The 57671-nt window shown below is 42.3% G+C and carries 57 protein-coding genes (2 of these 57 running past the window's edge); 27 read left to right on the top strand and 30 right to left on the bottom strand.

The window, feature by feature from the left end; genetic code table 11:
* The 10 genes in view from DXX93_RS05380 to DXX93_RS05335 are tightly spaced (at most 24 nt apart) and all read left to right on the top strand, a layout consistent with a single transcriptional unit that may run on beyond the window.
* A protein-coding gene (locus DXX93_RS05380) for a radical SAM protein (RefSeq protein WP_116007179.1) crosses the window boundary here: on the top strand, nucleotides 1-789 show its 3' portion. The gene continues 312 nt to the left of window position 1, outside the view; 789 of the gene's 1101 nt are visible here — the last part of the coding sequence; the start codon falls outside the window, past its left edge; its stop codon occupies nucleotides 787-789.
* Between the two features lie 9 nt (nucleotides 790-798).
* The gene (locus tag DXX93_RS05375) at nucleotides 799-1785 is read left to right on the top strand and encodes an SDR family oxidoreductase (protein ID WP_116007178.1); all 987 of its coding nucleotides are present in this window, start codon (nucleotides 799-801) and stop codon (nucleotides 1783-1785) included.
* Between the two features lie 2 nt (nucleotides 1786-1787).
* On the top strand, nucleotides 1788-2588 hold the full coding sequence (locus DXX93_RS05370; RefSeq protein WP_116007177.1) for a transketolase: 801 nt from the start codon (nucleotides 1788-1790) through the stop codon (nucleotides 2586-2588).
* Nucleotides 2581-3069: a transketolase gene (locus DXX93_RS05365; RefSeq protein ID WP_116009841.1), complete on the top strand. Its 489-nt coding sequence runs from the start codon at nucleotides 2581-2583 to the stop codon at nucleotides 3067-3069. The genes DXX93_RS05370 and DXX93_RS05365 overlap by 8 nt, the downstream gene beginning before the upstream one ends.
* 17 nt (nucleotides 3070-3086) lie before the next feature.
* A complete protein-coding gene (locus tag DXX93_RS05360; protein WP_116007176.1) occupies nucleotides 3087-3689 on the top strand; it encodes a hypothetical protein in 603 nt (200 codons plus the stop codon).
* Nucleotides 3667-4785 (top strand): radical SAM protein, encoded by a 1119-nt coding sequence (locus DXX93_RS05355; RefSeq protein ID WP_116007175.1) that lies wholly within the window; start codon nucleotides 3667-3669, stop codon nucleotides 4783-4785. Before DXX93_RS05360 ends, DXX93_RS05355 begins: the two co-directional genes overlap by 23 nt.
* A gap of 24 nt (nucleotides 4786-4809) precedes the next feature.
* Nucleotides 4810-6252, top strand: coding sequence for a PfkB family carbohydrate kinase (locus DXX93_RS05350; protein WP_116007174.1), 1443 nt, complete (start codon nucleotides 4810-4812; stop codon nucleotides 6250-6252).
* The gene (locus tag DXX93_RS05345; protein WP_116007173.1) at nucleotides 6252-6953 is read left to right on the top strand and encodes a nucleotidyltransferase family protein; all 702 of its coding nucleotides are present in this window, start codon (nucleotides 6252-6254) and stop codon (nucleotides 6951-6953) included. Before DXX93_RS05350 ends, DXX93_RS05345 begins: the two co-directional genes overlap by 1 nt.
* A 13-nt stretch (nucleotides 6954-6966) precedes the next feature.
* Nucleotides 6967-8541 carry a glycosyltransferase family protein gene (locus tag DXX93_RS05340; protein ID WP_116007172.1) on the top strand — a complete coding sequence of 525 codons (1575 nt, stop codon included), beginning with the start codon at nucleotides 6967-6969 and terminating at the stop codon, nucleotides 8539-8541.
* A gap of 17 nt (nucleotides 8542-8558) precedes the next feature.
* Complete coding sequence (locus DXX93_RS05335) at nucleotides 8559-9821, top strand: hypothetical protein (protein ID WP_116007171.1); 1263 nt, start codon at nucleotides 8559-8561, stop codon at nucleotides 9819-9821.
* A gap of 148 nt (nucleotides 9822-9969) precedes the next feature.
* On the opposite strand, the gene DXX93_RS05330 is transcribed toward DXX93_RS05335, so the two are convergent.
* Nucleotides 9970-11154, bottom strand: a complete 1185-nt coding sequence (locus DXX93_RS05330) for a methyltransferase domain-containing protein (RefSeq protein WP_116007170.1) — start codon at nucleotides 11152-11154, stop codon at nucleotides 9970-9972.
* Nucleotides 11155-11754: 600 nt separating this feature from the next.
* Between DXX93_RS05330 and DXX93_RS05325 the strand changes: the two genes are divergently transcribed.
* From DXX93_RS05325 to DXX93_RS05280, 10 genes are all read left to right on the top strand, one after another.
* Complete coding sequence (locus tag DXX93_RS05325) at nucleotides 11755-13026, top strand: motility associated factor glycosyltransferase family protein (protein ID WP_116007169.1); 1272 nt, start codon at nucleotides 11755-11757, stop codon at nucleotides 13024-13026.
* On the top strand, nucleotides 13011-13289 hold the full coding sequence (locus tag DXX93_RS05320) for a hypothetical protein (RefSeq protein WP_116007168.1): 279 nt from the start codon (nucleotides 13011-13013) through the stop codon (nucleotides 13287-13289). The genes DXX93_RS05325 and DXX93_RS05320 overlap by 16 nt, the downstream gene beginning before the upstream one ends.
* 53 nt (nucleotides 13290-13342) lie before the next feature.
* Nucleotides 13343-14257 carry an aldo/keto reductase gene (locus DXX93_RS05315; RefSeq protein ID WP_116007167.1) on the top strand — a complete coding sequence of 305 codons (915 nt, stop codon included), beginning with the start codon at nucleotides 13343-13345 and terminating at the stop codon, nucleotides 14255-14257.
* Nucleotides 14258-15061: a cytidylyltransferase domain-containing protein gene (locus DXX93_RS05310; protein ID WP_116007166.1), complete on the top strand. Its 804-nt coding sequence runs from the start codon at nucleotides 14258-14260 to the stop codon at nucleotides 15059-15061.
* Nucleotides 15062-15086: 25 nt separating this feature from the next.
* Nucleotides 15087-16376, top strand: a complete 1290-nt coding sequence (locus DXX93_RS05305; protein ID WP_116009840.1) for an aminotransferase class III-fold pyridoxal phosphate-dependent enzyme — start codon at nucleotides 15087-15089, stop codon at nucleotides 16374-16376.
* A 9-nt stretch (nucleotides 16377-16385) separates the two neighbouring features.
* Entirely contained in the window at nucleotides 16386-17960 is a 1575-nt protein-coding gene (pseG, locus tag DXX93_RS05300) for a UDP-2,4-diacetamido-2,4,6-trideoxy-beta-L-altropyranose hydrolase (protein WP_116007165.1), read from the top strand.
* Nucleotides 17961-17962: 2 nt separating this feature from the next.
* Entirely contained in the window at nucleotides 17963-19018 is a 1056-nt protein-coding gene (gene pseI, locus DXX93_RS05295) for a pseudaminic acid synthase (RefSeq protein WP_116007164.1), read from the top strand.
* 84 nt (nucleotides 19019-19102) lie between these two features.
* Nucleotides 19103-19822, top strand: a complete 720-nt coding sequence (locus DXX93_RS05290; protein ID WP_116007163.1) for a class I SAM-dependent methyltransferase — start codon at nucleotides 19103-19105, stop codon at nucleotides 19820-19822.
* A gap of 23 nt (nucleotides 19823-19845) precedes the next feature.
* Nucleotides 19846-20577, top strand: a complete 732-nt coding sequence (locus DXX93_RS05285; RefSeq protein WP_116007162.1) for a class I SAM-dependent methyltransferase — start codon at nucleotides 19846-19848, stop codon at nucleotides 20575-20577.
* A gap of 22 nt (nucleotides 20578-20599) precedes the next feature.
* Nucleotides 20600-21622 (top strand): hypothetical protein, encoded by a 1023-nt coding sequence (locus tag DXX93_RS05280; protein WP_116007161.1) that lies wholly within the window; start codon nucleotides 20600-20602, stop codon nucleotides 21620-21622.
* 57 nt (nucleotides 21623-21679) lie between these two features.
* Here DXX93_RS05280 and DXX93_RS05275 read toward each other — a convergent pair whose 3' ends face one another.
* The 20 genes from DXX93_RS05275 to DXX93_RS05180 form a co-directional block, all read right to left on the bottom strand.
* Nucleotides 21680-23671: a motility associated factor glycosyltransferase family protein gene (locus DXX93_RS05275; RefSeq protein ID WP_258872748.1), complete on the bottom strand. Its 1992-nt coding sequence runs from the start codon at nucleotides 23669-23671 to the stop codon at nucleotides 21680-21682.
* A gap of 216 nt (nucleotides 23672-23887) precedes the next feature.
* The gene (locus DXX93_RS05270) at nucleotides 23888-24202 is read right to left on the bottom strand and encodes a hypothetical protein (protein ID WP_116007159.1); all 315 of its coding nucleotides are present in this window, start codon (nucleotides 24200-24202) and stop codon (nucleotides 23888-23890) included.
* Between the two features lies 1 nt (nucleotide 24203).
* Nucleotides 24204-24650 carry a flagellar export chaperone FliS gene (gene fliS, locus DXX93_RS05265; RefSeq protein ID WP_116007158.1) on the bottom strand — a complete coding sequence of 149 codons (447 nt, stop codon included), beginning with the start codon at nucleotides 24648-24650 and terminating at the stop codon, nucleotides 24204-24206.
* 43 nt (nucleotides 24651-24693) lie between these two features.
* Complete coding sequence (gene fliD / locus DXX93_RS05260; RefSeq protein WP_181902148.1) at nucleotides 24694-26016, bottom strand: flagellar filament capping protein FliD; 1323 nt, start codon at nucleotides 26014-26016, stop codon at nucleotides 24694-24696.
* 130 nt (nucleotides 26017-26146) lie between these two features.
* Nucleotides 26147-26614, bottom strand: a complete 468-nt coding sequence (locus DXX93_RS05255; RefSeq protein ID WP_116007156.1) for a flagellar protein FlaG — start codon at nucleotides 26612-26614, stop codon at nucleotides 26147-26149.
* Nucleotides 26615-26698: 84 nt separating this feature from the next.
* Nucleotides 26699-27511: a flagellin N-terminal helical domain-containing protein gene (locus DXX93_RS05250; RefSeq protein WP_116007155.1), complete on the bottom strand. Its 813-nt coding sequence runs from the start codon at nucleotides 27509-27511 to the stop codon at nucleotides 26699-26701.
* Between the two features lie 215 nt (nucleotides 27512-27726).
* Nucleotides 27727-28542, bottom strand: coding sequence for a flagellin N-terminal helical domain-containing protein (locus DXX93_RS05245; RefSeq protein ID WP_116007154.1), 816 nt, complete (start codon nucleotides 28540-28542; stop codon nucleotides 27727-27729).
* A 154-nt stretch (nucleotides 28543-28696) separates the two neighbouring features.
* Complete coding sequence (gene flgL / locus DXX93_RS05240; protein ID WP_116007153.1) at nucleotides 28697-29902, bottom strand: flagellar hook-associated protein FlgL; 1206 nt, start codon at nucleotides 29900-29902, stop codon at nucleotides 28697-28699.
* 17 nt (nucleotides 29903-29919) lie between these two features.
* On the bottom strand, nucleotides 29920-31902 hold the full coding sequence (gene flgK, locus DXX93_RS05235) for a flagellar hook-associated protein FlgK (protein ID WP_116007152.1): 1983 nt from the start codon (nucleotides 31900-31902) through the stop codon (nucleotides 29920-29922).
* Between the two features lie 45 nt (nucleotides 31903-31947).
* Entirely contained in the window at nucleotides 31948-32955 is a 1008-nt protein-coding gene (flgJ, locus tag DXX93_RS05230; protein ID WP_258872592.1) for a flagellar assembly peptidoglycan hydrolase FlgJ, read from the bottom strand.
* A 104-nt stretch (nucleotides 32956-33059) separates the two neighbouring features.
* A complete protein-coding gene (locus DXX93_RS05225) occupies nucleotides 33060-34166 on the bottom strand; it encodes a flagellar basal body P-ring protein FlgI (RefSeq protein ID WP_116007150.1) in 1107 nt (368 codons plus the stop codon).
* A gap of 36 nt (nucleotides 34167-34202) precedes the next feature.
* Nucleotides 34203-34883, bottom strand: coding sequence for a flagellar basal body L-ring protein FlgH (gene flgH / locus DXX93_RS05220; RefSeq protein WP_116007149.1), 681 nt, complete (start codon nucleotides 34881-34883; stop codon nucleotides 34203-34205).
* 30 nt (nucleotides 34884-34913) lie between these two features.
* Nucleotides 34914-35702 (bottom strand): flagellar basal-body rod protein FlgG, encoded by a 789-nt coding sequence (gene flgG, locus DXX93_RS05215; protein ID WP_116007148.1) that lies wholly within the window; start codon nucleotides 35700-35702, stop codon nucleotides 34914-34916.
* Nucleotides 35703-35723: 21 nt separating this feature from the next.
* Entirely contained in the window at nucleotides 35724-36467 is a 744-nt protein-coding gene (gene flgF, locus DXX93_RS05210) for a flagellar basal-body rod protein FlgF (protein ID WP_116007147.1), read from the bottom strand.
* 240 nt (nucleotides 36468-36707) lie between these two features.
* Entirely contained in the window at nucleotides 36708-38057 is a 1350-nt protein-coding gene (gene flgE, locus DXX93_RS05205; RefSeq protein WP_116007146.1) for a flagellar hook protein FlgE, read from the bottom strand.
* A 69-nt stretch (nucleotides 38058-38126) separates the two neighbouring features.
* Nucleotides 38127-38816: a flagellar hook assembly protein FlgD gene (locus DXX93_RS05200; RefSeq protein ID WP_116007145.1), complete on the bottom strand. Its 690-nt coding sequence runs from the start codon at nucleotides 38814-38816 to the stop codon at nucleotides 38127-38129.
* A gap of 34 nt (nucleotides 38817-38850) precedes the next feature.
* Nucleotides 38851-39270, bottom strand: a complete 420-nt coding sequence (flgC, locus tag DXX93_RS05195) for a flagellar basal body rod protein FlgC (RefSeq protein ID WP_116007144.1) — start codon at nucleotides 39268-39270, stop codon at nucleotides 38851-38853.
* 2 nt (nucleotides 39271-39272) lie between these two features.
* Complete coding sequence (flgB, locus tag DXX93_RS05190; protein WP_116007143.1) at nucleotides 39273-39671, bottom strand: flagellar basal body rod protein FlgB; 399 nt, start codon at nucleotides 39669-39671, stop codon at nucleotides 39273-39275.
* Between the two features lie 63 nt (nucleotides 39672-39734).
* Entirely contained in the window at nucleotides 39735-40568 is an 834-nt protein-coding gene (locus DXX93_RS05185; RefSeq protein ID WP_116007142.1) for a CheR family methyltransferase, read from the bottom strand.
* 34 nt (nucleotides 40569-40602) lie between these two features.
* Nucleotides 40603-41532 (bottom strand): chemotaxis protein, encoded by a 930-nt coding sequence (locus DXX93_RS05180; RefSeq protein ID WP_116007141.1) that lies wholly within the window; start codon nucleotides 41530-41532, stop codon nucleotides 40603-40605.
* 178 nt (nucleotides 41533-41710) lie between these two features.
* Here DXX93_RS05180 and flgA point away from each other — a divergent pair, with 178 nt between their 5' ends.
* From flgA to flgN, 3 genes are all read left to right on the top strand, one after another.
* Entirely contained in the window at nucleotides 41711-42403 is a 693-nt protein-coding gene (gene flgA, locus DXX93_RS05175; RefSeq protein WP_116007140.1) for a flagellar basal body P-ring formation chaperone FlgA, read from the top strand.
* A 74-nt stretch (nucleotides 42404-42477) separates the two neighbouring features.
* Complete coding sequence (gene flgM, locus DXX93_RS05170; protein WP_181902147.1) at nucleotides 42478-42795, top strand: flagellar biosynthesis anti-sigma factor FlgM; 318 nt, start codon at nucleotides 42478-42480, stop codon at nucleotides 42793-42795.
* Nucleotides 42796-42804: 9 nt separating this feature from the next.
* Nucleotides 42805-43233 carry a flagellar export chaperone FlgN gene (flgN, locus tag DXX93_RS05165; protein ID WP_116007139.1) on the top strand — a complete coding sequence of 143 codons (429 nt, stop codon included), beginning with the start codon at nucleotides 42805-42807 and terminating at the stop codon, nucleotides 43231-43233.
* A gap of 293 nt (nucleotides 43234-43526) precedes the next feature.
* Here flgN and pssA read toward each other — a convergent pair whose 3' ends face one another.
* Nucleotides 43527-44375: a CDP-diacylglycerol--serine O-phosphatidyltransferase gene (gene pssA, locus DXX93_RS05160; RefSeq protein WP_116007138.1), complete on the bottom strand. Its 849-nt coding sequence runs from the start codon at nucleotides 44373-44375 to the stop codon at nucleotides 43527-43529.
* A 263-nt stretch (nucleotides 44376-44638) separates the two neighbouring features.
* Between pssA and DXX93_RS05155 the strand changes: the two genes are divergently transcribed.
* Nucleotides 44639-45109: a DUF4124 domain-containing protein gene (locus tag DXX93_RS05155; protein ID WP_116007137.1), complete on the top strand. Its 471-nt coding sequence runs from the start codon at nucleotides 44639-44641 to the stop codon at nucleotides 45107-45109.
* 129 nt (nucleotides 45110-45238) lie between these two features.
* Here DXX93_RS05155 and clpB read toward each other — a convergent pair whose 3' ends face one another.
* The 3 genes from clpB to rluD form a co-directional block, all read right to left on the bottom strand.
* Nucleotides 45239-47815, bottom strand: coding sequence for an ATP-dependent chaperone ClpB (gene clpB, locus DXX93_RS05150; protein ID WP_116007136.1), 2577 nt, complete (start codon nucleotides 47813-47815; stop codon nucleotides 45239-45241).
* 168 nt (nucleotides 47816-47983) lie between these two features.
* Complete coding sequence (pgeF, locus tag DXX93_RS05145; RefSeq protein WP_116007135.1) at nucleotides 47984-48832, bottom strand: peptidoglycan editing factor PgeF; 849 nt, start codon at nucleotides 48830-48832, stop codon at nucleotides 47984-47986.
* On the bottom strand, nucleotides 48816-49790 hold the full coding sequence (rluD, locus tag DXX93_RS05140) for a 23S rRNA pseudouridine(1911/1915/1917) synthase RluD (protein WP_116007134.1): 975 nt from the start codon (nucleotides 49788-49790) through the stop codon (nucleotides 48816-48818). Before rluD ends, pgeF begins: the two co-directional genes overlap by 17 nt.
* Nucleotides 49791-49943: 153 nt before the next feature.
* Here rluD and DXX93_RS05135 point away from each other — a divergent pair, with 153 nt between their 5' ends.
* The gene (locus DXX93_RS05135) at nucleotides 49944-50705 is read left to right on the top strand and encodes an outer membrane protein assembly factor BamD (RefSeq protein WP_116007133.1); all 762 of its coding nucleotides are present in this window, start codon (nucleotides 49944-49946) and stop codon (nucleotides 50703-50705) included.
* Between the two features lie 81 nt (nucleotides 50706-50786).
* Here DXX93_RS05135 and glnB read toward each other — a convergent pair whose 3' ends face one another.
* A complete protein-coding gene (gene glnB / locus DXX93_RS05130; RefSeq protein WP_116007132.1) occupies nucleotides 50787-51125 on the bottom strand; it encodes a nitrogen regulatory protein P-II in 339 nt (112 codons plus the stop codon).
* Nucleotides 51126-51319: 194 nt separating this feature from the next.
* On the opposite strand from glnB, the gene nadE reads away from it, so the two are divergent.
* Both nadE and DXX93_RS05120 read left to right on the top strand, forming a co-directional pair.
* Nucleotides 51320-52153: an ammonia-dependent NAD(+) synthetase gene (gene nadE, locus DXX93_RS05125; protein WP_116007131.1), complete on the top strand. Its 834-nt coding sequence runs from the start codon at nucleotides 51320-51322 to the stop codon at nucleotides 52151-52153.
* 422 nt (nucleotides 52154-52575) lie between these two features.
* Nucleotides 52576-53157 carry a GspH/FimT family pseudopilin gene (locus DXX93_RS05120; RefSeq protein ID WP_116007130.1) on the top strand — a complete coding sequence of 194 codons (582 nt, stop codon included), beginning with the start codon at nucleotides 52576-52578 and terminating at the stop codon, nucleotides 53155-53157.
* A gap of 61 nt (nucleotides 53158-53218) precedes the next feature.
* On the opposite strand, the gene DXX93_RS05115 is transcribed toward DXX93_RS05120, so the two are convergent.
* The 4 genes in view from DXX93_RS05115 to DXX93_RS05100 are tightly spaced (at most 15 nt apart) and all read right to left on the bottom strand, a layout consistent with a single transcriptional unit that may run on beyond the window.
* Nucleotides 53219-53572 carry a hypothetical protein gene (locus DXX93_RS05115; protein ID WP_116007129.1) on the bottom strand — a complete coding sequence of 118 codons (354 nt, stop codon included), beginning with the start codon at nucleotides 53570-53572 and terminating at the stop codon, nucleotides 53219-53221.
* A gap of 1 nt (nucleotide 53573) precedes the next feature.
* Nucleotides 53574-53981, bottom strand: a complete 408-nt coding sequence (locus tag DXX93_RS05110) for a type IV pilin protein (RefSeq protein ID WP_116007128.1) — start codon at nucleotides 53979-53981, stop codon at nucleotides 53574-53576.
* Nucleotides 53981-57559, bottom strand: a complete 3579-nt coding sequence (locus DXX93_RS05105) for a pilus assembly protein (protein WP_116007127.1) — start codon at nucleotides 57557-57559, stop codon at nucleotides 53981-53983. Before DXX93_RS05105 ends, DXX93_RS05110 begins: the two co-directional genes overlap by 1 nt.
* Before the next feature lie 15 nt (nucleotides 57560-57574).
* Nucleotides 57575-57671, bottom strand: the 3' end of a protein-coding gene (locus DXX93_RS05100) for a pilus assembly PilX N-terminal domain-containing protein (protein WP_116007126.1). Its footprint extends 377 nt past the window's final position; the window shows 97 of its 474 coding nt (coding positions 378-474); its start codon lies off the right edge, out of view; it ends in the stop codon at nucleotides 57575-57577.

Below are 57671 nucleotides of genomic sequence, written 5' to 3'. Positions count from 1 at the left end.
AAAATCTGCGAACATGCATCAAACGTTGGTATAGATACCGCACTTACCACTAACTTTGTACCACTTAGAAAGCAAAATATTGAAACATTAATGGAACATTGCTCATGGATAAAAGTAAGTTTGAATGCGGGGACTGCTGAAAACTACGCCCAAATACACCAAACAAAAGAGCGTGACTTTGAAACGGTTATCAACAACTTAAAAATAGCCATCCAGCACCGAAATGACAACAACCTCAAATGTACGCTTGGCGCTCAAATGGTATTGCTTCCCGACAACATGAATGATGCCAAAATTTTGGCTCAAACATGCAAAGAGATTGGGCTAGATTATTTAGTGATTAAACCCTACTCCCAGCACCTATCAAGTATTACTCATAAGTACGAGTGTATTGATTACACAAAAATGCTCGACCTGGAAAAAGAACTTACAGCATTTAACACCCGAGATTTTCAGGTTGTTTTTCGCGCGAACACTATGAAAAAACACATAGCCCAAAAGCAACCTTATAAACAATGTAATTCAACACCTTTTTTCTGGGCATACATTGCCACCGACGGCAAAGTATTTGGCTGTAGTGCTTATTTAGGTAATGAAGACTTTTGCTACGGAAATATATATGAGCAGAACTTCGAAGAAATTTGGGAAAGTGAAAAGCGCAAACAATCTTATGAATTTATCAAAGAAAAGCTAGACATCAAAAATTGTCGCGTTAATTGCCGTATGGATGAAGTTAATCGCTATTTAGACCGATTGGCCCACCCACAAGCCCATGATAACTTTATTTAGAGGTATTTAATGAAAGCAGTAGTAACAGGAGGAGCGGGTTTTATTGGCTCACATATGGTCGATTTACTCGTTGCCAATAACTTTGACGTGATAGTAGTTGATAATTTAGTCAATGGCCGGCTCAGTAACTTAGCGCATGTAAAACAAGATATAGAGTTTATTGAAACCGATATTGCCAACCCGAATATAGATTTGGTGCAATTACTAGAAGACGTTGACTATGTTTTTCACTTTGCAGCGCTTGCCGATATCGTTCCTTCGATCCAATCACCAGGCAAATACCATGACGCCAATGTTAATGGCACACTGAATATCCTTGAAGCGAGCAGACACTCAACAGCATTAAAAAAGTTTATCTATGCCGCCTCAAGCTCTTGCTATGGTATTCCTGATGTTTATCCAACCCCCGAAAATACAGCGATAAAGCCTGAATACCCTTACGCATTAACGAAAAATATTGGTGAGCAATACGCTCTGCATTGGGGTCAAGTATATGACTTACCTGTTATCTCTATGCGTTTTTTCAACGTTTATGGTTTAAGGCATAGAACTTCTGGCGCTTATGGCGCAGTTTTTGGTGTATTTTTGGCACAAATACTCAACAACAAGCCACTCACCATTGTTGGTAATGGCGAACAAACACGCGACTTTACTTATGTAACAGACGTGGTTGACGCCTGCTTTACCGCCAGTAAGAGTGAATATCGCAATGAAGTGTTTAATGTTGGTAGCGGCAATACCTACAGTATTAACTATTTAGCTGAGTTGCTTGGTGGTGATAAAACCTATATTCCCCGACGCCCCGGCGAACCAGATTGCACCTTCGCAGATATTACCAAAATAAACACAAAGTTACATTGGTCCCCCAAAGTCAGCATAGAAGAAGGCGTCAAAATTATGCTAGAAAATATCCACTTATGGAGTGATGCTCCAGTCTGGAACGAATCTAGCATAGAGGAAGCCACTAAAGACTGGTTTAAGCATTTGAGTAAATAACAATGTTAAATTCAGAATCTGTTCGTGACAAAACCATTGCTTTTTCCTGCAATACTAAAGCAGGTCATCTCGCACCTGCACTATCAACAGTAGAGCTGTTAACGGTACTTTACCGTGATTATTTAAACTACAACCTAAATGACGCTAAAGACGAAACCAGAGATAGGTTTATTTTGAGCAAAGGTCATGGTGCTTATGCCTATTATATTATTTTAAATGAGCTAGGTTATATCCCTAACTGGGAGCTTGATCATTTCAATACAGAAAAATCAACACTGAAAGGTTGTCTGACCGAAAATTCAGACTACATGATTGAGGCATCAACAGGCTCGCTGGGTCATGGCTTACCGATAGCCGTTGGTATGGCGCTTTCCATGAAGCTGCAAAATAAACCCAACAAAGTCGTGTGTTTAGTGGGTGACGGTGAAATGCAAGAAGGCAGTAACTATGAAGCCCTACTGTTAGCCCATCGCTTTAACTTAGACAACCTCTTGATCATTGTCGATGCCAATGACTTTCAAGCAATGGGAAAAGTAGAAGATGTTACCGTTAGTAATAACAAATTACTGCACATTTTAAATGGCTTTACCGAGCAACCGATCGACGATATTGACGGACATAACGAGGGACAAATAAAACAAGCCTTTGATAAATTTTTTAACCAGAGTCGCGATAATTTTTCCGTGATTTTTGCTCGTACCATCAAAGGCAAAGGTATTGACTTGATAGAAAACTCCGCAAAGCATCATTATCGTTGCCCAACGGAAGATGGCTATGTTTACCAAGGGCGACAAAATGACTGAATTAGTATCAAAAAAAGAGGTAATGAATGCCATTTACCCGTTTTTTGAACAAGATGAAAAAAAGGTGCTTTTAGCTGGCGATATGGGTTTTGCTGTACTCGATGAATTCTTTGATAACCATGCCAATAGAGCATTCAACACAGGTATCAATGAACAAGCTACGCTGAGTATCGCAGCAGGGCTTGCAATGACGGGGATGTCACCGATTGTTTATTCACAGATCCCTTTCATTACAATGAGAGCATTTGAACAATTCCGCTACGACATCAATGAACACAATTTAAATGTGAAAGTTATCGGTGTAGGTGCGGATAATTATTTTTCTCCGCTCGGGCGAAGCCACTGCATGGATGACGATGATATTGCACTTATTTCAATATTAAAGAATGTAAAAATATTCTCGCCAACGCCAAAAACCTTGACACAAGATGTCGCCTCAATGCTCTCACACAGTGGGCCAGTTTATATGCGCTCTCGTTAACCAAAACAAGCTAAAAAATGGAAAATACATACAAAGTCACAGACGGTGATATCTCGTTAACAATACATTTAACGGGGGAACATATTGAGCATGCTTCTGCTAATAAAGAAGATAAATATGTCGATGCCTTCTGCCAAACGATTACAAAAATGAAGGTAGCTGATGCCGCCTACTATGGTGCCAAAATGGTACTTGAAGCAAACACCACCAAAACGCATACACAAAATAAGGGAATTTTGTTTGTCAGCTCAATTCCTTCGCTGGCAACAATGGACACACTCATCAAGGAAGTGTTCAACTTGTCGAAGCAGCCAGATAGCGCTCGCTATACAAGTACAAGCTATCAAGCGTGGGCTAACTTAAATGACTCAGCAAAAGAAAGCGCCATAAAAACAGTATTGGATCGCTTTTTTGATGGCAACACGCTTTACGATTACAAAAAAGTATTTATTAACTGTAAAGGTACTTGTATCAAAGTAGATCTGAGCAGCTTGATGCCAAAAAGCCAATTTCACCATACGTTAATTGAGCTTGAGGCACAGACCCGAGTAAAACTCAACGGCGTTCCCGTTATTTTTGTTCTTGAGGAGATTAAAGATGCCAACACCAAAAGAAAATAAACTGATATTAGACGAAACTAAAATCGCATGGCATCACGACCGAATTTTAGACTGGAAAGAAGGTAAGCAGATCCCACCTATTACTATCGATATGGCGCTGACTCGTGCATGTAATTATGGTTGTCATTTCTGTTATGCCAGACTACAAGAAAATGATCGATTCGATATCACCAAAGAGCATATCGATCATTTTTTAGAAGACTGCAAAGAGCTAGGCGTAAAAGCCATCTCGCTAGTGAGCGATGGCGAAAGTACACTCTCTCCGCACTTTGAACATACTATTATTAAAGGCGCTGAACTCGGTATTTCAATGGCGGTTGCCAGTCATGGTTACAATTTTAAATATGAAATGCTAGAGCGAATTCTGCCACACCTGACTTATCTAAGGTTGAATTTTTCTGCCGGCGAGCCAAAGCGCTACGCTGAAATTATGGGAGTCAAGGAGAAGCATTTTCATCGCGTTGTTCAGAATGTAAAAGACATGGTTGAAATTAAAAAACGCGATAATCTCGACGTAACCATTGGTCTGCAAATGGTATTAATGCCAGAAGATGCCGACCAAGTCGTTCCATTAGCCAAATTAGGCAAAGAAATTCGCCCTGACTATGTTGTTGTTAAGCACACTAGTGACAATGAAGAAGGTCAACTAGGCGTAGACTACTCTAAGTATGCGGAGCTTACTCATATTTTAGAAGAGGCAGAATCATATAGTGATGATACCTATCAAGTATCAGTGAAGTGGTCAAAAATTAACGCGGAAGGTAAACGAAGTTATCAACGTTGTTACGGTGCCCCGTTTCAAATACAAATATCTGGCTCAGGGCTAATTGCCCCCTGCGGTATGTTATTTAACGAGAAATATAAACGATTCCATATTGGTAATATCACCACACAGCGCTTTAAAGACATCGTAAAAAGTGAAAAATACTGGGAAATAATGAGGCACTTAGCGTCAATGAACTTTGATGCCCAAACCATGTGTGGCTCCTTGTGTTTACAGCACAAACCCAACGAGTTTCTCGACAAGGTGGAAAAAGGCATAATCAAACTAGAAAAGCCAACAGGCACACCGCCTCAACACTTGAACTTTATCTAACGCAAAAAGGCACGCTTCAACCAGATGCAAACAGTATTAGTCACAGGCAAATTTGACATTTTGCACCCAGGCCATGTCAGGCTTTTAAAATTTGCCAAAGAATGTGGACAGCGATTAGTTGTTGCAGTGAACAGCGATGAAAGTACTAATAATTGTTGTCAAATCAATGAAAAAGATCGATTAGAGCTAGTTAAATCACTTGAGTCAGTTGACCAAGCCTTTTTAACTTCAAAGCCGGCTTCAGCCATCATTCAAGAGTTACAACCTGAAGTCGTGGTCAAAGGCAAAGAATTTGAATCAGTTGATAACCCCGAAGAATCTGCATTAGCTACCTATGGCGGTAAGCTCATTTTTGGTTCGGGTGAATTTGAACGGGCAACAGAGCTATATTTTTCATCTCGACACCAGATAGGTAGAAGCTTCGACTTTTCCGAAATTAGCCAGTATGCGCAGCGTCATCAAATCGATGAGCACTCAATTTTAAATACCATCGAAAAAATGAAACGGCTTAATGTCGTTGTTATTGGTGAGGTGATTGTTGATGAGTATGTGCAAGGTTCCGCCGTAGGACTATCTCAGGAAGATCCGACCATAGTGATGACACCTACTAGCAAAGATATGTTTCTTGGTGGTGCGGCGATAACCGCTGGCCACATAAAAGCCATCGGAGCAAACACTGTAACCTTACTTTCGGTAACAGGTAATGATGAAAAAGCACAATATGTTAAACAAAACATCGCAAACTATAAGATAGCTCACCATATTTTTTCAGATAACAGCCGCCCTACGCCATTAAAGACTCGTTATCGGGTTGATAAAAAAACGCTGTTAAGAGTCAATCAAGTTCGCCACCACAAGATTTCACAAGAGCTTCAAGAGGCAATAGTTAACCAATTTAACACATTAGCTGAACATACTGACGTTATGGTTTTTTCTGACTTTAACTATGGCGTATTACCACAAACATTGGTTGAGAGACTAATGGAGCTGTGCCGCACACACAGCATTAGAGTTGTTGCCGATAGCCAGACTTCATCGCAGGTTGGCGATATTTCACGCTACAAAAATACCTTATTAGTGACCCCGACAGAGAAAGAAGTTCGGGTCGCGTTAAACAATTCAGACGATGGTTTAGTCATTCTCGCGAAAAAGCTCTGTGATAAATCAACACCTGATAACCTTGTCATCACGCTAGCTGATGAAGGTATATTTATCCATATTCCAGATTATAAAAACGACAACTGGGTTAACGACAGAATCCCTGCAATTAACAAAAATGCCGCCGACCCTGCTGGCGCAGGCGATTGCTTTTTAGCGACCAGTTCGTTGGCAATCGCTGCTGGCGCATCTCCGTGGCAAGCCTTTTACATAGCCAGTATTGCTGCCGCTTGCCAAGTAGACACTCTAGGCAACACGCCACTTGCTAAAAGTAACTTAGTGCAAGCCGTTAAAGAGTCGTTTAGTTAATGAAAGCAATACTGCTGGCCGCAGGTTTAGGCACTCGTTTAAAGCCGTTAACGGATACTATGCCAAAATGTCTAGTGCCGATAAAAGGTAAGCCGTTATTGGCGTATTGGCTAGAAAAACTCGATGCCTTGGGCGTAACTGAGATCTTAATTAATCTTCATTATTTGTCAGAAAAAGTAGCGGCGTTTATCGCTACATCGCCCTATAAAAGCAAAGTAACCTTGATCAAAGAAGATAAATTGCTCGGCACTGCCGGCACCTTAGTCGCTAATAAGGAGTTTTGGCAGAATGAAGAAACCTTAGTCATACACGCCGATAATTTTTGCATGAGTGACTTACAAGCGTTTGTTAAAGACCACCAGAAAAGAATCAACCAAACTGACGCTAGCTTGTTACTTTTTGAAACAGAGCAACCCAGCGCTTGTGGCATAGTAAAATTGAATCAAGACAATGTTATCGTTGAGTTTCACGAAAAAGTGCCCAATCCACCCGGTAAATTAGCCAGTGGGGCACTCTTTATTTTTTCACCGAATGTCTACTCCAAATATTTTCAAAACTTAGACAACTCAGTTTATCGAGAGTTGTCTATCGACATAATTCCCCAAATGGTAGATCACTTAAACGGTTGGCAAAGCGACTTACCTTATCTGGATATAGGGACACCAGAGATGCTTGAAAAAGCGAATAATTTGCCAATTTAGCTTGATACGACACATGAATATTGACCATAACTTAACTGAAGACAGCTTCTTTGAATCGCCTCAAGACGCGCAAAAAGCGGCAAAACAGCAAAGCTTAATCGGGCCATATCAGCACCTGCAAATTTGCTATTATACTGGTAGTAAAATAATTACAGCCGATGAAAACCTTATTCATCTACCCTCTGATTTTGCCGCACACTTACTTGAATTAGGGACTCGCCCGCCAACCAAGATAGTCAAGAAAAATGGCAGTGTTGTACTGCTACCCAAACCATATGTACAAAATCTAAAGCCAAAAACCAGAGCCACTAGTGGCGACATTTGCCAATTTAGTCAGTGCATTATTGATAAACTAAATGAGTATGAGCAGCTTAAAGAAATACATTATCAACAATTGCTCATTAAAGTTCGCAGTAACCCGCTAGATTTTAATGAGAAGTTAAGAATATATATTGGGGCCGATTATGGCGGAAAAGTCGTCCTTAACAACTATCGAATTATCAGAGATGCCGCAAAGGCAATGGGCTATGAGGTACTGTACGACGAAAACTCTGATGTTGAACTAATGGACGATTACCGGCGAGTCAAAACCATCGCCCAGTTTAATCCTCATATTACATTCAACATTAATCGCGTCAGAAACCATTTTCTTAATGAAGCTACGTTTAACGTTATTTGGTTTCAAGATCATACCCTAGTGCTAGTCGATGATTCGAAGATAAGGTTAAGGGAGCGTGACAATGTGTATTACCTTACCCAAGAGATTAACGACTGCCTTATTGCTAAAGGGGTAAAGGCAAACCGACAAGACTTTTTCTTAAACTCAGACGTTTTCAAAGAGCGCTCCGATGTAGCTCGTTCTAACAAGAAAATTGTTTTTGTTGGCAGTTCTTATAAAAGCCGCTTGGAAAAGTATTCGAGAACAAATAACTTAAAAATATTGACCAACGAGCTGCTTGAGCTATTTAAACAAGACTGGAACGTTACAGAATCTAAATTAAATCAGCTGTTATCCTCAATTGAACTTAATGAAGCGGATTTTTTGGCGGTTCCTGATTTTCATGTTAACGAACTACTAGACTATTTCAACCGAGACCTCCTGTTAGAGGAAATCGTTAAGCATATAGACGGATACGAACTCGAAATTTATGGTGATGGCTGGCGCGATAATCAGCTTCTTAGCCCCTACCATAAAGGGAGTGTTAAATACGGTGAAGAGATAAGTAAAAAATATAATGAGGCTCAGTTCTCGCTTGTACCTGCTGGCGGCTATATTCTGCAACTAAGAGTGATCGAAGCCATAAGTAGTGGCTGTATTCCCCTCGCGTTTGATAACCGTTCTTCAGCTAGGATTAAACCGCCTTATTATCAGGAAGCTATTTGTTATTTTAATTCACCAAGACAGCTCAAGCAGCAGCTGAAAAAGACTTGTTATAGCGATAAAGACTTAACAAATATCAAAGCCGATACACATGCTAGCGCCTTCTTAAAAAAAATTGAGCAAAAAATTCGCAGTACCTTGCAGATTTCAAAAGAGAATACCGGACAGAACCAAGCAATGTGTGCAAGGTCAAGGATTAGCAGATAGCTATAGGCAGTAAAAAGATGAATAATATTGAACAGCACATTGCTGAGTATATAGAGAATAAAAAGCCTCCTTATAATTACTTAGCAACATACCGAGAAAATATTGGCGCTTTGCATAGCCCAAAAATCTTAGATATAAATGTTGAACAGGCCCTTTCACAAAAAGTAATCTTTATCTCTGATCGCCCCAATTACCACTTTTTAAGAGTTAGCAAAGCACTCATGGAAAAAGGCAGAGAAACCATCCTTTTGACTCGGTGGGGTGTGCCTGAAGAGCAAAATAGCTTTTTTACTAGCATCATTCTTTACGACAAGTTTGCCGATTTAAAGGCGATTTCACCGGCTCAAAATTGCCAGTTTTTCGTTCAAACCTGGGTTGGCTGGAATTTTCTGCACGCTTATATTAGTAGCCTAACAAAGCAACCTATCTATTGTAATGTCAATGACTTGTCAAACCTTCTGCTTAAAGATATTAAATATTTTGACCTCATCAACCTACCACATTTAGAGGCTAAAGCTGACTTAGCCTTTGAATTAATGATGTTGGAAAATGCCCAACTGGTAACAATGCCTTATACCTCAGAAGCGCTAGAAAAGTTACCTATTAAAAACAATAAGCTTGGCAAGAATATAGTAACGTTTCCAACCTACCCTCTCTCACAATTTTCTTCCAAACAGACACGAAAACTAAGTGAGAAGCCGCGTTTACTTTATACAGCTATGATCCCTTTTGACGACCGCCCAGACATCGTATTTTCTGATGCAAAATTACAAAAGCCAGTAAAAACGATACTAAAGCAAGGCTTGTCATTGACTATCTTCAATAACCCTCAGCACACAAAAGCATTAGACAATAAAATGCTGAAAGAAAAATATCGGTACTTTTATGACTTAATGAATGAGTTTTCAAACTTTACGTTTAAAGATGGCTTTATGCCATGGCACTTAAAAGAACAAGTAGCAAACTTTGATTTTGGCACCGTTTTACATTCTGCTACTGAAGAGTTAGTGATTAACCCAACTCACTATGAAAGGATCTTACCGTCCAAGCTATTTACCTATATAGAAGCAGGTTTGCCCATCATTGTGGTCGATAACTTTAAGTCTGTCAGTCAGCTAGTCATCGAACATAATTTAGGGATAGTTATATCAGAAAATGAGTTACCCCATTTAAATGAAACAATTCGCAAGCGCGCTGATGAATACCCTAAATTTATAGAGAACTTAATTAAGTACAGGGCTAATTTTAATATGAAAGCAATGAGCGAATTATTCGACTAATTAACAGGATAAAAACCAGACCGTTCAATTGCTCAAATAAAAACTAACAACAAGCACCTGAGCAAGTAAAGCTTAGATAATTCAGACCTATTTCCTTGTTGCAAGCACTAGCAACAAGGAAAAGGAAAAATTATCTCAGTTCTCAAGCCTATATAAATGTCAGCTCACTATCGCGAATAAAGCTAAGATACTGTTGACCTCGACCAAACCAAGGCGAGAATTCAGTCAATTCAGTGGCTAATTTCCCTGTCTTTTGCCAAAAGGCTAAGGTTTGGCAAAAGTCCCTGAGTGCCTCAGAAATAGATAAATTATTTTGTTCACTAATTGCTAAAAGTTGTTCAAGCCAAGTTTGCAGATCTTGTATCAAGATATTGAAATCAGTATTTTCACCAATTGCCAAAATAGCTTCTACTAACTTACTTGATAAATCCACGATCTGATCCCCTATTTCAGAGGCCAAAGCAGGCGCGGTTGAGCGGTAATCAATAAAATTGTGAATATTACTGCCAAATAAGTTAATCACCGTTTGGTTAGCAGAAATGTTGTTCCCGTAAATATCTTTGTACCAACGCCAGTCAGTGATAAAGCCAGGGGAAGCATTATAAACATTAAAGTTTTCGTCTAAGGTTTGGACCGCCTGAGCAATTGACAAAGGTTTGCCAACAAAGGGGTGGACGATGTTGTCTAAAATCAAATCTCGAATATTACGAGACATGCCCTTTAAATGGCTTAACTGCTCGGTGAAAAAAGGCGTGAGTGCTTGCAATATATCTTCGATATCAGAGCTGAACATAGATAAGTTTTGCTCTTCCAGAATAATATGTGCGAGTAATCTGTGCAGCATGTCACTCAAAAAGCTAACATGATCTATACAGGTGATCATCATAAAACCACCCGGCTTGACAAAACCAGATAATTTCAGCAAAAACTCGCTTGGGTTGTTTTGAAATGGAATAGTCCCTTCACAGATAACCACATCATATTTTTTATCTGATTGATACTCGTTAAAGTCAGCAGCGATAACTTTATAATTTTCTTGTCCTTTAAAGTAATGCTCTAAGTTTACTTTAGTTTGTTCACAACTCGCTTTATTACCATCAATCAGATCATAAGTTTTCGGCCTAAGTGCATTGGTGTAAACAACATTTTGTCCTGTTCCAGGGCCTACTTCCATGACATCTTTGCCTTCGATTAACGAAGGAACGATACCACATTGGAGGTATAACCCCTGACGTCTTTCAAAGTGCTTTTTTAAATCAGAAATATCTTGGGTAACAGGGGAAATGTTAAATTTCCCATAAAAATCCAAGAATGCTCTCTTATGCGTAGTCATAGTAATACTTAGTTTCGATTTGATTATTCGTGTTGATAAAGCGTTAAGCTTTGATTTAATTGGTGCTTGAAAATGAGCCTCACTAAGGTGGAATGAGCCAATAAAAGTTGCTGCAGTTTCTATGGGTCGTTCAACACGCTACCATCACTGAAAAATATTCAGAGTAATGTGTCAATCTACATTTTTTAAAGCGCAGTTTGTCACCTAATCTGTATCCAACATCGATGACAGGTAATAAGCTGTCACAATGCCCAAATCCCAACGTTAGCTTGTGTTTTTTTCACTTGTCTGACTAGCGCTTAACATGCCTGTATGCACGGTTTTTGGCAAGCTATTTCACGAGGAAACTTATCTTTTGCTTTATCGTGTTTTTTATTTGTCTGAAAAGCAATCAATCAGCGTACAGGTTAGCTTTAGTTGGTCAATCAATCTCTCTAAATAACAAATATTTCGCGACGACCAAAGCGATTAAAGATATTATAAAGGGCATTTTTAACAGAACATTGGCCGATATTGGGGATGTCTGAGCAAGTAAGCTCTGTGACAATATTCAGGCGCAAAATCAAACACCTTGAAGTGTAGTCGGTATACAGGTGATAAATGAGCTTTTTACAAACTAATCTGGACATTGTTAAGGCAAGGTGGCCAAAACTTTATCGTGCCGTAAAAAATGAAAATCTAGCTAAGTTAACCGTAGAGTCAGAGCAAAACACACTCATCATCAATAATATTCAGTTAACTACCAATTATAATCATACCGCAGAAGCCAGACTGCAACTCAGTCGCATTCCCGCCGATGCGAAGCGTGCATTTATATACGGTATTGGCTTAGGTGATACCGCCAGACTGGCCCTACAAAATAAATCTCTGCAGCAGATACACATCGTCATATTGAACATTGGTGTTTTTACCCACGTAATGAATGCACTCGATCATACAGACTGGCTCAAAGCCAAAGAAATAACGCTTTACCACTTCGACGAAATTGACGAGGTATATGCCCCTTTTTGTGCTAACCCCGCGGAACTTACCCTTGCCAGTGATGAATGCGTATTACTTAGAGACCGTATTCAATTGGAACTTAACCATGACTTCATCAACTCAAACCACAACACCGAGAAAGTAACTAAGACTATAGAAACAAATCTGGCACTTATCTCCAAAGACTCCCCCATTAGCGCAATGACGAAGCTAAAAACAGATACGGTTTATATCGCTGCGGCCGGTCCAACACTTGAAGACCACTTAGCTTGGTTATCACAAAACAAGCCTTTTATCATTGCACTTGATGCCAGTGTAAAAACACTACTTGCTCATAATATAACGCCAGATATTGTTATTTCTATTGATGTTATATCAGATAGGTTATTTGATGACTTAACCTATGAAAAATTGTCTACAACTAGCCTTGTGTATTTTCCCAACGTCGCAACAAAAGTTATTGAAAAATGGCGTGGAAAGCGCTTTTTTAGCTACAGTAATACGCCTATGTATCAGGCATATAAAGCGCAAATAGACAGTCCAGCCCTTTATTCTGCTGGCAGTGTTATTCACCCAGCTGTTGATCTTGCTGCTTATTTGGGTGCCAAATCTATTGTTTTACTTGGCGCAGACTTCGCTTTTACCAAAAACAAAAGCCACGCTAACCCTGAAAAATCTGCTCATAGCAAAAACCCCCTTGAATATGCAGTTCAGTTCACCGTTGATTGGGTGTTTAACGGTCACGGAGAAAAAGTTTCGAGTATGCCTAATCTAAAAGGTTATTTAAGGGATTTAGAGCGCTATATTGCAGCACATAACCATATTAATTTTTTAAACGGCAGTCTTGAAGGCGCTCAAATTGCAGGCACAATATTATGGCAACCGAAATAGATCAAATATCGCAAGTAGCGAAAGAAGCAACACAAGTCGCCAATGCCTTTAGACTTGGCCATGACGCTCATGCTGGTGCACTTTACGCCGAATTTATCGATCTATTCACGGCATTATTGTCGACGCACGGGTTAACAGACAATCAGGCATTTCATGATTTATTAAATATTATGATCGATGCTCATGTAAAAGGGGATAAGTTATTTCTTGCCGACATTTTACAACACGATATTCCTGTAATATTGCGCCAACATATCAGTTAATACGATTAACGACAGCACAAATAAAAATAAACTCAGAGCAATTAATCTAACAGATGAAATTAGCATTAGGCACAGTACAGTTTGGGCTTGACTATGGCATTAGCAATCAAAGCGGCCAAGTCAACTCAACCGAAGTTGAAGCAATACTACAACAGGCGCACGATGCAGGTATCACACTGCTAGACAGTGCCAGTGTTTATGGCAATAGTGAACAGGTATTAGGTCAGCTTAATATTAGCCAGCGCTTTGAATTAGTGACAAAAATACCTAAACTAGCGCATAACACGACAAGTATTATGCCTCACATTGAGCAAAGCTTACGTTTGCTTAAGCGCGATCAATTAGACGCTGTATTGTTTCACCATGCCGATGATTTAATTAGCCATACCAAGCGAAGTGTTTTTTACCAAGAGTTAGCGGCGCTAAAGCAGCAAGAGGTGGTTAGCCGTATTGGTGTGTCACTTTATCAACCCGAGCAGTGGCAACTGTTAAAAAATCAATATCAACTAGATCTACTACAAGTGCCTGTTAATGTTTTAGATCAACGCTTTGTTTCAAGCTCTTTGCTGACTGATTACCAAAAACACACTGTAAAATTACATTGTCGTTCAGCTTTTTTACAAGGCTTACTACTAATGCCCGCAAATCAGCGGCCAAGCTATTTTCAGCCTTACCAAGATCAGCTCGCTCGTTTTGACCGATTAGTAAAACAGTTCCATTGTCTACCATTGGTAATGTGTCTAGCTCTGTTTCATGTATTAGATACGAATATTAAAGCTAATCAAAATATTGACGATAATATCATTGAACAGGTTGTTGTTGGTTGTTGTAGCTCAGCGCAGCTACACGAAATAGTCCGTGCCAACCAAATAGCGAGAACAATCAATATTAACCCACAGCCGCTAAGTGAACTTGCCTCAGACATTCAAGCTTTGATCAATCCCAGCCTTTGGCAACTAGGTAATTAAATGAAACGCAATACTGCTCACCTTACACATGATTTAAACGTTGTCGCGATTTTACAGGCAAGAATGAGTTCCAGCCGTTTGCCAGGCAAAGTGCTCAAACCCATTTTAGGCGCCCCTATGCTAGCGCATCATATTAAGCGCCTAGCACGTTGTCAAAATATTGAACAATTAGTTGTCGCGACTTCAACAAGGGAGGAAGATCAAGCAATTGTTAAACTTTGTCAGCAGCTCAATGTTGCTTGTTATACAGGTAGTTTAAACAATGTGCTTGACAGGTATCATCAAGCTGCAAACCACTATCAAGCAGATATTGTTGTGCGACTCACTGGCGACTGCCCATTAGCGGATCCGCAAATTATTGACGATGTGATTGCCACGCACATAACACAAGGTAACGACTACACGTCAAATGTTGAGCCTGCTACCTTTCCTGACGGCTTTGACGTTGAAGTATTTAACATTGAACAGCTAACAACGGCTTGGCAACAAGCTAAGAAACAATCAGATCTTGAGCATGTTACTCCCTACATTCGCAATACACTTGCCAATAAAAAAGGTAACTATGTCTCCCCTGTCGATTATTCTCACTATCGCTTAACCGTTGATGAGCCAAATGACTTTGTTTTAGTCGAAAAGATTTATCAGGCGCTAGGTCGCCAAGGTCAGTATTTTACGAACGAGCAAATCTACCAATTATTAACCAATAAACCAGAGTTAGCGATCCTAAATCAAGACACAATGCGCAACGAAGGATATTTAACATCAATTGTCCAAGAGCAGCATAACGACGCTAATGATAAATAACCAAAGTACAAGTAAGAGCAACCATATGAGTAGGCAGTATTCATCCTCTGAGCAGTGGTTAAAAAGAGCCGAGCAAACGATTCCACTTGGTTCGCAAACCTTTAGCAAAAGTAAAACGCAGTTTCCTGTTGGTGCAGCACCGCTTTACCTTGAAAAAGGTAAAGGTGCGAAAGTCTGGGATATCGACGGCAACGAATATATCGACTTTATGAATGGCCTGTTATGTGTATCCCTTGGTTATGCAGATGAAGATGTTACACAAGCGGTTTATCAGCAAATTCAAACAGGCGTTAGCTTTTCACTACCACATAAATTAGAAGTTGAGGTAGCAGAGAAACTCGTAGCACTTGTACCTTGTGCAGAAAAAGTGCGATTTGGTAAAAATGGCTCAGATGCTACCTCGGCTGCAATTCGACTGGCCCGAGCCTATACAAATAAAGACATGGTATTGGTTTGTGGTTATCACGGCTGGCAAGATTGGTACATTGGCTCTACGGCTCGCAACTTGGGTGTACCAGAAGCCACTCAAGTACTCACGAAAAGCTTTCCATTTAATGATATTGACGCACTCAAAAGCCTAGTAGAGCAATACGAAGGAAAGGTCGCTGCAATTATTATGGAGCCAATGAATGTTGAATACCCTAAAGACGGCTATTTAGCAGAAGTTCAAACACTAGCTAAGGCTAATAATATCGTATTCGTTTTTGATGAAACGATTACGGGCTGTCGTTTTGCTAAAGGCGGTGCACAAGAATTTTTTGGTATAACACCTGATCTCGCCACCCTAGGTAAAGGCTTAGCCAATGGCTTTCCACTATCAGCCATCGTTGGTAAAGCTGAGATTATGGATTTAATGGAAGACGTATTTTTCTCAGGCACATTTGCAGGTGAAACTGCGGCATTGGCAGCCGCTAAAGTCGTACTTGATAAAATTGATAAATTGAATGTACCAGCTCAACTTACACGAACAGGACAATACTTATTGACTGAGTTAAACAAATTAATTGTCAAATATGATTGTCAAGACTTTGCCAGTACGGCAGGTCACCCTTCATGGTCGTTCATACAATTTGGTGACTACAATGGCTACACAAGTTTTGAAATAAAAACCTTGTATATGCAGGAAATGCTTGCACGAGGGATTTTGACATTTGGTACTCACAATATCAGCTACGCCCATACAAATGCGCATGTTGATACTTTACTCAACGGGTACAGGGAAGTGTTGCAGACCATGAAAAATGCTATAAATAGTAATACTGTCATCGAAAAGCTTAACTGCGCGCCACTTGAGCCGCTATTTAAAACTAGATAACTAAAGACTATGGCATTTGCGAATCATACTCGTCATATCCTCTTGGATGATAATATCAAAACAATAGTATTTCGAGTAGACGCCTCACCTAAACTGGCAACTGGCCATTTAATGCGGTGTCTAACGCTCGCAAAAGCATTGCTTTCCCTAAATAGCAAGCTTGATGTGTGCTTTGTTTGCTGCTTACTCCCTAAAAATTTAAAAGCACTGATTCAACAAGAGAGAATTAAACTAATTGAACTTGCGCTCAATGTCGATTGCAAAACATGGGAACAAGACGTTGATTCTGCAGCATGCAAGCAGGTGTTTAGCAAATTAAATAAAATTGACTTGCTCATTGTTGACCACTACCACATTGACAGCCAATGGCAAGACTCGCTTAATGGCTATTATCAAAAGCTTTGTGTTATTGACGATTTAGCCAATAGACATCACCTAGCAGACTATCTAATTGATCAAACCTATGGTAGAGAGCAACAAGATTATCTCTCTTTACTCTCTCCAAAATGCCAAACAATGCTGGGCAGTCGCTACATGTTGCTCAGGAACGAATTTGCAAAGCTACGCGTTCAAGCCATAGACAAACGAAAAAAGACCAACGCAATAAAAAAAATTCTGGTAGTAATGGGTGGGATTGATGAGCAAAACGTTAGTGTAAAAATTCTTGGACTTTTGGCAAAAGCTTACATTGATTCTAGTTTACCAATTATAAAGGTAGCTGTTGTTGCGAGCAGATGCACACCTTGTTTAAGCGAACTCAGCGGCTTATCGCTTAAATATGACTGGTTAACCTTACATATTGACACAAAGAATATTAGCAACCTAATGCTCGAGGCCGATTTAGCAATTGGCGCAAGCGGGACAACAACATGGGAGCGCTGCTGTATGGGGTTGCCAACATTAAGTCTTATAGTGGCTGAAAACCAAAGTCTTGTGAACCATAACGTTTCTAAAAAAGGGGCGTCAATCAATTTAGGGATGCCTCAAAACCTCAATACACAAATAATAGTAAGCGCAATATTAAGTTTGAATAAAAACAAAAATATGTATGACACAATGGTGACTCAAGCTTTAGAAATATGTGATGGTACAGGCGCGTACCGAATTGCATCTAGGTTATTGAGTCCAAGCGTAAGCCTAAGGTCTGCTCAAAACAGTGATATAAAAACTGTTTTTAATTGGCAATCAGACCCTAAAATAAGGCAATTTTCTCGTAACCCCAAACCAGTAAGCTGGGAAGAGCATAAAGCCTGGTATCACGCTAGCCAAGCGAACCCCAAAAGACATATGTACATAATCGAATTTCAAGAACAACCGGCAGGTGTTCTCAGACTCGATTTAATTCCTAAAACTAGCGACTACGAGGTCTCGATACTGGTCTCACCTAATTTACAAAGACAAAATATCGCGCTCAAGGCCTTACATGCAATTGATGAACACTTTTTTAAGCGTAATATTCATGCGTACGTTTCAACAGCCAATAAAGCTTCACAAAGCCTATTTACCCAAGCCAATTATCGAAGAGTATCGGACGAACATTTTATTCGTCCAGCCAACAATTTAACTAGAGAAGACAACAACTAGCCATGCCTAATCAAGAAATCATTATCGACCAGCGAGTGATAGGAAAAAACAGCCCACCTTATATCATTGCTGAACTTTCTGCGAACCATAATGGATCTATTGAAAAAGCAATGGCATGTATTGATATGGCCAAGAAAATGGGAGCTGATGCGGTAAAAATTCAAACTTATACGCCTGATACTATGACACTCGATAGTGACAAAAGCGATTTTAAAATTACTGAGGGGCCCTGGAAAGGCTACACCCTTTATGAGCTTTATAGAGAAGCTCACACTCCTTATGAATGGCACAGGGCGCTTTTTAAACACGCCAGAGAGCTTGGTATAACTATTTTTAGTAGCCCGTTTGATGAAAGCGCGGTTGACTTACTCGAAGAGTTGGATGCGCCAGCCTACAAAATTGCTTCGTTTGAGCTTACTGACTTACCACTAATTAAATATGTAGCCAAAACAGGTAAGCCAATAATCATGTCAACTGGCATGGCTAATTTTCAAGAAATTGAACAGGCCGTTACTACTGCCAGAACCTCAGGCTGTAAAGACATTGTCGTTTTACATTGTATCAGTGCGTACCCTGCACCAATCTCAGAAAGCAACGTGAACACTATTCCCGATATCGCTAATAAACTTGAGGTACTATCAGGCCTATCAGATCATACATTAGGTACTACGGTTGCTGTCACAGCGACAGCACTAGGCGCAACTGTTATTGAAAAGCATGTCACCTTATCTCGAGAAGAAAAAGGCCCTGATAGCGAGTTTTCATTGGAGCCAGATGAGCTGGCACAACTTTGCATTCAAACAGAGCGAGCTTGGCATGCACTTGGCGAAGCAGGATATGACCAAAAGCCAGCGGAAGTTGCAAACAAACGGTTTAGGCGTTCAATTTACTTTGTGACAGATATAAAAGCTGGTGAAGTTATCACAACGAAACATCTTCGCCGTATACGCCCTGGATTTGGCTTAGCACCTAAGTACTTTGATGAGATTATTGGTAAAATCGCCAAAACTGATGTCAAAGCAGGCACTGCAGCTAGCTGGGTTCATATTCAAAGATGAGCAAAGCGCTTTGGCACGTTATTCGCCCAGTTCCATCGTAAAAATTAGCACCACAAGCTTTTAGAAATTATTAGGACATGTAAAGTGAATCACTTTGAATACTACAAAAAACAAGCAATGACAGCTGGCTTGTCAGACACCGAGCGCGTTGGTCGCTATGCCAGCCAACAAGACGATGAAACTCATATTTTTGATGATGTAGTTAGCAAGCTTCCCGCTCTAACGCAGCAAAAAACTACAATTATTGATATCGGCTGTGGCTGCTCAGATCCGGTCAAACGGTTGATCGCAAATGCTAATGCGTATCAGCAACAGCTTGTATTAGTTGATAGTGAAGAGATGTTGGCTCGTTTACCTGAACAAAACAATATCACCAAAGTAGCTTGTCAATTTCCCGATAGAGCCTTTGTTGAACAATATCAAGGTAAAGCAGATGCCATTATTGTCTACAGTGTTTTTCAATACCCATTTTTGCAGCATAATTTTATTTCGTTTACTGACAACTTAGTCGCTTTACTTGCACCTCTGGGGCATTTATTAATTGCTGACTTGCCTAATTTAACGAAAAAAAAGCGTTTTCTATCATCGCAAAGTGGTATTGAATTTCACCAACAATGGACTGGAGATAATAGTAAACCTGATGTCAATTGGAACCAACTTGAAGCCCAAGGTCTCGATGATAGCGTTATTACCATGTTACTCCTTAGGTATCGACAAATGGGCTTTGAGACTTACCTATTACCTCAACAATCAGGCTTGCCGTTTAGCCATACCAGAGAAGACCTATTAATAGTAAGACGATAGAAGTCCCGAATTGAACGAGAGCAATGAGACCAGTGATGGACGTTTTTAAATACTACCAAAAATTAGCGAGCGATAATTCATTATCAAACACCGAAAAATGTGGTCGCTATGCTAGCCAACAAGAAAGTGAAAAACACATCTTTACCGATACACTGAGTAAACTGCCACTATTAACGAGTACAAATAAAAAAGTGATTGATGTTGGCTGCGGGTGCTCTTACCCTGTACTTGAGTTAATTCAGCATTGCCACCGACATCAACACCAACTAACCTTGGTTGATAGTGGAGAAATGTTAGAGCAACTGCCAAACGCAAGCTTTATTGAAAAGATAGCAGGGCAATTTCCGCAAGTCGATGTGATTGAAAAATATCGGAGTTCATTTGATGCTGTTATCGCGTACGGCGTGTTCCAATGTGTCTATAGCCATGCAAATTTTATCGCCTTTACCGATGCTTTAGTTGAACTGCTCGCCCCAGGAGGAATGCTGCTCATTGGTGATATTTCTAACAATACCAAGAAAAAACGTTATCTTTCATCAGAATCAGGACAAGCATTTCACAAAGCCTGGAGCAACAGCGATGAGACTCCTAAAGTATTCTGGAATCAATTTGAACCAAATAGTTTAGACGACACCACAGTCATGATGTTATGCAGTCGTTACCGCCAGATGGGCTACGAAACTTATATTCTCCCTCAAAATACTGAGCTACCGTTTTCACAATCAAGAGAAGATTTATTGGTAACCAGATGGTAATTTGCCAATATTTTGAATCAAAATGTTTGAAAAGTTAAAAGAAATACAAGCGCAAAGTTTTAAAAACTTTTTACCCCAAAACAGTCACGAACTTGAATGGTCAACAGTGTCAAACAACACTGACAAGCTAAACAACGACTATACTTTTGCGGTTACTAACTATCACTTGGCTTATTTAGCAAGCCACTATCAAGTAATAAATGCCTCCATTATTCTGTTGTCAAATAACAAGCCTATTGCCATTTGGCCATTAAATTTAGCAAAGATAAATGACAACTGGCAGATACAAAGCCATTGCAAAGGGATTATGCCTCCATTATTTTCAAGTCAGCTTTCCGACAAACACAAAAAGGCGATTTACAAGCAGTGCCTGAGCTTCATCTCTCGGTGCCAGCAGTTGTTTGATATAGCAACATTAGAGAGTACTTTTGAGCCAAATACGGATGCATTATGGTTACAGACTATTGCTCCTCATATCAGCAATATTAACTATAAGCACACACTATATTTGAATCTAGAACAATCTACCGAAAAAATAAAAGCATCTGTTCGAAGGCGTTATCGCTCATACATCAACAAAGGACTAGATTTATGGGACTACTCCATTGGTACATCAATATCAGCCGATGAAATTGAAGAAATAAGGCTATTCCACGTCAAAACGGCAGGTAAAGAGACGCGAAGTGTTGAAACGTGGCAGCAACAAAGAAATATGGTGAATAATAATCAAGCCTTTGTTGTCACTTTAAGGGATAAGCAGCAAACCCTAATTGGAGCCGCTATTTTCAATACAACCGATAGCCAAGGTATGTATAGTGTTGGTATTTATGAGCGCTCATTATTCGAACTCCCAATAGGTCATACTGTACAAATGCTAGCTATAGAACATATGAAAAAAATTGGGATTGAAGATTATTTCATTGGCTATCGAGATTATGAGTTTGAATATCATCAGCCAAGCGAAAAACAAAGCGCTATTGGTTACTTTAAAGAAGGGTTTAGCAATCAGATAAAGTTGGAGGCCAACGCTAAGCTTATTTTCTAACGTGAGTGTCTAAGCTTAGCACTAAATGGTCAAAAGGAATTGGGGCGTCATACCCTATCAGTTATTTTTCGAATCACTATTGATAATCACATCAAACCAACTACTTTCATGGTATAGAGGGGTCAAAGCATTCTTTTTGTAATAACTTATCGCATCTAGTAAAAACTCACGATAAGAACTGAGCGCCTCTCTAAAGTCCTCAATCGCGTCCCCCTCATCCACAGCTTCATAAAGGATCCGCGTTAGCATCGCTTGAATATGCATCATGCTTCCTTCAAGTAAATAATAAAAGTGATCGCGTAAACAAATTTTTTCATCAATTAGCATTAAATAATGCCTTTTTATTAAATCTAGGCAGTCTTCAAAGTGATAATTGAGCTCATCTATCGTACGAACCAATGCTAAACAGAGGTCTTCAAAGCCTGCAAAATCTAGATTATTTGACAACTCATTAAAAAGCTTTCCAGAGTCTTGATAACTGCATGTTTTAACTAATTCCCTTAACTTCGACTGTTTGTTATCAATAGCATCGTGATGGAATGTTAAAAGGTCAGGTGCTATTGGTTTTGCTCCTTGAATTAGCACGCCATCAGATAAGTTATAAAAGTTAAGCTCTGAGTTTTCAGCAGTTAATCTTTCCAGTGCTCGCTTAGAACTGTCAAAAAAAGGGTTGGTATAAAAAACTCCGCCAAAATTACCTTTGCGCTCTTGTTCTAAAACACTCGAAGCATCGTACAGCTCCATATCTTCACCATCATTACCGTAATAAATACTTTTTTTACTATGGTGGCTACTGCCTTTTTTATGACCTAAATCAACGCCTAAAAAGTAAATGTTTTTGAAACCAAAACCAACAGCTACAGAGGCTGCAGTATTAGCAACAGTTGGGTTGATATGTGAATGTATTTCAAATAGCTCTGCTAAACGACTCTCCATCAATAAAGGCGCTGTCGGCTCGGCACCTTTCGCGGCCATAACTTTGACGGGGAACTTGGCATAAACATCAGGGTGCAATGTTGAAGGCCCAAAGAGGATAATCTGCTCTAATGTTTCTGGTGAGCAATAATAATCTAGCTGCTCAGCAACTGGTGAGGTACGCTCTTGTTCGCAATGAATGTCAGGTGTAATACCATATTGATAGAGTGCGCTAAGTGCACTACCACAACTAATGATAATGGCTTGGTGTTGATAACGCTTAATGAGCTCAATCAAGCCGTCGAGCGAAGGTCCATTTCCAATAATAAAAACAGGGTAATCGGCAAATAAATTGTCTGTTATCTGTTTCTTTTTCAACAGGGGCACTCCCTGTTGTAAGCTAGTCAACATGTGGCTGACGGCCATCACAGCATCGTCAAAAAACCCCCAACCTCGAATAGCCTCATCAAATCGACTTTTATATTGATCCACTAACGCTTCTGTTTTCTCATTATGGTAGTGAATAAAACCAAAGGTTTTAGCGATCTCATAACGACCATAATGACGACTTTGTTTAAGAATATGCTCGAAAAAGTCGTCTTCTTGCTCCCCCAAAGAGATATGAATATTTAGCCCAAACTGGTCGACTTTATTTAGAATATGTTGCCAGTTAGCGGTGAATAAAGAGGCATAAAATAGATCTAATTCAGGTTCAATAACATACAAATTTTTAATCTTATGTTGGCTACACAACAGCTCTAGGTGATAACCACAGCCAATACCAAATACCATGGCTGCATTAACGACTTTTGACAGTTCTCTGACTTGACCATCGTTTTTTTCCATTCTGCGCCATAACACTTGGAGGATTTGATTTAGAGCGTCTGAGTGCATAAACCCAGCTTCATTTTTATCTTCAACATCAAAGAGTGCGCTTGCTGATTCTGGTGATTTTTGATGTCTAGCAAGTTGCACGTTCGCCATTAAGTATGCTGGGTATTCGTAAAAATATTTATTTTTTTCTGTATCAAGAATATTGGGGAAACCATCAACGATATCAACTAAGTAGCGGCTAGGTTGATAGTCACTAAAAAATTCATAAATATTACGATCAAACACTTTAAAAGCGTTCATATTCTGCCTAAATTGAGCCAATAGCATGTCGTCACTGTAGCCAATCAAAGACAACCTGTCGGCTAACGCCTGTATCACCGACTCGTGTTCAGATTGGCTTGCTAAACGTTGACCAATGTTTTTAGCTTTTTTTTCGAGTAAGGCTATTTTTTCAGAAAGTATTAATTGATCTTTGATAACAGGCATGAGGAAACCTAATAGAAAATAAAAAAAAAGCTAAAGCGAAGTATATTGCTTTATCGCAACATTTGCTTTCTTTTGTTTGGACAGCTTGAGCTGGTATTTTGCTTTCAGCTCGACTACTTTATCTTGTGGCTGCGCGTCTTGTTGCTCTAGCCAAATAAGTAAATCATGAAACTCTGCTGCTAGAGCTTCATCTTTTGGGTTGGCTGCTACTTCATTTTGAATATCAGCCAATAGCTCTAACCGTTGTTCAAGCAGTAAATTACAACCTTCGATATTAAAGGCTTCAATAAATTCAGCAATGCGATGAGTCAAGAGCTTAACATTACGAGCTCTTCTATCCTCCATTTTAGCTACCTGCACCCAAATTCGCACGAGAAGAGTCACGCTCTTTTAATTTAGCAAAACCAGCTTGCTTATCTTGCTCTGAAATGTTTTGCCATGCATCACGCAATGGGATAAGGAACTCAGATACTTGGTCTAAGACTTTTGTATCAAGCGAAGTACTTGCAGCCATAATTTGCTCGACACAATACCCATATAAAGTACTAAAGTTATCGGAAATTGCCGGTTCAGACTCCCTATCTAAGGAATCGATCAAAGAATTTAGAATGTTAATAGCTTTAGATAGTGAACTCGCTTTTAAAGCAAAATCTTTTCTTTCTATAGCCCCTTTGCCAATTGAAATATTTTCCAGTAAACCGTTGTAAAGCATTAGGATAACTGTATGAGGATCTGCAGCAGTCAATCCACTATCTCTATTTACTTTTTGGTAAGCTCTTAAATTATTTCTCATGATTATAACCTTTACTTTTAGCTAACTAGCCCATAGTTCTAGCCTAGTTGTCGCCGCCGCCAGATGTCGTTCGCAAAGCATTACTCACAAAATCTCTTGTTGAATTAAACCCTGCTACAGCAGAGTCTAATGCAGTAAATTGCGCAATTAAACGAGCTTCATAATCGGCTAATCGTTCAGCAAATGCTGCTCGCTCCTCACTCAAATCTGACAACTGTGAATTTATGGACGTTTCTCGTTGGCTCAGAATCCCATCAGAATCAACATAATTGTCAATAATTGATGAAATACGTGTACCAACACCCTTACTAGAAGCAAAAAGCTTACCAACTTCTTCCAAATTATTAGACAATGCGTTACTTAAACGCTGTTCACCGGTTGGAATATTTTCTGAACTAAACCGAGAAACCTCTAGTTTACCATCATCATTTAACTCTATCCCAAGGTTTTGTAAGTTACCTAAATTACTTTCAGAAACAGTATTTAATAGCACGTCATTAATTTGCTGTCTAACCTGCCGAACATTGGGGTCAAACGCTAAACGCCCAAGTCTAGGAGCTCCCAAACCTGTTAATTGATCTGCAAGCGCATTGTAGCTACTAACGAACTCATCTATAAGCTCGCGCCCGTTTTCTGTATCTTGCGCTATTGATATTATTGAGTTTTCGGTGTCGGTAACCTTATTTGCAGTAATTGTGACGTCTTCAATAATATTCTTAAATTCATTAGTGCTATTGGTTATCGTATTCCCATCTATCGTAATCACGGCATCTTGCGCGGCTCGTGCCACCGTGTTATTGGTTGAGATTGCCGCAAGGCCAGGATCTGAACTTGTCACTGTCAAACTATTGGCAGTTCCAGTTTCAGTTGAATTTAGAATAAGGAAAGTGCCAGAATCAGCATTAATAATATTGGCAGTGACACCAAAATTATCGGCATTGGCATTGATTTTATCGCGAATCGCACTCAAATCATCTGAAGCATCGATGGCAACATTAAAATTATTACTGCCTGCATTAAATGATAATGTTCCGGCTCCAAGTGTGGTTGATGAGGAAGCAATTGCACTTGATTTTAATTGAGTGCCTGTCGCGAGTTGCTGAACGTTAACGGCAAACTCACCATTACTGGCAAAGCCATTACTGGTAACGCTAATGTTATCGTTACTGGCAGTTATGGATTGCTTATTAAAAGCGTTTTCAGCTGCTAATTTATCAACGGTTGTTTGAAAAGATGAAAGTGCTGATTTAAAGGAACCGACGCCTGAAAGTTCTAACTCAAGCGTTTGCTCTTGGGTATTTAACCTATTCTCTGTTGGTATTGCTTCAGCATTTAACAACCCTTCAACAAGCGCATTTAAAGGCAAACCTGAGCCAATACCTAAGTTCGTAAATGACATTATGCCCCCTTAACTAAATTTAAACGCCATCAAGAGTTATATGTTGGCAGAGTACAGTAACCACATTGTCGCAATAAAATTAGTCTAAGTGAATAGACTAGACCTTATCATCAATTAATATGCCAGTTTTATCTACAATTTCGTCTTGTAAGCCTTTTATTCTTTCGGCCAGCTCTAAAATTTCATCCGAAGGAAATTGTTTAATTAACTCTTGGCTTTGAGCATCAAAAACCTTTATAACTGTCTGGCCTGAGTTGTCGTCTTGAGTAAAATTCACATTGCGAATTTGTGGCTCAATAAAGCTAGCGACTGCATCAATTGCACTTTCAAGGCTTTCTTGTTGTTGCTCCTCTGTTAGCCCCTGTTGTTCAAGAGCCTGCTCTCTGCTAACTGCCTCTTCATTACTCACACTTTGTTCTTGAGCTACTTGCCTAACACCCACATCACTTAATTGTGCCTCACCAATAACCTGCTCATTGGGCGCCTGCCTAACTCGAGCACTTGCTAGCTCTGTTACTTGTTCAGGTAAAGTTGGTTTTATCGCACCAATACTATTAGAATCCATAACGCCTCCTACTAATCAGTGGCTATAAAAATAAGGGCTCTTACAGTGAAGAGCCCTAACATTATGCCAAAATACTTGGGCTTATTATAATAATGATAGTGCAATTTGCGGCTGCTGGTTAGCTTGAGCTAACAGTGAACTAGCTGCCTGTTGAAGTACGTTATTACGTGCTAAGTTTGCTGACTCTGCTGCATAATCGGTATCTTCGATACGTGAACGTGAAGCAGAAACGTTTTGTGCTGTGTTGTCATTACTGCGAATGACAGAACTGAAACGGTTTTGAGCGGCACCTAACTTAGAACGTTCCGTGTTTACTGTTGCTAAAACACTATCTAAATTATCAATAGCAGTTTGTGCGCCATCGAAGGTTGTAAGACTTCCGCTAGCACCAATTTGAGCACTATCGAAATCTACAGTAATACTAACAGAAATTGTTTGCCCAGAATTAGCACCGATTTGAAATTCATTAGCATAAGAGCCATCAAGCAATTCAACGCCACCAAAACTTGTCTGCTCAGAAATACGGGTCAATTCATTCTCTAATTCTGTGTATTCTGTATCTAGTGCTGTTCTATCAGCGCTTGAGTTTGAACCGTTTGAAGCTTGAACAGCGAGTGTACGCATACGCTGTATTGTATTTGTATACTCTTCTAACGCACCTTCTGCCGTTTGAGCTAGCGAGATAGCATCGTTAGCGTTACGAGAAGCCTGATTTAGACCATTAATTTGCGAAGTTAATCGACTTGAAATTTGAAGACCAGCCGCATCATCACGAGCACTGTTAATACGTTTACCTGATGATAAGCGCTCGAAACTAGTACCTAAATCGGCCGTTGAACGAGACAACTGACGTTGTGAGTTTAATGATTGAATATTACTATTTACTGATAAAGCCATAATATTTGCCTCCGGGGAAACCCCTATAAATGAGTTAATTGACGAGGTTCAATCATTAAGCATGATCCCCTCTTGGAATCTTTATCGGTTACCCTAAAAAAAGCTTTAGTGTTTTTTTTAAAAAACTAGAAATAATATTGAAAAAGCCAAAACTTTCTTTTTAAACAAAAAGAAAGGCCTCATAAAGAGGCCTTTGGTAACGTAAAACATCATGACTACTGAAGTAAACTTAACGCAATTTGTGGTTGCTGGTTTGCTTGCGAGAGAATTGTACTTGACGCTTGCTGCAACACATTACTGCGCGCTAGTGCAGCTGATTCAGCCGCATAGTCGGTATCTTCAATCCGTGAACGAGATGCAGAAACATTTTGTGCAGTGTTGTCATTACTTCGAATAACAGAGCTAAAACGATTTTGCGCAGCACCTAAATCAGCTCGCGTAGAGTTTACAGTCGCCAAAACACTGTCTAAATTATCAATTGCAGTTTGTGCGCCATCAAAAGTTAACAAGCTTCCTGCTGCACCAATCTGGGCGCTATCAAAGTCGACAGTAATACTTACTGAGATAACTTGACCAGCATTCGCGCCGACTTGGAACGTTTCTGCATAACTTGCGTCTAACAGCTTAACGCCACCAAACTCTGCATCTTCTGAAATTCGCGTTAGCTCTGCCTCTAGTGCCGTATATTCAGTATCTAATGCAATTCGGTCGGCACTTGAGTTAGAACCATTAGAAGCTTGCACAGCTAGGGTACGCATACGCTGTATCGTATTGGTATATTCTTCCAATGCCCCCTCTGCTGTTTGCGCTAACGAGATAGCGTCATTTGCGTTTCGTGAAGCTTGATTCAAACCATTAATTTGAGAGGTCAAACGACTCGAAATTTGTAAGCCTGCCGCATCATCTTTCGCACTATTAATTCGCTTACCCGAAGACAAACGTTCATATGAGGTTCCTAAATCATTTGTCGAACGCTGCAATTGACGCTGAGCGTTAAGTGAGGACACATTACTATTAACAACTAAAGCCATTGTTATCATCTCCTAATATAGGTTGCGGTTCGCTTGCTGATAACAGGTTGATGGAACCACAGGTTTAAAAAATTTGACACTAAATTGTGCTGATACTTGTAAAAAGCATATGTCGTGCCAAAATTTCATTTGGCGACATAAAAATCTTTAAAAATTAAATAAAGTTAAACAAACTAAGCTCTCTGACCTGAACAAATGTCTGCTGAGCCGCTTGTAGCGCGGTCTGTGACTGTTGAAAGTCGCTAACTGCTTTGGCAAAGTCCAAATCTTCAATGCCCGACCGGCTTCCTTCTATAATTAACTCATTGTCGGCATGGATATTCTTTTGACTATCAATAAGTTGCCTGTTAACACCAGCTTCCGCTTGGCGTGCCAATAGATGATTAATTGACGCGTCAATTCGCGACAAGATTTCGGCGTGATCGACCGATTGCTGAGTGGGGTTCGCGGGGCTTGTGCCCTGATTTATCCAGTCCAACGCCGCACCGATTGTCTCAAAAACGCTCACATCTTCGTCGGGCTGCAGCTCAAAACTGTCGCCCGGCAATGGATTGCCGCTTATTTGAACTTCAAGACCATTGAAGGCAACGGTTTGCCCTGCGGCATAAGTAGTCGTATTAAAAACCGTATTGCCCAAGCTGTCGGTTACGGTAAGATCAGTCGCCGATGAGAAATTAAAGGTGTAATCCGGTGGATTTGTCGTTGTGTTGTAAGCACCTCTATTGGCGACAACCGCCGATTGCAATGAAATACCTGACGTATTCGTCAGATAGTTGGCGGAAAAGTCACCTTGCGGGTTTTCGACATCTAAAAATGCCTTGTCACCGGGTTGGTTCAGCGTCACATCAACATTACTACCGATCGATAAATCACGAGTACCACTATCACCGTTGTACACAACTGTGTTACCTGGTTGACGAACAAAAGGTTGTTGATTGGTTTGAAATCCGGCAAAAATAAAGCCGCCAGTATCATCTTTATTGTTGGCAATATCTAACAGCTGCTCGAAAGAGTTGTCGGCAACTTGAGCGATTGAAGCTAAGTCGTCATCACTTAGCACACCATTATTCGCCTGAATAAATCGTTGTTTCAGTGTTTCAAGCACACTGATCGCGGATTTGAAAGACGTTTCTTGTAGGCTATTTCTATTTTCGGCAATCGTAATATTTCGCTCGTACTGCTCAATACTTGCCAGCTCTTCTTTTAAACCAGTCAAGGTGCCAAAATTTACCGCGTCATCTTTTGCCGATAAAACCCGCTTACCACTTGATAAGTATTGTGTTTGTTCATTGACCTTTGACTGCTGCTGGCTGATCTGTTGACTGTTTTGAAAATAAAACTGTGCTGTTGAAACTCTCATTATTTATTCCTTAGCCTTTAACCGACTGCCGATAGCAAGGTGTCAAAAATGGTATTCGCCACAGAAACAACACGTGAAGATGCCTGATAGGCTTGTTGAAAGCGCAACAGGTTCGCAGCTTCTTCATCTAAGTTAACGCCTGATGTTTCTTGGTTGCGATTAAACGCTTGGGTAAACAGGGCTTGTGAGGTTTCTACACTCAATTCAGCCGCTTTAGTTTGGCTACCCACTTGCGCTGTTGTGATACCAATGCTCTGGGTGAAGCTTTCACGCCCACCGTTAATAATGCCTTTATCTCTTGAATCAGCGACAAACTTAGCGTTTTCACCGTTACCGACACCAAAGGCATCTGAAATCGTAAATTGCTCAGGCCCATTAGGTGCCTGGCCTGATGGCGTGCCTGTTATTTCAATCGTAAACGCAGCGGTCGCTGGTGGAGGAGGTAATTGCACCTGTTGTGATGGTGGCGTGTAAGCGATTGGTGCCGACGTTGTGTTGGTATTATCAGTAATGGTGTAATTAAAGGTGCCTGAGCCTGGCGGATTCTCTAGTACATCAATTCGCATTGGTGCAGCAGCGCGAGCCGCCACAGGATCTGACACTTCAACAATATTAACCGCGCCAGCACTAACATTGTTGTCAGATGCTTTGATACTTACCGCGCTACTGGCGGCAATGCCTTTGCCGTCGGTCAGCGCCACTTGCATTAGTGCAGCGCTATTTTCAGTCGGGCGAATCGTGAACCGATCGCCAGCTGCCGGTGCACCTGAATTTTCAACAAAGTTAAAGCCAAAAGCAGTAGTGTAAGTACCCGATCCCGGCGCGCCTAAGTTGGTCGTTGTGCCATCGGCAAGATTCGTTAACTGATAGTTAGTACCGTCAAAAACTAAATCAAAGTCGTTTGCAGGTAATTGAGTCACGTCGGTAATTTCAATACCTGATTGCAGCCCAGGCGCACTTGAATTACCAGCATAAGGTAAAATACGGCTGGTTTGATTAGTGGCGTCATTAACATCGCGGAAAAAGTTCGCGCCTTGCCCTTGGTTTAAATCTAACCCTTGTCGCTGAGCGCCGTTTAGCGTTTCTGAAAGTACCAAGGCAACGCGGTTAATCTCACTACGCGCTTTCGCTAAGTCTTCATCTCTAAATTTGATCTTTGCGGCCAAGGCGCCGCCCAGTGTGTCTTCTTTTAGTGGAATAGTGGTGTTTGCACTGGCAATCGCCACTTGCGTTTGCAGCGGGTCAGGGTCTCCTGGTATCACTTGTAAGCTCAACGGGGTAGTACCTGCGACAAGCGTATTACCACTGCCTATCATCACGGTCATCACACCGTTCGCATCTGTCACCGTATTGACACTGGTAAACTCTGCTAACTTATTAATCAGCCGATCACGTTCATCCAATAGATCATTAGGTTGACCGGGTTGACCCGGTGAATTTGAGTGCAGCACTCGTTCGTTAATATTGGCAATCTCAGTTGATATTTCTGAGATTTGCTTGGCGATTTCTGAAATCTCGCCATTGGTCGCACTTTCGATGCGATCAAAACTGTCGTTTAAATTATTAAAATTAGTCGTCAGTGTTTTCGCTTGATTAAGTGCGATACTGCGCAGTGCCGGATCTGAAGGATTATCAGCAATCGAATTCATCGCTTGATAAAACTGCTGAATTGATGTGGTAATTGCACCGCCAGCTGAGCCTAAAAGGCCGTTTAACTGAGTTAAGCTGGCATTACTAGCGTTCGCAGCACCCAGACTGGATTGGTTGACGACTTGTTCACGGTAAGCGAATTGGTCGTACAGACGCGCAATGTCAGAGACATAAGTGCCTGTGCCAATATAGTTACCACCATTTTGAATCGCAAGCGTTGGCGATTGTTCTGCACGCTGACGACTATAGCCTTCAGTATTAACATTAGCGATGTTATGACCGGTTGTAGCTAACTGTTGCTGGGCTGATAGTAAGCCGCTCACGCCAGTTTGGTACAAGTTGACAGACATGCTCTACACTCCTCGGTTACCGAGGGTAAAGCACTCGATAACAGCCTATTGGTTCAAAAAGTTGGTAACCGACTTTAACGTTCCTAAAATTTTGTCTGCGTAATTAGGATCCGTCGCATAACCGGCTTTTTGTAGACCTTGCAGGAAGTGTTCCACATTGTCAGGTTTTGACAATGCGTCTTGATAACGCGTGCCCGAAGAAAGGAAATTGATATAGTCACCAACACTGTCACTGATAGTGTTATACACGCGGAAAGGCTCGTTTTTCTTGACTAGGCTGCCCTGTTCAAACTCTAGCGTATCTTTCTGCGCCTTGGCTCCTGTCCATCGGCTATCCGCCTTGATGTTAAAGAGGTTATTAGAGCTTGTGCCGTCACTATTTTTAATGATTTTTTGACCCCAGCCAGTTTCCAAAGCGGCTTGGGCAATCACCACCTGAAACGGTACACCGAGTTGACGCTCAACCTGTTTGGCCGGTTCCGTTAGTGCCGTAACAAAGTCTTTGGGTTGGTTAAATTGTGGCGCGGGCGCTGATGATGTTTTTTCAGTAGCATTCGCTTTAGCTAACGGGATGTCAGTGTTGGTTTGACGATTATTTGACACCTTATCGGTGCTTTGCGCTTCACTTGATAAGAAATTTTCCGCTAATTGCGTAACATTAGGTGTCACTTTTTGAGCTTGTGGCACTTGGTTGTCGGTGCGAATTACCGAGCGTGGAGTGAAGGTGCCATCGCCGCCGCCTAATTGACGCTCAATAAGCTCAGCTAAGCCCAAAGTTCCCTTATTTGCCATATCCAAGGCCATCTGTTGGTCTTGCATATCGCGATAAAACTTGGTCGATTGCGAGTTAAACGGGCTGTCTGACTCAAGCACCTCTTGCGCACTGCGCATGCTTTTTAGCAGCATTTGCATAAAGATAGATTCGAACTGCTGAGCCGCTTCTTTTAGCGCTGCTTTTTTCGATGCTTGATCCGCTTGATTCGACTGCTGACGAATATTGTTCAAGCCGTTAAGGTCGAAAAAATTTCTTGCTTGTGCGAGTTTGTTGTCCACAACAGTCCTTACTTCAATTTGGCGCTAACCAAGCCTTAACCAAAGCTCAACCTAATCTTAACTTGGTTTTGCGTGGCCTTAGGCTGATTATTATCAGTTCAACACTAGATAATGATCAGCTCGCCACGCAGCGCACCGGCTTGATCTAGTGCCTCTAAAATTGCCATCACATCGCCAGGACCAGCACCAATTTCATTGATCGCTCTAACTAAGGTGTCCAATGTAACGCCGGGGTTAAAAACGAACATTCTCGAATCGTCTTGGTTAACGTCAATAATACTATTTTCAGTAATTGCCGTGTCCCCATCAGCAAAAGCATCAGGCTGAGTCACCTCTTGCTGCTCATTAATCGTTACCGTAATACCGCCGTGGGTGATCGCTGCGGCTAACAACTTAACTTCAGAGCCAATCACAATAGTACCAGTGCGTGAATTAACGATGATCTTGGCTGCTGGCGAGTCAGGTTCAAACTCAAGGTTTTCGATAACCGACAAAAAACCAACACGATCTGAGGCATCACGCGGCGCTGTAACTTTGACAGATGTGGCATCTACTGCACGAGCCGTGCCAGCAATAAAGTCATTGATGGTATCTGCCATGCGTTTTGCCGTCGTAAAGTCTGAGCTGCGCAAATTCAAGGTAATGTGATCGCCCGACATAAATGCCGACTTAACTTCACGCTCAACCGTTGCACCATTGGCAATACGGCCAACCGTCGGCGTATTAATAACAATACTTGAGCCATCAAGGCCTTCTGCACCAAGGCCACTAACCACTAGGCTGCCTTGGGCAACCGCATACGCATTGCCATCAATACCCACTAAGATGGTTTGCAATAAAGTGCCGCCGCGTAAACTTGACGAACTGCCAATCGACGAGACGGTGATGTCAACTTTCTGACCCGGTTTGGCAAAAGCTGGTAATTCAGCGTGAACGGCAACCGCCGCCACGTTTTTTATCTGAGGTTTTAAGTTGGCAGGCATTGAAATACCGAAATTGCTCAACATGGTTTTAAAGCTTTGCTCGGTAAATGGTGTTTGTTCACCCGTACCGGGTAAGCCAACCACTAAGCCATAGCCCACTAATTGATTTGAGCGCACACCTTGAATATCAGCCAAGTCTTTAATGCGTTGGCTGTGTGCACTAAATGAAGGTAACAGAAGCGATACGCTTGCTAATACGACACTGCAAATTTTGATGAATTTATTCATATTAACGTCTCCAAACTCACACAAGGAAAAGCGAGTTTATAATGGCCACCAAGAGCTGTTGAAAAAGCGTGTGATCCAGCCTTGCTCTTGAACATCGGCAAAGGTGCCAGTACCGGCATATTGAATTCGCGCATTTGCCACCTTGTTAGACATGATGGTGTTGTCATAGGTAATGTCTTGCGGGCGGATAATGCCTGTTAAGCGAATGTACTCGTCGCCGTTGTTCAAGGTCATCCATTTTTCGCCGCGAATCATTAGGTTGCCGTTTGGCAATACGCGCAGAACGTGTACTGAAATATTACCGCTCAGGCTGTTGCCCTGATCAGCTTTAGAGTCACCGCTATAATCAGTTGCTTGATTAAAACCGAACTGGATAGAATCGCCTTTGAAGGTCGCATTGCGGCCGCCAAGGCCAACGATAGGATCAAGTGTCGCCTCATTTTCTTTCGTGATCTCAGTTTTAGCACTTTTTTGCGCTTGTGTGCTTTCACTTAAAATCACCGAAATAATGTCACCAACGCGATGCGCTTTAGAGTCAGAATAAATGTTGTTGACATAGTTCACTTTGAACAGAGAGCCAGTAGGCACCACATCTTCTTCTTCTGGCTCTGGTAAAATCGGCGCAAACTCAGGATCATCAGGCAATACCTTTGATTGCTGAACCGTTGCACACCCCGTAAGCAGAGAAAGCATAATCACAAGCGCTAAATTTTTCATCTGATTGACCTCAAAGACTAAACTCAAAGACTAAAGTTGCTGATTCAGGTAGCTCAGCATTTGATCAACCGCAGAGATAACCTTTGAGTTCATCTCATAAACTCGCTGACTTTCGATCAAATTAACCAACTCTTCCGTAGTGTTAACATTGGATGTTTCAAGTGCGCCCTGCACTATCATACCGTAGCCTTCTAAGCCCGGAACGCCTTGAGTTGGCGCACCACTGACCGCTGTCTCAGTAAATAAGTTTTGACCAATTGGCTCTAAGCCGGTCGGGTTGATAAAGTTAACGGTGTTAATTTGCCCAACCACGGCATTATCGGCTTGACCTTGCAAGCGCACCGACACTTCACCATCTTGAGAGACAATAATCTCAAGTGCGTCATCGGGTACGGTAATTTGCGGCTGTAATAAATAACCTGCACCTGGCGTTACCACATTGCCTTCTTCATCCATGGTAAATTGACCATTACGGGTGTATGACGAAGTGCCATCAGGTAACAGTACTTCAAAGAAGCCCTCACCTTGGATCATTAAATCAAGCGAGTTATCGGTAGTGATCATATCCCCTTGGGTATGAATTTTTTGTGTTGCCACTACTTTGGCACCTGCACCAAGCATTAAGCCTGACGGCATTTCTGTGTCTTGCGCGCTGCGACCACCTGGCTGGTTAATGGTTTGGTACAACAAGTCTTCAAATACCGCGCGACTTTTCTTAAAACCAACCGTACTGGCGTTTGCCAGGTTATTGGAGATAACAGCAATATCTTTCGTTTGCGCATCTAAGCCAGTTTTACTAATCCACAATGCTGGGTTCATACTTCACCTCGAAAAAATAAATTAGAAAGCACGCAGTAACGAAGAACTTGCTGAGTCAATTTCTTCTGCTGTTTTCATTAGTTTCAACTGCATTTCAAATTGACGTTGCAGCGCGATCATGTCCGTCATCTCATTGACAGGGTTAACGTTACTTGACTCCAGCATACCGCTGCTGAGCATGACGGTAGCATCAGCGGGCTCAATTTCGCCGTCTTTGCGACGAAACAGGCCGTCATTGCCCTTTTCAATATCACGAACATCTGGGTTCACCATTTTGATTCTACCGGCCGCTTCTTGCTGATTAGCCGGCGCACCAACAGGTTGAAACATAATGGTGCCATCATCTGAAATATAAATATTATCCAAAGGCAATGGCAAAACGATAGGACCACCATCGCCGACAAGTACATCACCGTTTGTGGTTTCCAAAGCGCCGGTTTCGGTTAACCTAAGTTGCCCTGCTCTGGTGTAAGCTTCATCACCTTCTGGTGTTTGCACGGCCAACCAACCATCGCCTTGAATCGCAACGTCTAGATCGCGCCCGGTAGTGAGCATAGAGCCGCCGCCAAAATTTTGGCTGGCGCGTTCAGTCATCGAGAACACACGCGTCGGTAACCCTTCACCAAAGGCCTGCATGGTTCTAGCTTGCGCTAAATCCGCTTTAAACCCCGTGGTTTTGGCGTTAGCTAGGTTATTGGCGGTTACCGCAAGTGCGTGCATATTCTGCTTGGCACCACTCATTGCGATATAGAGCATTTTATCCATACAGGACTCCGATCACCGTTGCTTAGGTATTATTCAAATATCGTTAGGTATGTAAAAGCAATTAAGGTGCCAACAAGCAGAAATAAAAAATAAATAGCGGAAATAAACAAAAAGAAAGGACTAACTAAGGACTACCGAAACACTAAATAAGGAGTAAAAAAGGAGTAAGCAAGAAATAAAAAACCTCAATCTCTGGTGAAATTGAGGCTTCAAAGTCGTAGCAAGTTACGGCCGACTTAACTATCGGATCTGTAATATAGTCTGGTTCAATTGGTTATCCACTTCAAGCGATCGCGAGTTCGCTTGGAAGTTACGCTGCGCGGAAATCAAATCGATAAGCTCGGCGGTTAAGTTTACGTTTGACTGTTCAAGAGCCGATGAGTTAATGGTACCAAAAGTACCTGAACCTGCTTCACCAGCGAGCGCTTCACCGGAGGTTAAACTTTCTTTCCACGACGTACCACCGACCTGCGTTAACCCTTGGTTATTCGCAAAGTTTACCAGAGCCACCCGTGCTAGTGGCTCAGACGTACCATTGGAATAAGTGGCACGAATTAAACCATCGTCATCAATATCAAGCCCAGTTAATCGACCCACCGCTAGACCGTCTTGCTCAAGTGAGGTGACCTCAAAACCCGCAGCATATTGCGTTGGTTCATTTGGGTTCCCCCCCGTAGTGTCCAAGTTAAAGTCAATCGTAAGAGTTTGTTGTGGATCAGCACCATTAGTCAAAATACCCGCGCCCAATGGAGCTGTTGTTAGAACATTAGGGTATTGACCTTTAAACTCACCACCAGCAGAAAAATACATACGTGCGGCGCCCGTCGGTATACCAGCGCCAGTTGGAACCACATTATTTGGTTGCGTGTTATCAGAACCAGCACCAGTACCTGTATCAGCAATATTTACTTGCTGGCCATCAACGGCCGTATAAACATCCCACTCATTCGCCGCCGATTTTTTAAAGTAGTAGGTCATCACATGGCTATCACCTAAACTATCAAAGACAGTAACCGAGGTAGAGTGGTTGTAGGTTAGCGGGTCGGTAATATCAAATGCCGCGGCAATCACTGGGTCACCAGCGGGTAAGTTCATACGAATATCAATTTCACGACTTTGCATAGGGGAACCAGACGCCGTTGGAATTTGGATCGGTGATGCGGTACTGAGCGCTACAGATGATGACGAGCCATCACTGTTTACTGGGAAGCCTAACAAATGGCCACCTTGCGAGTTAACCACAAAGTTATCGGCATTTAACTTAAATTCACCGGCTCGCGTGTAAGAGCGCTCTAGGCTGCTTAGTTCCGGTACTGTGGCAAAAAAGCCATTCCCTGTAATCGCCAAATCAAGGGCGTTATTGGTAAATCGGATACTCCCCTGGGAAAATTGCTGCGCGACTTCCGATGTTAATACACCGTCACCCGCTTTTGTATTACCGGCAGCAAGTAGTGATGTTGCAAAGACATCAACAAATTCTGCGCGCGACTCTTTAAAACCTGTGGTGTTAACGTTTGCAATGTTGTTTGATGTTACATCTAAATCTTTTTGGGCAGCGTTCAAGCCACTGAGTGCGACATTAAAAGTCATAGTTTCACCTCTTGGAAATCTTTTCTTGAATCAACTTGTTGAGCTAGCTTGCTGAGCTAAAGTGAAGGCCTAGCCTTGAGTTACTTCAACAACATCCGATAAATTCATTGTTGAACCACCATTGAGGTTCAACACTATATTGCCGCCAGCCCCTGCTAGCGTCACACTGTCTACTTTTCGATAGGTCATGGCCTGTAATTCAGACGCTTGACCATCAACTAAACCGGCCACTCGAAAACGATATGCGCCTTCAGGTGCAAGCTCGCCAGTTGAAGTCATACCGTCCCATGTGAAGGAAGACTCACCTGCACCCACTTTACCAACCGGCACGGTTTGGATAATCTCACCGGCGGTATTCTCAACATAGATGTTGACATTACTGGCTGGCTTGTCGGTTATAATTTTGCCCTTGGGCTGTTCCCCTGTTGCCATACCAAAGATGTTGTCTTCAACCAATACGCTACGGCCAACTAGTGAGGAAGCTTGCAGCGCTTGGCTTGATGACATGGTATTAGCAAATTCACCGAATGAATCATTAAGGCGAGAGACACCGTCGGTGGTTGAAAACGCCGTCATTTGAGAAATCATTTCGTTGTTCTCTACAGGCTTGGTAGGGTCCTGATGAGCAAGCTCTTGAGTCATCAAGGCAAAGAAATCTTCTTGGGTTAACATGCCGTTGTTTTCATCGGCTTCCGGTACCCCAGTTTCACGTTGCCAGCGAAGACCGTCTAAACCGCTGCTGCCACTTACTGAATCCATACTCTATCTCACTCTAACTTCTGCCTAAGCTGGTTTAGCTTTGGCCTAATCTCAAGGTTCTGTTCACCATATTCTTGGCAGACTCCGCCAATTGAATATTGGTTTGATATGAACGTGAGGCAGAAATCATATTGGTCATTTCTTCCATTACGTTCACATTCGGTTTGTAGATAAAACCGTCTTTGTCTGCCATTGGGTGATCTGGCGAATATTCAACGTTCAACGGTTTATCACTTTCTACAATACCAAGCACTTGTACCCCAACCGAACCTTCTTGCCCAGCGGCAGCTTTTTGCATCTCGGCGGCAAAGACCGGATGCCGAGCGCGATACGTTTGATCTACGCTACTGCTAACACTGTCGGCATTGGCAATATTACTGGCTGTGGTGTTCAATCTTACCGATTGTGCCGCCATGCCTGAGCCACTGATATCAAATACATTAAATAAGCTCATTATTATTGCCCTCCAGACAGTGCTTTTTTCAGCCCTTTAACCTTGGAATCTAAAAATTGCACGCTGGCTTGATACTGTAGTGTATTTTCCAGATACAAGTTTCGTTCCACTTGTACATTTACCGTATTGCCATCACCCGTATCTGGTTGATCTGGAACACGAAAACCTTCACCACTACTCATTTCACTACGAATATCGAAGTGCTTTTCATGGGTGCGAGACATGCCGCTTTGTTGATTTTTTGCCGCACTGGCAAGTGCGTCTTGGAAGTTCATGCCCTTGGCTTTGTAGCCAGGCGTGTCGGCATTGGCGATATTACTCGCAATAATCTCTGCGCGTTTTGCACGCAACATCATCCCTTGCGGGTGAATGCCAAACGCTTTGTCAAAACTAATAGCCATAGTGCTACCTCCAAATCATTTGGAAGTAGCTATTCAATAACTATGCCAACAAAAGCGTCAAATTTATGATTGTTTTTGATAGACGATGCCGGGATTGCATCTAAGCATGTCAAATTGTTGATTTAAACCGGAGAGCGACTCAGATGCGCCAAGGAATAAATAACCGTCTTTATTTAACACACCGTGAATTTGTGAAAGGATTTGCGCTTTAATCTCAGGCGAGAAATAAATAAGTACATTGCGGCAAAACACAATATCAAATCGCCCCATCAAACTATAGCTATTAAGCAGGTTTAACGGGCGAAAGCTGACGAGCTTACGCACGGAGTCTTTGACCTTTAGCATGCCATTGTCGCCAGGTTCAAAAAACTGGCGCTTGCGCTCTTGGGACAACCCTCTTGCCAGCGCCAAACCGTCATAATGGGCGTATTTACAGTGCTCTAACATTGTACTTGAAATGTCTGTACCGACAATTTGTACGCCGCCGGGAAAAGCCCCCGGTTTCGTTTGTAAATACTCCAAAACGGTCATCGCAATGGAATATGGCTCTTGCCCGGAAGAGCTGGCCGCTGACCATATTTTTAATGGTGTGCGCTGTCCTGCAAAAGCCGGGAGAATTTTACTTTTCAGTAATTGAAATGGATAGTCATCCCTAAACCACAAAGTTTCATTGGTGGTCATGGCGTCAATAACAGCCGCTCTCAGTTGGCGCTCCATTGGGCTAAGCGTGCGCTTTACAAGCTCAGCCAATGAGGCAACTTCAAACTTAGTCATTAAGGGGGCAAGCCGACTTTTTACTAAGTACTGTTTATTTTCACCAAGTACAATACCGCACTGTTGCTCTAAAAACGTACGAAAGTCGTGATAACTTTTATCGTCTAGTTGTCTAGCTGGCACTAAGATGTCCTACCCAAAAACCAAAAAATGAGGATCAGTCTTCAATTTTCAACCACTTTTTAACGGCAGTGGCTAACTCATCTGGATGAAACTTTGGAATGAAGTCTTCAGCGCCAACCTTCTCAACCATGGCATTGTTAAATACACCGCTTAATGATGTGTGCAGAATAACCGGCATTGAGCGCATCTTTTCATTGTTTTTGATTTCAGCGGTTAAGGTATAGCCGTCCATTTCTGGCATTTCAATATCCGAAATTAACAGCGCAACTTTTTCTTCAATCGTACTACTGCATTGTTCGGCAATTTCAGTCAGTTGGTTTAAGGCGTCTTGACCATTTTTAGCCAGTACCATTTTTAATCCCAGTGGCTCTAATGCGCGTTTCACTTGATTGCGCGCTACCGTTGAATCGTCCGCAATCATGATAACGCGTTCGCCTAAGCTCATACCGACCGACGCATCCGCAACTTCTTCACTGAGATCTGTTGATACAGGGTTGATCTCGTTAAGGATTTTTTCAACGTCTAAAATTGATACCATTTGCTTTTCAATTTCAGTTACCGCAGTCAAATAACTCGACTTACCCGCCCCTTCAGGTGGTGGCATAATGTCTTGCCAGCTCAGTGTCGTTATGCGCTCTACGCCAGCCACTAGGAATCCCTGAACACTTCGGTTGTATTCAGCAATGATAATGAAGCAATTTTCCGAGAGTGGTATCTCAGGGCCGCCAGTCGCTTTGCTCAAATCGATGACTGAAATCGTTTGGCCGCGAATATGGGCAACCCCTTTGATGTATGGATCCTGATTTGGAAGCGATGTTAATTGAGGACATTGAAGCACTTCACGTACTTTAAATACGTTGATACCAAAGCGTTGCGGCCCAATTAATTTGAATAGCAATAGTTCGAGTCGGTTCTGGCCAACTAGCTGAGTACGTTGGTTTACCGAGTCTAAAATGCCCGCCATAGTTACCCCTTAATCTACTGTGCGACAGAAAAGGCACAATTCTTGTTTACAGTTAATCTAACATTAGTCTACGCGCCTGTTTTTTGACAGCGCAGTTAGCTACTCACATTGATATTAAGCCACTTTGATATTAAGCATAGTCGAGTATTTAACATCAATAATTGAACGATATTAACACATGAGTAAATTTAAAGTTTTTTTCGCTATTTTAACGCTGGCTTATCAGCTTCAATCGCAAGTGTTTGCAACTAGCTTTGACCGTGAATTTGTTGAACAGTTAGCTCAACAAGCCGTACGCGATAGCTTCTCCGGCGTTGCCAACCGCAAAATATCGGTAAGCGCAGCTAAACTCGATCCAAGAATCGTCATCAAATCTTGTGACCAAAATTTGCAGGCCAATATACCTGATATTAACAATAGTAGAAACGTAAATGTTAAAATAACTTGCGAAGGATCAACCCCATGGAACCTGTATGTTCCTGTGAAGGTAGCCGTTAACGCGCCTGTTGTGGTCGCCAAATTCGCCATCGACAGAGGAAGTATGCTAACACCGGACAACATCCACGTTGCTTATGTTGATGAAAAGCGATTGCGCGGTGAGGCTATCGCCAATCCAAACTCGTTGTACGGCGCAAAAGCCAAGCGCAATATTGTCAAAGGCAAAAGCATATCGCCCAATCATGTCTGTTCAGTGTGCAAAGGGGATAGCGTTACCCTGATTGCCAGTAGCAGCTCGTTTAATATTAAGACGTCAGGCACTTCTGTATCAAACGGCCACCTGGGCGATAAAGTTAGGGTTAAAAACAACCGTTCGGGTAAACTAGTTACTGGCCGCGTTACTGGCGTAAATAAAGTGACCATTAATTTATAAATTTTGGTAAAGAAATTCAGTAATTGGCCGATAATATTATAGAATGAGTAATACACATAACGCAGGTGTAAGAAATGGCTATTAATATCAACAACTTGAATAATAACAATCAAGTTAGTCGAACGGTTCAGCAACAACAAAGTGAAGTAAAGACACAAGTCGATCAAAAGGCGAGCAATTCATCTCAAGCGACGAAAGTTAGCCAAGACTCGGTGTCACTAACACCACAAGCGAGACAATTGAGCGACATCCAGAAGAAAAACGGAGATGCGCCAACGGTGAACCAAAAGAAAGTTGACCAATTAAAAGAAGCGATTCAATCAGGTGCTTATAAGGTTGATGCGCAAAAATTAGCGGACAGCATCGCTAAATTCGAGTTTGATTTACTGTAGAGGACATTCATGACTGCTAGTGCATCTCAACAACTGCTGAATAAGCAATTAGAGCAACTCCAATCCTTACTGCAACTCTTAGCGGACGAAAAGGTATTGTTGACGCAGCGAGATCCTGAAGCATTGAATGCCCTTACCCAGCAAAAGCAAACCCTGCTTTTAGCGATAGAAAGCTTAGACGCGAACATTGGCCAAAATCCACAATTCCTGGCTGATAAACAACAAGGATTATTAGCAGAGCCACTGCAACAAATTGAATCAACCTTGGCTGAATGCCAAGCGCTAAACCAAGTTAACGGCCAAATTATTGCTCATTCACAACTCGCCGTTGAACGCATGAAAACAACGCTATTAGAGCGCCATAATCGCTCTTCGATGACTTACGATAACAAAGGTAAAAAACACGCAGGGTTAAGTAGCCTTAACGTTAAAGCCTAAGTTAGCGTCAGCCAGCTTTAAAGATTCACATCTAAAGATTCACATCTAAACATTCGCGCATAGCGGCTATTGTTCAAAGCCCTGAAATGTAGCACCAAAGTATTTCCCCAAACAAAGTGCGCCGCGCCCCTTACCTTTATCCCTTAATTTCTAGCCTCCTGTTTGCACCTCTTAGCCCGCTAAACTAGCAATTTTCCCCTATTCTTAATATTTTCATATACCTTTTTTCAGCCAATAAAAAACGCCAGCAAAAGCTGGCGTTTAAGATTGATATAGCGCGAGATAATCGGCGGCTATTTTTCCGATTTGCGCTCTGTCCCCGCTTGTGAAGCTGTATCTTTATTTTCTGAAGACACGGTCTCGTGGCGCGCAGAAAAGTCTGCGTCGTTATCGTCGTCACCGACAACGTGCTCTAATTTTAGTTTTTTTACTGAGCGCACCGTTGTCACGGGGCCAGAGCAAGCGTAAAGCACAAAAATGGCCATTAAGAGTTCAGCTGGGCTAGAAGCGACAACGACAAATACCAGCACAATCAACAGCACAACAATAAAGCTAACTTTGCCTTTCCAGTCAACTTCTTTAAAGCTGTTATACCTAAAGTTACTGACCATCAATAGCCCGGTGATGATGGTTAAAATCCCCATCGCGAAGCCGTAATCTTGGCCATTGACTTGATACTCAGTACCAACCCAAACAATACTTGCTATCACGCCCGCCGCAGCAGGGCTTGCTAAGCCTTGAAAATAACGCTTGTCGGCAACACCTACTTGCGTATTAAAACGCGCGAGCCTAAGCGCGGCACCTGCAACAAAGACAAACGCCGCTAACCAACCAAATTTCCCCATACCGGACAATGCCCAATTATAGGTTACCAACCCGGGCGCAATACCAAAAGACACCATATCCGCCATGCTGTCATATTCAGCGCCAAACTCACTTTGCGTATTGGTAATGCGCGCAACTCGCCCGTCTAAGCCGTCGAATATCATTGCAACAAAAATAGCGACTGCAGCAGCCTCAAAGTGACCGTTCATCGATGAAACAACGGCGTAAAACCCAGAAAACAAGCCTGCTGTGGTTAGCAAGTTAGGTAACAAATAAATACCTCGGCTTTGGTTTGCGTTAGCGTTTGACGTACTCATAAAAGCAGGAAAAATCCAGTTCGAATAAAAGCAGTTAATTTAGCACAAGTAATTACGTGAAGCATTACGTAAATAGTGTAAATATGTGGCACGAGTGCGAATAATTAGGATAGCGTTATTAACCTTTCGTTAAGCCATAATAAACAGTAGCAACAAGGATTTACGTATAAAATTATTGTGAACAAACTCGCTTAACGTTTAGTATGGGTTAAACTTTATTCAATGTTGTTGGCTGGGAAGTTTGTTAGTAAAGGGCCTTATTTATGTATAAGTTCATTGCAACACTGTGCTTGATATTGTTAACACTAACGGGGAACGCACAAGACACAACCGTATATCGCTGGGTTGATAATAATAATATTGTTCACTTTAGCCACGAGCACCCTACAGATAAAGACTACGCCCAGATCAATGTACAGGTAGCTTATACTCCCGCGCGGCCAGAGGCTGAAAACAGCGCTTTTGTCGATCAGTGGTTAGCTGAGCGCGCCGCCGAAAAAGCTGCAGCATCAGCCCAGCAACAAGCGCGACAACGCGCTGAACTCATCAGCCAAAACTGTCGTGCTGCGCAACTAAACTTGAAAATGTTAGGTGGCTTTGAGCGCATTCTGTTTAACGCGCCAGACGGCAGTTCACGCCTATTGAGTCCGGAAGAGAAACAAGCGCAGTTGCTGCTCAATCAAAAAAACGTTGAAATCTACTGTGATGACGACGAAAGCTCATCGAAAAGATAACAAGCGGTTTCCCAAGTGCCTTTTTATCGTCAAATTGCCCTATCCTGAATTAGTTCACCGATATCGTTTAATGGCAATAAGTAACGCTGGTTCAACATGCCCGCAGCGTTACTTATATTTATTTCCAGCCTAGCTCGCACTAAAGTCGAAACGATCGCCGTCAGCTTTAACGGTAATGGTTTGCCCCTTCTCAAATTCTCCTGCGAGTAAGCGCTGTGCAAGTGGGTTTTCAATATCTGTTTGAATAGCTCTTTTTAAGGGCCTTGCACCATACAGAGGATCAAACCCTACCTCGGCAATTTTCGCTAATGCCGCTTGTTCAACCTGCAAACTCAATTCCTGATCAGCTAAACGCGATGATAGCGAATCAATCTGAATTTTAGCGATCTCTGCAATTTGAGCAGCCACAAGCGGATGAAAGACAACGGTATCATCAACCCGATTAATAAACTCAGGTTTAAAATGTTGGCTAAGCTCTGCCATTACCGATGCGCGCATCAAGTCGTACTCATCATCGCCTTGATAACTTTGAATGACTTGAGAGCCAATATTAGACGTCATGATAATGACGGTATTTTTAAAATCGACGGTGCGGCCTTGACCGTCGGTCAAGCGGCCGTCGTCTAACACTTGCAGTAAAATATTGAACACGTCAGGGTGGGCTTTCTCAACTTCGTCAAGTAACACCACAGAATAGGGTTTTCGTCGCACCGCCTCGGTCAAGTAGCCACCCTCCTCGTAACCTACGTAACCTGGAGGTGCCCCAACTAAACGGGCGACTGAATGTTTTTCCATAAATTCTGACATATCAACACGCACCAGCGCGTCTTCGGTGTCAAACAAAAACTCAGCTAATGCCTTGGTTAGTTCGGTTTTCCCGACCCCAGTTGGCCCTAAGAATAAAAATGAGCCAATCGGCTGATTGGGATCGGCCAGTCCAGCGCGAGACCGGCGAATGGCATTAGCGACCGAGACCACAGCTTCAGATTGACCAATCACCCGTTGATGTAACTCTTGCTCCATGCTCAGCAGCTTTTCGCGCTCTTGGGAAAGCATCTTGGCAACAGGAATGCCAGTAGCGCGGCTCAGCACATCAGCTATTTCAATTTCCGTTACCTTATTGCTGAGTAAACTCATTTCCTGCATTTCGGCTTGGCTCGCTAAGTCTAATTGCTTCTCTAGCTCGGGAATTTTGCCGTATTGCAGCTCCGACATGCGGTTTAAATCACCAGCACGGCGAGCTGAGTCTAAATCAATCCGCGCTTGTTCAAGTTCCGCTTTTATTGTTTGTGTGCCTTGCGAAGCCGCTTTTTCTGTCGTCCAAATCTCGTCTAACTCATCGTATTGTTGCTGCGTTTCTTTGATTTCGGCTTTGATGGCGTACAAGCGTTTGATTGACGCGTCATCAGTGTCTTTCGCTAACGCCCGTTGCTCTAATTTAAGCTGAATTAACTTGCGCTCTAATTTGTCTAAATTTTCTGGTTTAGAGTCCATCTGTAAGCGAATACTTGAGGCCGCTTCATCAATTAGATCGATTGCCTTGTCAGGTAATTGGCGGTCGCTAATGTAACGGTGAGACAGTGAGGCAGCGGCAACGATTGCCGGATCGGTAATATTGACTGAGTGATGCAACTCGTAACGCTCTTTTAAACCACGCAAGATGGCGATAGTGTCAGTAACGCTCGGTTCATCAATGATCACTTTTTGAAAACGGCGCTCAAGCGCAGCATCTTTTTCAATATACTGACGATACTCATCTAATGTCGTTGCGCCAACGCAGTGTAAATCGCCACGCGCCAAAGCCGGTTTGAGCATATTACCTGCATCCATTGCTCCGTCAGTTTTACCTGCGCCAACCATAGTGTGTAATTCATCGATAAAGAGAATGACTTGGCCCTCAAGTTTCGCCAACTCATTAAGCACGGCTTTTAATCGCTCTTCAAATTCCCCACGGTATTTCGCCCCGGCAACTAAGGCGCCCATATCAAGTGATAACACTTGCTTGTTTTTCAGCCCTTCTGGCACTTCGTGATCAACAATACGTTGTGCCAAGCCCTCGGCAATTGCTGTCTTACCGACACCGGGGTGACCAATTAATACCGGGTTATTTTTCGTTCTGCGTTGTAATACTTGAATGGCTCTGCGGATTTCATCATCTCGCCCAATCACAGGGTCCAACTTGCCTTGCTCTGCACGTTCCGTGAGGTTAACAGTAAACTTATCCAGCGCTTGACGAACATCTTCCGCATTTGGGTCATTCACTTTTTGACCGCCGCGAATACGCTTTATCGCATCTTTTATCCGCGCCTCGGTTGCTCCCAGAGACTTGAGAATTTTTCCAAGTGTGCCGGTATCTTCCAAAGCCGCCAGTAAAAACACATCAGAGGAAATATAAGCATCTTTTAACTTTTGCGCGTATTTATCACACAGGTTAATTAAATTGCCTGTTGTTGAAGATAGCTGCACTTCGCCGCCCACGCCGTGCACTTTCGCCAAGCCATCAAGTGCTTTGTCCACTTGCTGTGTTAACGAATTCACATCAATACCTGCGCTTTTTAACAACGGAATGACACTGTTACCAGATTGTTTTAACAACGCCATCATTAAGTGTAATGGCTCAATAAATTGGTGATCGCGGCCAAGCGCCAACGACTGGGCATCGGAAATAGCTAATTGAAACGACTGAGTAAATCTGTCTAAACGCATACAAACCTCTGAGCTTGTTAACCACTCGTATAAATTGGCACGTGCTGACCGCTTTTATTAAAAATAGGTCAGCACTATTAGATTACTTTTATCTATAAGGCCTGAACGGCCAAATTCAAGTATGCACGATGGCAGTTATTGATTTAAAACAAATTATCGAACAGTCGGTTAGCGACGACAAATTACCGTCGCCATTCTGCCGGTAATGTTTTCGCGTCGAAAGGAATAGTAGTGCTCAGGCATCGAATAAGTACAATGTGCCAAGCGGCTGATTGCGGTGACGCCAGCGGTATTGAGCAATACCGTAGCAAGTTGGTGTAGGTCGGCCAAATATTTTTGAGGCTCAAGTGCAGTTTCTTTTTGCGCAGGAAAAACGCGGCTTGGAATACGCTTAAAGGCATTGCCCGTTGCCGTATCAAGCGCAGTAAATGCTGACTTAACTTCTTCTCCCACTTCAAATGCGGTTGGGCCAATACAAGGGCCTAGCCACGCAACGAGTTGCTCGCCTGCCCCCCCCATTGCCTCTATTGTACGCTGAATAATATTTTGCGCTAAAGGTCGCCAACCACCGTGAATAGCCCCGATTACCTGCCCAGACTTGTCACTCAGTAAAATGGGAAGGCAGTCGGCAGTCATCACCGCTAGCGCTAGGTGAGGCAGTCGCGTAACCGCTGCATCTGCCGTCACGGGCTCTTGTTGGTGATGTGCAATCACCGCCACTTCTGCCCCATGGACTTGATTGAGCCATTGGATATTCGCGCCATTGGGTAACTGGTTACCAAGGCTTGCGCGATTGGCGCTAACCCGCGTAGGGTCATCACCTACATGCAGCCCTAAATTAAAGCTGGCATAGCCTCTTGTCAGTTCAGTATTGCCAGCACGCTGGCGAGTTGTTGTAAATGCCTTAACACTGCGACAAAGACCAGCTAAAGGCCAGTGAACATCAACAATATGCTTACCGACAGCTCGTGCTGAGTTGGCTGCCGAATGGTTTATTGAACTAATATTCTTGCTCACTGTTAAGCTTAGTGTCTTCTTTTAGCAAATTCACTAACTCGACAAAATCTTCTGGAATATCTGCACGCCATGTCATTAACTCGCCAGTGATTGGATGATATAACGACAGCATAGCGGCATGCAGCGCTTGGCGCTTAAAGCTGCGCAAGAAGGTTAACAATTCAGGCGTCGCATTCTTTGGTGGCCTTGGACGCCCATTGTATAGTGGGTCACCCACCAATGGGTGAGTAACATGAGCCATGTGAACACGAATTTGGTGAGTACGCCCCGTTTCAAGACGCAGTCGTAAGCGCGTGTGTAAACGGTACTTTTCCATCACGCGATAATGAGTAACCGATGGGCGACCAGACATTGTCACGGCCATATGTGTACGCTTGGTGGCATGGCGACCAATGGGTTCGTCAACGGTACCACCGGCGGTCATAATACCACTGGCAATGGCTTCGTATTCACGGGTAATTTCACGCGCTTGTAAGGCATCCACCAAGTTTGTTTGCGCCGCAATGGTTTTCGCAACGACCATGAGCCCTGTGGTGTCTTTATCAAGGCGGTGGACAATACCTGCACGAGGAATTAACTCAAGTTCAGGACAGTAATGCAACAAAGCATTAAGCACTGTACCGTCGGGATTACCGGCGCCGGGGTGAACAACAAAGTCAGCGGGTTTGTTAATCACCAAAATATCATCGTCTTCATAAACAATATTGAGCGGAATATCTTGTGGTTCAAAGCGCACTTCGGCTTCAATCGTCGCGTCGATCTCTACCGTTTCTTCGCCAAACACTTTTTCTCTTGCTTTGGTTGTTACTTTGCCGTCTAGCTTTACATTACCCGCTAAAATCCATTCTTTTAGGCGTGAGCGCGAATAATCAGGAAACATTTCCGCTAATGCTTGGTCTAAACGTTTTCCTAAGCAGGATTGGGGAACGATTTCTTGATGTTGGATAATTTCGGCCATTAAAATCTCTTTGCTATCAAATTAGTATTTGCACTGTGCAAGGCAAGAATGCTGAGTTAGAATGCTGCTCAACAAAAAAGAAAAGCATTTTACCCTTTTGTTTAGGGCTTTCATAACAATTTTAACGAAAACAACCTAGTGATAACCGAGTCTATGGATAAATTGACCTTAAGAGCTGTAGTGTTAGCCGCAGTCGTAACGCTTGCTGGCTGCTCTTCTTCTGATACTGATATCGAAAAAGTACCTGATCGTTCAGCCCAAGCGCTGTTTGTTGATGCCCGTGAAGCACTTGATAACGGTTTATATCAAAAAGCCATTCAGATTCTATCGGCGATAGACTCGCGCTTTCCTTTCGGCCCAATCTCACATCAAGTGCAGCTAGACTTGTTATTCGCTTACTACAAAACAGGCAATGCAGAGCAAGGCATTGCCCTTGCAGATCGCTTTCTGCGCTTAAACCCCAAGCACGCCAATGTGGATTATGTTTACTACATGCGCGCGTTGATCAATATCGCCACCGAAGAGAATTTATTTCAGGATTTAGCGGGTATTGATCGCTCTGACCGCGACCCTAGCGCATCGCGCGAGGCATTCAAAGATTTACGCAAGATTGTTGATGATCACCCAAACAGTAAATACGCAAGTGATGCACGTAAACGTATGATTGCGATCAAATCTCGCCTCGCTAAGTACGAGCTTGCTGTCGCTAAGTTTTACTTAAAACGAGAAGCGTATGTTTCTGCCGCTAACCGCGCTAGATATATCGTTGAATACTATGCACCAACACTAGAAACGGAAGCTGCGCTTGAATTAATGGTTGAGTGCTACCAAGCATTAGGGTTAGAAGAATTAAAGCGCAACACACTGCAAGTGCTGGCCGCGAACTACCCCAACAATGCCCTGTTGAGTAACTAGCTCGGCTCAGATACGAAAAAGCTGCCCTTTGAACGAAGAGGCAGCTTTTTTATTAGCTGGGTTTTACTTAGCGTACAGCAACTAAATTGCCGCTTCGTCTTCTTCACCAGTGCGGATGCGAATCACACGCTCTACATCCGTAACAAATATCTTACCGTCACCAATTTTTCCCGTTTGTGCGCTTTCGATAATAGCATCAACACAACGCTCTACATAACTTGAGGCAACGACAATTTCTATTTTCATTTTTGGCAGAAAGTCCACCATGTATTCCGCACCGCGATATAGCTCAGTGTGCCCTTTCTGACGACCGAAGCCTTTAACTTCCGATACCGTCATACCTGTGATGCCTATTTCACCTAAAGCTTCACGAACATCATCCATTTTGAATGGTTTAATGATTGCTTCAATTTTTTTCATTTCGACGCCTTACCTGTTTGTATCGCTATAAGCTCAATTATATGCTGATATTTTAAAAACAAAATAACTAATTCAATGGGGATAAGCGCAGAAAACTCAACCATTTGAATTATTTTCACGTATAAATGGTCTGCACAAGCAAGCACGCTTTTTGTTACACTCTACTTAACTATTTTTGATATGAAGGATTAACAATGAATCAGCAACTGATCATTGAAGAAATGAAAGTGCTACCTGAGATCGACCCTGCTTTTGAAGTGCAGCGCCGTGTAGCCTTTATCAAAAAACAGCTCTTGAGTTCATCGTTAAAACACTTAGTGTTAGGTATCAGTGGTGGTGTCGACTCGTCCACATGTGGCCGATTGGCGCAGTTGGCCGTCAATGAGTTGAACCAAGAGCATGGCACCGACGAGTACAAGTTTATCGCGGTAAGACTCCCTTACGATGTGCAAGCTGACGAAAAAGACGCGCAAACGGCGTTATCATTTATTGCGCCAAGCCATGTGGTCACGACAAATATTAAACAAGGTGCCGACGGTATTCATCAAGAAACACTGAGCGCACTGGGCGAAGCACAACTGCTTGATGCCAGCGATAGTCAAATCGACTTTTCCAAAGGTAACGTAAAAGCTCGCGCCCGCATGGTGACTCAGTACCATATTGCCGGCATTTTGGGTGGCTTAGTGATAGGTACTGACCACTCAGCCGAAAATATTACCGGCTTCTTCACTAAATGGGGAGATGGCGCGTGCGATCTAGTCCCGTTATTTGGCTTGTCAAAACGCCAAGTAAGACAAATCGCCAAGCACTTAGGCGCTCCTGCAATTTTGGTAGAAAAAGCACCAACGGCTGATTTGGAAGACCTAGAACCGGGTAAAAAAGATGAAGACGCCCTAGGCCTTAGTTACGACCAATTAGATGACTTCCTCGAAGGGAAGCCTGTTGCGCAGGAAGTGCACGATCATATCATTGGCATATACCAACGAACGCAACACAAACGCTTAGCCATACCAACTATCTACGATTAGCCCTCCTCCTAAGCCTGATCAGTATTTGGTCTTACTCGCCAACAATGGTATAACTGTTGGCGAGAATTTGACCGCTCGTTGTTAATACCAATTAAATTAATTGAGCAATTCAGAGCGCTGTCAGCGGTGGGAGAACAAGCCAAATTTTTGTTGATATAGTTATTCTACATCTCATCAATTTGGCGCCGTTATCGCGACGCTAACACGCTCCCAAAGGGCGAGTTTAAAAGGCTCATATGTGGCGTTATTGATTTTGCTTCTCATATAGAAAAAGGGGAATAAGCATTCTCTGCAATCAATGCCTTACCTACGCGGATGTAGGTACTTAGGTTATGTATAGAGCATATAACCTGTGCCTCTAAGCCTTTTAATTCTCGCTGAATGATTAAGTAGTTATTTCAATTGGTATAGGGTGGCTGAAAATGAAAAATTTAAAAGGATTTACCATTGTTGAGTTGATGGTTACGATTGCGATACTAGGGCTTATGATCGCAATTGCCATACCTAGCTTTAGCGAGTGGGTCGTGAGGATGCGCGTTGATAATGAAATATCATCTCTCCAGCGACTTATCCTCACTACGCGCAATACGGCGATTAATATGGAGCACTCAGTCACTATGTGCCCACTTGATGGTGATACCTGCTCTAATAAATGGAATGACGACATTACGGTTTTTATTGACTTAAATGGCAATGGCCGACTTGAAACAGGTGTTGCTATTGATATTGACAATGATGGGACTAATGAAAGTCTAGATGAAACGATTATTAGAATAAAAGATGCCGTTAAATCAGGTGATAAGCTGAGCTACAGCAGGAATAGGGTAACCTACAGACCAACGGGTAAAACCAGCTTTATCGGGACATTTAATTACTGCCCTAAAGGGCATACTGACAAGGTAAGAGGTATTAAAGTATCGCTATTTGGCCGTGCTTACCAATCAAAAGACACTAACAATGATGGTATGGACGAATTTAGGGATAATACCACGCCAAGCTGTTAAGGTTGGTTTGGTATTATTGAGAAGACATATGAGTTAGTTGAGCGTGAGTTAATTAAGCGCTTTATTTGTCACTGGCTTCATCAAGCCTTATGGCATTAACATTAACAAAAGTTTCATCATCATATCGACATTCGATTGAACGCAGAACCGTTCGTTTGCTCACTTCGAGTCGCCCATCTTCTCTCTCTACGACAAAATCAATTGGCTCACCAATAATTTGCTCTTTGATTTGCTCGGGTGTCACCGTGCGGTCATCAAGCCATAATCGATATAAATACGGACTCCCCCCTGAAAGTTGGGTATAACATTTAATTGCGAAGCCATAATCCTCGGCAGTCGCTTGTGCATAGCTTGAGTAACTCATACTGGATAACGCCCAGCCTAGGCCCGTGAATATCAATGCGGTAACTTTCATGTTATTTCTCCCAGCAATCAGCTGATTTTGCTTTACGAGCGCCAGTGTTATCAATGGTCAGCCATAGACAAGCCGCATCAACTGTTGCCTGCTGATTTTTCCCTGTCGCTTTTATGGTAAACGCCGAATTAGTGGCACTTGTGATTTCAACGCTATAGAGACCATTCTCTGTTTTCATGACCTTATCTTGTTGTCCCACAGCTGTTAAATCACTTGGGTAAGTGCGATGGTCAAGGTGATGTTGCTCCATTAAATTGGCCAAATTCAGCAGCACCTGCTGCGCTTCAGAGCGGTTTGCCTTGGCGACATATTGTGTATACGAAGGATAAGCGACCGCCGCAAGAATACCGACAATGGCCACAACTATCATCACCTCAATTAACGTAAACCCTAATTTAGTTTGTTTCATTAATTGTCTTCTCCTACCACTAAATTACTTTGCATGGTTTTTAGTTTCACGCCGGAACAATCGCCATTTGCTTCACATAAACGCAAGGCATCACCCGCAATTATTGCCAGCGAGCTACCCTGTACTTTATTGGTTGGCTGTGGATTATCAGGGTCTGGTTCTGGGTCTGGAATACTTACCACGGGAATGCTGTCAACCAACGCGCTATTTACTTCAAGAATGCGTTTTGAGTATATCTCCGTACCGAACGACAAATCTAATGCATACAAGTAACCAGAGCCCGTTTCAGTAATTTCACATGAGTTTGCGTTAGTGCTGGGCGGCGCATAGCTATTAAAATAGGCGACACCGGAAACAACCCTTGGCGTGGCCACGCTTTTCTCGCCAGACTGTTGGGCAAGATCAAGCCGCCAACCTTTTTTCAAACTGACACTGGCGGCTAATTGGTCGAATAAGAGTTGATAATTCGCTGAGTTTTTATCCAACTGGCCAAAGGGATCTGCTGTGTAATCAGCCAGATCATTGTAAGTAATGACATCAGGCGCTTGACTAAACTCTTGGGTAAGGATGTTTTCATCCTTGAGCATAAATAAACTGTCGTCAGTCACTTCATCAAGTGGATTAGTCCTGTCACCACTGCCAATAAGAATGGCATCATAAGGGCGCTCTGTTTTAAAAAACTGTGTTTTCTTAATGCCATCGACTTCGACTTCTTTCGCTATCGTTTCTGTAATTAATGCTCTAGCAATAGTGGGCTCAGCAAAAAAACGTCGGTCAACATTGTGGCTATTACCACCTAAGGCTGCTAATTGGGTTGCCTGCCACGCTTTAGTATCTGTGCCCGGCATATCCACTCGCCAGACATTGCCCCCGGTATCGCCTGCGTAGAGGCGGTCAACATAGCCATCAGAGTCACTGTCGAGTGTTGCAATAGAAGAAGGAATGCTATCAGTGCCCGCAAAAGCAGGCGAAGTGTTAGGTGTTAATCTCCATTTGATCTCACCCGATAGGGCATCAAGCATAAAAAAGCCACGTCCTTTCGTATTCACTGGCGCTGCGTCGCCTTGAATATCATTGGCCGTATCATACCCACCGCCAATAAATAGCACCGGTTTAGGAGTATCGCCTTCGCTATTAATAAGGCTGTAACCAATACGGGGCGTCGACCACGACTGCTTGATTTCGGAGCCAAAATCACTGCCCGTTTTATGCCACAATAATTTGGGCTTATCGGGGTTGGTCAGATCCAAACCGTAATAAGAATCGCCACCGCGACGAAGGCCAAAAAAGACATAAACCTTATCGTTTGGATCGTCTATTTTACCATTATCATTAACATCAATAATAAAAGAGACTGGCGCACCATCAATACCATAAACTTTATCTGACGAGCTAAAATTTTCTCTTAATGTACGAATATTTTTAAAGAACTCTGTTGGCATAAATGCCCATGATTCACTCACGGTATCGTTATTGGCTGTACTTTGATCAATATCGTCATTGAACATATGCAAGGCACCTGCATTGGTACCGATCAAAATACGAACATCTTGGTCGTCTTTTGAAGTGCCATAATTAAGCACCAAGGGCTTAGAGTGCAATGGGTCACCAAAGACATCGGCGCGCATATCTGATGTCGATTTATCACCATCTTCATCATCGACATCTTGCCCTTTTGCCCAGTTAAGGTATTGATCTATGTCGTTGACATTTACCCCCATAAATGACGCTAACTGCTGATCACCGCCAAAAACACTGGCAACAGTTGATTTATTTTCAAGTTCAATTAAATCACCATCGCCATTGACAACATCAGTGTATATCGTGCGCTGACTTGGCGACATTTTACTGAACATTTCGACCACGCCACCTTTGCTAACCTGACCGCCGTCTTTAGCATTACTGCTACTCCAAATGGTGGTTGCCGTGCCTTTAATATTATTAGTTGTCGCGTCAATCGCAGCGACGTTATTTTTATCAATTAACCCGTCTTTACGCACTTTGAGCTTTTTCAAGTTGCCCGGCCAGCGAGGGCCTTTACTGGGGGTAAACATCGCATAATAGACAGAATCTAAGGTTTCAGTACGGTCAAAGTTATTTGCCCCTACTGATGGCGGGGTAAACGTCGCGTCTTTTTGTAAAATAGAGACAATGGCGGACTGCAGTTCAGATAATAAATCACTAGGATCTTGAGCGTCTAAATAACGACCGCCACCAGCGCTAGCCGCTTCCTTCAATATATTAACCGCATGCTGTTCTCCTAAGGTAAAGCCAACGGTATACAAGTCAGCGGTTTGTTCACCATTACCTTCGTTTTGATCAATATCATTTTCATGCATCCATTTGGCTAACGATTTTAGATAGCTAACCCGCTTAACTAGTTTGCCCTTCGAGTTATAATATTGATAGTTATAGCCGCCTTCATTGTTGTTAGGTAGTGCTTTAACCAAATTATCAGCATGGTTATCAGAAGTAGGCGCACCATCTGACATCAAAATAATATTGATTTTATTACTACAGGTGTTAAAAGGTTTCTTGTAGACAAGCGTGTCGCCAATTTCAGCCGTTTTATCTCTTACGGGTGTAACAGAGCTATCGTCATTGCCATAATAAACATTGCCACCACTTAGGTACCGATAAGCCTCATAAACTGATTCACAAAGCGGCGTATTATTTTTCGCAATTAGATCGTCTATTTTATTCTTGTATGCCTCTGCTTGAGTACTGTCAAAATTATCTTTAAAGCTATTAATAATACGGCCACCATGACGGTTACCATACGGTGACTCATATTTGTTGCGATTAAAGGCAGCCAAAGCAAAGTCAACCGTAGGGGCTGCGTCAACCAATGCCTTCATCGCGGTTTTGGCTATGCTTAACCTAGGAGTATTTGTGGTGCCTATTTTGCTGTTAGCTTTATCACCTAGCAGCCACCTTAAATAGTTAGCGGTATAAAGCGTAACAATTTCACCTGCACCTAATTTTGTATTAGACGAATTTTTATCATCAGTATACGGCGTAACATTACTCGTATCCCCTAACCCGTCTATTGGGTAACCTGATGGAATGTTGTTCCCCTGTTTGTCTTGACTGATATTCTTTGTATCAGATAAGCGAACGTCGTCCCAACAGTCGGCAATATTAATCGAGCTACCGTTGAGTTCAGGTAGCTCTTGCCAAGCACCTGACTGACCACTAAAACGGTATTCACGCATATAGCCAATATAATAACCGACACTTGCTAAGCGTTTTGCGGCGGTATTACAACTATTGTATTGAGCAGGAAAAAAGCGTAGATCTAGTCCGGGAATAGGCTTATTTTTTACTTCCCCCTTGACATAATAAAGTGTGTCTTTACTCAGGTTATCACTGCCGTTGAGCGGGTCATAATTCTCTGACGGTTTATACTCACTTCGCACGGTTACTTTAGAATTCATACTCCCTGAAGTATCAAAAATAACCAGTACTTTAGGACGCTCCTGATTATTTAAGGCAGCATTGCCCAAATAAAGCTCAATATCTTCTGCACACAGTGATAAAGGCAGTAGGGCTGATACGATAAATAATAAACTTTTCATAATGAGTTCCCGCCTTTATTTTACATCTAATATTTGTTGGGCAATGCCAGAATTAATACTGACATTGCTGGTATTGCCCTTGCCAAAGCGATTATCGACTTCGATATTCAGC

The organism is Thalassotalea euphylliae, from assembly GCF_003390335.1.
Classification (GTDB): Bacteria; Pseudomonadota; Gammaproteobacteria; order Enterobacterales; family Alteromonadaceae; genus Thalassotalea_F; species Thalassotalea_F euphylliae_B.
The sequence above is the reverse complement of the archived record's forward strand: the minus strand, read 5'-3'. Positions and strand labels throughout refer to the sequence as shown.

Excerpts from the sequence above, each read along its gene's own strand:
- DXX93_RS05375 (WP_116007178.1), top strand. The coding sequence starts at position 799 with ATGAAAGCAGTAGTAACAGGAGGAGCGGGTTTTATTGGCTCACATATG.
- DXX93_RS05370 (WP_116007177.1), top strand. The coding sequence starts at position 1,788 with ATGTTAAATTCAGAATCTGTTCGTGACAAAACCATTGCTTTTTCCTGC.
- DXX93_RS05365 (WP_116009841.1), top strand. The coding sequence starts at position 2,581 with ATGACTGAATTAGTATCAAAAAAAGAGGTAATGAATGCCATTTACCCG.
- DXX93_RS05360 (WP_116007176.1), top strand. The coding sequence starts at position 3,087 with ATGGAAAATACATACAAAGTCACAGACGGTGATATCTCGTTAACAATA.
- DXX93_RS05355 (WP_116007175.1), top strand. The coding sequence starts at position 3,667 with ATGCCAACACCAAAAGAAAATAAACTGATATTAGACGAAACTAAAATC.
- DXX93_RS05350 (WP_116007174.1), top strand. The coding sequence starts at position 4,810 with ATGCAAACAGTATTAGTCACAGGCAAATTTGACATTTTGCACCCAGGC.
- DXX93_RS05345 (WP_116007173.1), top strand. The coding sequence starts at position 6,252 with ATGAAAGCAATACTGCTGGCCGCAGGTTTAGGCACTCGTTTAAAGCCG.
- DXX93_RS05340 (WP_116007172.1), top strand. The coding sequence starts at position 6,967 with ATGAATATTGACCATAACTTAACTGAAGACAGCTTCTTTGAATCGCCT.
- DXX93_RS05335 (WP_116007171.1), top strand. The coding sequence starts at position 8,559 with ATGAATAATATTGAACAGCACATTGCTGAGTATATAGAGAATAAAAAG.
- DXX93_RS05330 (WP_116007170.1), bottom strand. The coding sequence starts at position 11,154 with ATGACTACGCATAAGAGAGCATTCTTGGATTTTTATGGGAAATTTAAC.
- DXX93_RS05325 (WP_116007169.1), top strand. The coding sequence starts at position 11,755 with ATGAGCTTTTTACAAACTAATCTGGACATTGTTAAGGCAAGGTGGCCA.
- DXX93_RS05320 (WP_116007168.1), top strand. The coding sequence starts at position 13,011 with ATGGCAACCGAAATAGATCAAATATCGCAAGTAGCGAAAGAAGCAACA.
- DXX93_RS05315 (WP_116007167.1), top strand. The coding sequence starts at position 13,343 with ATGAAATTAGCATTAGGCACAGTACAGTTTGGGCTTGACTATGGCATT.
- DXX93_RS05310 (WP_116007166.1), top strand. The coding sequence starts at position 14,258 with ATGAAACGCAATACTGCTCACCTTACACATGATTTAAACGTTGTCGCG.
- DXX93_RS05305 (WP_116009840.1), top strand. The coding sequence starts at position 15,087 with ATGAGTAGGCAGTATTCATCCTCTGAGCAGTGGTTAAAAAGAGCCGAG.
- pseG (WP_116007165.1), top strand. The coding sequence starts at position 16,386 with ATGGCATTTGCGAATCATACTCGTCATATCCTCTTGGATGATAATATC.
- pseI (WP_116007164.1), top strand. The coding sequence starts at position 17,963 with ATGCCTAATCAAGAAATCATTATCGACCAGCGAGTGATAGGAAAAAAC.
- DXX93_RS05285 (WP_116007162.1), top strand. The coding sequence starts at position 19,846 with ATGAGACCAGTGATGGACGTTTTTAAATACTACCAAAAATTAGCGAGC.
- DXX93_RS05280 (WP_116007161.1), top strand. The coding sequence starts at position 20,600 with ATGTTTGAAAAGTTAAAAGAAATACAAGCGCAAAGTTTTAAAAACTTT.
- DXX93_RS05275 (WP_258872748.1), bottom strand. The coding sequence starts at position 23,671 with ATGAACGCTTTTAAAGTGTTTGATCGTAATATTTATGAATTTTTTAGT.
- DXX93_RS05270 (WP_116007159.1), bottom strand. The coding sequence starts at position 24,202 with ATGGAGGATAGAAGAGCTCGTAATGTTAAGCTCTTGACTCATCGCATT.
- fliS (WP_116007158.1), bottom strand. The coding sequence starts at position 24,650 with ATGAGAAATAATTTAAGAGCTTACCAAAAAGTAAATAGAGATAGTGGA.
- DXX93_RS05255 (WP_116007156.1), bottom strand. The coding sequence starts at position 26,614 with ATGGATTCTAATAGTATTGGTGCGATAAAACCAACTTTACCTGAACAA.
- DXX93_RS05250 (WP_116007155.1), bottom strand. The coding sequence starts at position 27,511 with ATGGCTTTATCAGTAAATAGTAATATTCAATCATTAAACTCACAACGT.
- DXX93_RS05245 (WP_116007154.1), bottom strand. The coding sequence starts at position 28,542 with ATGGCTTTAGTTGTTAATAGTAATGTGTCCTCACTTAACGCTCAGCGT.
- flgL (WP_116007153.1), bottom strand. The coding sequence starts at position 29,902 with ATGAGAGTTTCAACAGCACAGTTTTATTTTCAAAACAGTCAACAGATC.
- flgK (WP_116007152.1), bottom strand. The coding sequence starts at position 31,902 with ATGTCTGTCAACTTGTACCAAACTGGCGTGAGCGGCTTACTATCAGCC.
- DXX93_RS05225 (WP_116007150.1), bottom strand. The coding sequence starts at position 34,166 with ATGAATAAATTCATCAAAATTTGCAGTGTCGTATTAGCAAGCGTATCG.
- flgH (WP_116007149.1), bottom strand. The coding sequence starts at position 34,883 with ATGAAAAATTTAGCGCTTGTGATTATGCTTTCTCTGCTTACGGGGTGT.
- flgG (WP_116007148.1), bottom strand. The coding sequence starts at position 35,702 with ATGAACCCAGCATTGTGGATTAGTAAAACTGGCTTAGATGCGCAAACG.
- flgF (WP_116007147.1), bottom strand. The coding sequence starts at position 36,467 with ATGGATAAAATGCTCTATATCGCAATGAGTGGTGCCAAGCAGAATATG.
- flgE (WP_116007146.1), bottom strand. The coding sequence starts at position 38,057 with ATGACTTTTAATGTCGCACTCAGTGGCTTGAACGCTGCCCAAAAAGAT.
- DXX93_RS05200 (WP_116007145.1), bottom strand. The coding sequence starts at position 38,816 with ATGGATTCAGTAAGTGGCAGCAGCGGTTTAGACGGTCTTCGCTGGCAA.
- flgC (WP_116007144.1), bottom strand. The coding sequence starts at position 39,270 with ATGAGCTTATTTAATGTATTTGATATCAGTGGCTCAGGCATGGCGGCA.
- flgB (WP_116007143.1), bottom strand. The coding sequence starts at position 39,671 with ATGGCTATTAGTTTTGACAAAGCGTTTGGCATTCACCCGCAAGGGATG.
- DXX93_RS05180 (WP_116007141.1), bottom strand. The coding sequence starts at position 41,532 with ATGGCGGGCATTTTAGACTCGGTAAACCAACGTACTCAGCTAGTTGGC.
- flgA (WP_116007140.1), top strand. The coding sequence starts at position 41,711 with ATGAGTAAATTTAAAGTTTTTTTCGCTATTTTAACGCTGGCTTATCAG.
- flgM (WP_181902147.1), top strand. The coding sequence starts at position 42,478 with ATGGCTATTAATATCAACAACTTGAATAATAACAATCAAGTTAGTCGA.
- flgN (WP_116007139.1), top strand. The coding sequence starts at position 42,805 with ATGACTGCTAGTGCATCTCAACAACTGCTGAATAAGCAATTAGAGCAA.
- pssA (WP_116007138.1), bottom strand. The coding sequence starts at position 44,375 with ATGAGTACGTCAAACGCTAACGCAAACCAAAGCCGAGGTATTTATTTG.
- DXX93_RS05155 (WP_116007137.1), top strand. The coding sequence starts at position 44,639 with ATGTATAAGTTCATTGCAACACTGTGCTTGATATTGTTAACACTAACG.
- clpB (WP_116007136.1), bottom strand. The coding sequence starts at position 47,815 with ATGCGTTTAGACAGATTTACTCAGTCGTTTCAATTAGCTATTTCCGAT.
- rluD (WP_116007134.1), bottom strand. The coding sequence starts at position 49,790 with ATGGCCGAAATTATCCAACATCAAGAAATCGTTCCCCAATCCTGCTTA.
- DXX93_RS05135 (WP_116007133.1), top strand. The coding sequence starts at position 49,944 with ATGGATAAATTGACCTTAAGAGCTGTAGTGTTAGCCGCAGTCGTAACG.
- glnB (WP_116007132.1), bottom strand. The coding sequence starts at position 51,125 with ATGAAAAAAATTGAAGCAATCATTAAACCATTCAAAATGGATGATGTT.
- nadE (WP_116007131.1), top strand. The coding sequence starts at position 51,320 with ATGAATCAGCAACTGATCATTGAAGAAATGAAAGTGCTACCTGAGATC.
- DXX93_RS05120 (WP_116007130.1), top strand. The coding sequence starts at position 52,576 with ATGAAAAATTTAAAAGGATTTACCATTGTTGAGTTGATGGTTACGATT.
- DXX93_RS05115 (WP_116007129.1), bottom strand. The coding sequence starts at position 53,572 with ATGAAAGTTACCGCATTGATATTCACGGGCCTAGGCTGGGCGTTATCC.
- DXX93_RS05110 (WP_116007128.1), bottom strand. The coding sequence starts at position 53,981 with ATGAAACAAACTAAATTAGGGTTTACGTTAATTGAGGTGATGATAGTT.
- DXX93_RS05105 (WP_116007127.1), bottom strand. The coding sequence starts at position 57,559 with ATGAAAAGTTTATTATTTATCGTATCAGCCCTACTGCCTTTATCACTG.